Annotated in this window: 53 protein-coding genes and 1 pseudogene (2 of these 54 only partly in view); 37 read left to right on the forward strand and 17 right to left on the reverse strand. The window is 61.8% G+C overall.

Going from position 1 to position 55,448, the window contains the following annotated elements:
- Nucleotides 1-1,011, forward strand: the 3' portion of a protein-coding gene (locus tag BMZ70_RS17010) for a M28 family peptidase (RefSeq protein WP_229205434.1). The gene continues 498 nt to the left of window position 1, outside the view; only the last 1,011 of its 1,509 coding nucleotides appear in the window; the start codon falls outside the window, past its left edge; its stop codon occupies nucleotides 1,009-1,011.
- A gap of 18 nt (nucleotides 1,012-1,029) precedes the next feature.
- On the opposite strand, the gene BMZ70_RS17015 is transcribed toward BMZ70_RS17010, so the two are convergent.
- On the reverse strand, nucleotides 1,030-1,791 hold the full coding sequence (locus BMZ70_RS17015; RefSeq protein WP_165403455.1) for a restriction endonuclease: 762 nt from the start codon (nucleotides 1,789-1,791) through the stop codon (nucleotides 1,030-1,032).
- A 199-nt stretch (nucleotides 1,792-1,990) separates the two neighbouring features.
- Between BMZ70_RS17015 and BMZ70_RS28590 the strand changes: the two genes are divergently transcribed.
- The 3 genes from BMZ70_RS28590 to BMZ70_RS17030 are packed head-to-tail and all read left to right on the forward strand — an operon-like array spanning nucleotide 1,991 to nucleotide 3,876.
- On the forward strand, nucleotides 1,991-2,347 hold the full coding sequence (locus tag BMZ70_RS28590; protein WP_207231496.1) for a hypothetical protein: 357 nt from the start codon (nucleotides 1,991-1,993) through the stop codon (nucleotides 2,345-2,347).
- Nucleotides 2,348-2,349: 2 nt separating this feature from the next.
- Nucleotides 2,350-2,742, forward strand: a complete 393-nt coding sequence (locus tag BMZ70_RS17025) for an HVO_A0114 family putative DNA-binding protein (protein ID WP_092276803.1) — start codon at nucleotides 2,350-2,352, stop codon at nucleotides 2,740-2,742.
- Between the two features lie 51 nt (nucleotides 2,743-2,793).
- Nucleotides 2,794-3,876 (forward strand): redoxin family protein, encoded by a 1,083-nt coding sequence (locus BMZ70_RS17030; protein WP_092276806.1) that lies wholly within the window; start codon nucleotides 2,794-2,796, stop codon nucleotides 3,874-3,876.
- Here the strand turns inward: BMZ70_RS17030 and BMZ70_RS17035 are convergent.
- Nucleotides 3,873-4,364, reverse strand: a complete 492-nt coding sequence (locus BMZ70_RS17035) for an arsinothricin resistance N-acetyltransferase ArsN1 family B (RefSeq protein WP_092276809.1) — start codon at nucleotides 4,362-4,364, stop codon at nucleotides 3,873-3,875. The genes BMZ70_RS17030 and BMZ70_RS17035 overlap by 4 nt on opposite strands.
- A gap of 143 nt (nucleotides 4,365-4,507) precedes the next feature.
- Between BMZ70_RS17035 and BMZ70_RS17040 the strand changes: the two genes are divergently transcribed.
- On the forward strand, nucleotides 4,508-4,993 hold the full coding sequence (locus tag BMZ70_RS17040) for a hypothetical protein (protein WP_130300742.1): 486 nt from the start codon (nucleotides 4,508-4,510) through the stop codon (nucleotides 4,991-4,993).
- A gap of 113 nt (nucleotides 4,994-5,106) precedes the next feature.
- Nucleotides 5,107-7,095 (forward strand): glycoside hydrolase family 97 protein, encoded by a 1,989-nt coding sequence (locus BMZ70_RS17045; RefSeq protein ID WP_165403454.1) that lies wholly within the window; start codon nucleotides 5,107-5,109, stop codon nucleotides 7,093-7,095.
- On the opposite strand, the gene BMZ70_RS17050 is transcribed toward BMZ70_RS17045, so the two are convergent.
- The 4 genes from BMZ70_RS17050 to BMZ70_RS17065 all read right to left on the reverse strand — a co-directional run bounded on the left by BMZ70_RS17050 (nucleotide 7,079) and on the right by BMZ70_RS17065 (nucleotide 10,579).
- Nucleotides 7,079-7,885 carry a DUF2145 domain-containing protein gene (locus tag BMZ70_RS17050; protein ID WP_092276815.1) on the reverse strand — a complete coding sequence of 269 codons (807 nt, stop codon included), beginning with the start codon at nucleotides 7,883-7,885 and terminating at the stop codon, nucleotides 7,079-7,081. The two genes, BMZ70_RS17045 and BMZ70_RS17050, sit on opposite strands and share 17 nt — an antisense overlap.
- Nucleotides 7,882-8,364, reverse strand: coding sequence for a hypothetical protein (locus BMZ70_RS17055; protein WP_092276818.1), 483 nt, complete (start codon nucleotides 8,362-8,364; stop codon nucleotides 7,882-7,884). The genes BMZ70_RS17050 and BMZ70_RS17055 overlap by 4 nt, the downstream gene beginning before the upstream one ends.
- 43 nt (nucleotides 8,365-8,407) lie before the next feature.
- Nucleotides 8,408-10,030 carry an ABC-F family ATP-binding cassette domain-containing protein gene (locus tag BMZ70_RS17060; protein WP_092277930.1) on the reverse strand — a complete coding sequence of 541 codons (1,623 nt, stop codon included), beginning with the start codon at nucleotides 10,028-10,030 and terminating at the stop codon, nucleotides 8,408-8,410.
- A 114-nt stretch (nucleotides 10,031-10,144) separates the two neighbouring features.
- Nucleotides 10,145-10,579: an ester cyclase gene (locus tag BMZ70_RS17065; RefSeq protein ID WP_092276820.1), complete on the reverse strand. Its 435-nt coding sequence runs from the start codon at nucleotides 10,577-10,579 to the stop codon at nucleotides 10,145-10,147.
- 95 nt (nucleotides 10,580-10,674) lie between these two features.
- Between BMZ70_RS17065 and BMZ70_RS17070 the strand changes: the two genes are divergently transcribed.
- Complete coding sequence (locus BMZ70_RS17070) at nucleotides 10,675-11,592, forward strand: LysR substrate-binding domain-containing protein (RefSeq protein ID WP_092276823.1); 918 nt, start codon at nucleotides 10,675-10,677, stop codon at nucleotides 11,590-11,592.
- On the opposite strand, the gene dkgB is transcribed toward BMZ70_RS17070, so the two are convergent.
- Both dkgB and BMZ70_RS17080 read right to left on the reverse strand, forming a co-directional pair.
- A complete protein-coding gene (gene dkgB / locus BMZ70_RS17075; RefSeq protein WP_092276826.1) occupies nucleotides 11,589-12,392 on the reverse strand; it encodes a 2,5-didehydrogluconate reductase DkgB in 804 nt (267 codons plus the stop codon). The two genes, BMZ70_RS17070 and dkgB, sit on opposite strands and share 4 nt — an antisense overlap.
- 2 nt (nucleotides 12,393-12,394) lie before the next feature.
- The gene (locus BMZ70_RS17080) at nucleotides 12,395-13,411 is read right to left on the reverse strand and encodes an aldo/keto reductase (RefSeq protein ID WP_130300740.1); all 1,017 of its coding nucleotides are present in this window, start codon (nucleotides 13,409-13,411) and stop codon (nucleotides 12,395-12,397) included.
- Between the two features lie 113 nt (nucleotides 13,412-13,524).
- Between BMZ70_RS17080 and BMZ70_RS17085 the strand changes: the two genes are divergently transcribed.
- From BMZ70_RS17085 to BMZ70_RS17105, 5 genes are read left to right on the forward strand one after another with little or no spacing between them, the layout of a single operon-like run.
- Nucleotides 13,525-14,427 carry a LysR substrate-binding domain-containing protein gene (locus BMZ70_RS17085; protein ID WP_092276829.1) on the forward strand — a complete coding sequence of 301 codons (903 nt, stop codon included), beginning with the start codon at nucleotides 13,525-13,527 and terminating at the stop codon, nucleotides 14,425-14,427.
- A 43-nt stretch (nucleotides 14,428-14,470) separates the two neighbouring features.
- Nucleotides 14,471-15,475 (forward strand): M14 family zinc carboxypeptidase, encoded by a 1,005-nt coding sequence (locus BMZ70_RS17090; RefSeq protein ID WP_092276832.1) that lies wholly within the window; start codon nucleotides 14,471-14,473, stop codon nucleotides 15,473-15,475.
- Nucleotides 15,472-16,230, forward strand: coding sequence for an alpha/beta fold hydrolase (locus BMZ70_RS17095; protein ID WP_092276835.1), 759 nt, complete (start codon nucleotides 15,472-15,474; stop codon nucleotides 16,228-16,230). The genes BMZ70_RS17090 and BMZ70_RS17095 overlap by 4 nt, the downstream gene beginning before the upstream one ends.
- Before the next feature lie 14 nt (nucleotides 16,231-16,244).
- Nucleotides 16,245-16,508, forward strand: coding sequence for a YkgJ family cysteine cluster protein (locus tag BMZ70_RS17100; protein ID WP_092276838.1), 264 nt, complete (start codon nucleotides 16,245-16,247; stop codon nucleotides 16,506-16,508).
- Between the two features lie 23 nt (nucleotides 16,509-16,531).
- Nucleotides 16,532-18,310: a tetratricopeptide repeat protein gene (locus tag BMZ70_RS17105; protein WP_229205435.1), complete on the forward strand. Its 1,779-nt coding sequence runs from the start codon at nucleotides 16,532-16,534 to the stop codon at nucleotides 18,308-18,310.
- A 1-nt stretch (nucleotide 18,311) separates the two neighbouring features.
- On the opposite strand, the gene BMZ70_RS29115 is transcribed toward BMZ70_RS17105, so the two are convergent.
- A complete protein-coding gene (locus BMZ70_RS29115) occupies nucleotides 18,312-18,434 on the reverse strand; it encodes a hypothetical protein (protein WP_255372218.1) in 123 nt (40 codons plus the stop codon).
- A 124-nt stretch (nucleotides 18,435-18,558) separates the two neighbouring features.
- Between BMZ70_RS29115 and BMZ70_RS17110 the strand changes: the two genes are divergently transcribed.
- Both BMZ70_RS17110 and BMZ70_RS17115 read left to right on the forward strand, forming a co-directional pair.
- Nucleotides 18,559-19,458, forward strand: coding sequence for a LysR substrate-binding domain-containing protein (locus BMZ70_RS17110; RefSeq protein ID WP_092276841.1), 900 nt, complete (start codon nucleotides 18,559-18,561; stop codon nucleotides 19,456-19,458).
- Nucleotides 19,458-20,159, forward strand: a complete 702-nt coding sequence (locus BMZ70_RS17115; RefSeq protein WP_092276844.1) for a substrate-binding periplasmic protein — start codon at nucleotides 19,458-19,460, stop codon at nucleotides 20,157-20,159. Before BMZ70_RS17110 ends, BMZ70_RS17115 begins: the two co-directional genes overlap by 1 nt.
- Here BMZ70_RS17115 and BMZ70_RS17120 read toward each other — a convergent pair whose 3' ends face one another.
- Genes BMZ70_RS17120 through BMZ70_RS17130 form a run of 3 tightly spaced genes read right to left on the reverse strand, consistent with a single transcriptional unit; the run spans nucleotide 20,160 to nucleotide 26,119 of the window.
- Nucleotides 20,160-22,379, reverse strand: coding sequence for a glycoside hydrolase family 3 N-terminal domain-containing protein (locus tag BMZ70_RS17120; RefSeq protein ID WP_092276847.1), 2,220 nt, complete (start codon nucleotides 22,377-22,379; stop codon nucleotides 20,160-20,162).
- Nucleotides 22,376-24,277, reverse strand: coding sequence for a glycoside hydrolase family 2 protein (locus BMZ70_RS17125; protein WP_092276850.1), 1,902 nt, complete (start codon nucleotides 24,275-24,277; stop codon nucleotides 22,376-22,378). The genes BMZ70_RS17120 and BMZ70_RS17125 overlap by 4 nt, the downstream gene beginning before the upstream one ends.
- Before the next feature lie 12 nt (nucleotides 24,278-24,289).
- Nucleotides 24,290-26,119 carry a hypothetical protein gene (locus BMZ70_RS17130; RefSeq protein WP_092276853.1) on the reverse strand — a complete coding sequence of 610 codons (1,830 nt, stop codon included), beginning with the start codon at nucleotides 26,117-26,119 and terminating at the stop codon, nucleotides 24,290-24,292.
- A 116-nt stretch (nucleotides 26,120-26,235) separates the two neighbouring features.
- Here BMZ70_RS17130 and BMZ70_RS17135 point away from each other — a divergent pair, with 116 nt between their 5' ends.
- The 7 genes and pseudogenes from BMZ70_RS17135 to BMZ70_RS29320 all read left to right on the forward strand — a co-directional run bounded on the left by BMZ70_RS17135 (nucleotide 26,236) and on the right by BMZ70_RS29320 (nucleotide 34,543).
- Nucleotides 26,236-27,048: an NAD-dependent epimerase/dehydratase family protein gene (locus BMZ70_RS17135; protein WP_092276856.1), complete on the forward strand. Its 813-nt coding sequence runs from the start codon at nucleotides 26,236-26,238 to the stop codon at nucleotides 27,046-27,048.
- 16 nt (nucleotides 27,049-27,064) lie between these two features.
- The gene (locus BMZ70_RS17140; RefSeq protein ID WP_092276859.1) at nucleotides 27,065-29,269 is read left to right on the forward strand and encodes a glycoside hydrolase family 88 protein; all 2,205 of its coding nucleotides are present in this window, start codon (nucleotides 27,065-27,067) and stop codon (nucleotides 29,267-29,269) included.
- 111 nt (nucleotides 29,270-29,380) lie between these two features.
- The gene (locus BMZ70_RS17145; protein WP_092276862.1) at nucleotides 29,381-31,768 is read left to right on the forward strand and encodes a TonB-dependent receptor; all 2,388 of its coding nucleotides are present in this window, start codon (nucleotides 29,381-29,383) and stop codon (nucleotides 31,766-31,768) included.
- 630 nt (nucleotides 31,769-32,398) lie between these two features.
- On the forward strand, nucleotides 32,399-32,782 hold the full coding sequence (locus BMZ70_RS17150; protein ID WP_092276865.1) for an IS66-like element accessory protein TnpA: 384 nt from the start codon (nucleotides 32,399-32,401) through the stop codon (nucleotides 32,780-32,782).
- A complete protein-coding gene (tnpB, locus tag BMZ70_RS17155; RefSeq protein ID WP_092276868.1) occupies nucleotides 32,779-33,126 on the forward strand; it encodes an IS66 family insertion sequence element accessory protein TnpB in 348 nt (115 codons plus the stop codon). Before BMZ70_RS17150 ends, tnpB begins: the two co-directional genes overlap by 4 nt.
- Nucleotides 33,127-33,306: 180 nt before the next feature.
- Nucleotides 33,307-34,411 (forward strand): annotated as a pseudogene (locus tag BMZ70_RS17160) (IS66 family transposase); the annotation flags it as partial.
- A 39-nt stretch (nucleotides 34,412-34,450) separates the two neighbouring features.
- The gene (locus BMZ70_RS29320; protein ID WP_373922517.1) at nucleotides 34,451-34,543 is read left to right on the forward strand and encodes a hypothetical protein; all 93 of its coding nucleotides are present in this window, start codon (nucleotides 34,451-34,453) and stop codon (nucleotides 34,541-34,543) included.
- Nucleotides 34,544-34,636: 93 nt separating this feature from the next.
- Here the strand turns inward: BMZ70_RS29320 and BMZ70_RS17165 are convergent, their stop codons facing one another.
- Nucleotides 34,637-35,569 (reverse strand): LysR family transcriptional regulator, encoded by a 933-nt coding sequence (locus BMZ70_RS17165; RefSeq protein ID WP_092276871.1) that lies wholly within the window; start codon nucleotides 35,567-35,569, stop codon nucleotides 34,637-34,639.
- Nucleotides 35,570-35,650: 81 nt separating this feature from the next.
- Between BMZ70_RS17165 and BMZ70_RS17170 the strand changes: the two genes are divergently transcribed.
- The 8 genes from BMZ70_RS17170 to BMZ70_RS17205 all read left to right on the forward strand — a co-directional run bounded on the left by BMZ70_RS17170 (nucleotide 35,651) and on the right by BMZ70_RS17205 (nucleotide 42,413).
- Complete coding sequence (locus BMZ70_RS17170; RefSeq protein ID WP_092276874.1) at nucleotides 35,651-36,574, forward strand: carbon-nitrogen hydrolase family protein; 924 nt, start codon at nucleotides 35,651-35,653, stop codon at nucleotides 36,572-36,574.
- 10 nt (nucleotides 36,575-36,584) lie between these two features.
- A complete protein-coding gene (locus BMZ70_RS17175; RefSeq protein WP_092276877.1) occupies nucleotides 36,585-37,781 on the forward strand; it encodes a trans-sulfuration enzyme family protein in 1,197 nt (398 codons plus the stop codon).
- A 7-nt stretch (nucleotides 37,782-37,788) separates the two neighbouring features.
- Nucleotides 37,789-38,781, forward strand: coding sequence for a GlxA family transcriptional regulator (locus BMZ70_RS17180; RefSeq protein WP_207231495.1), 993 nt, complete (start codon nucleotides 37,789-37,791; stop codon nucleotides 38,779-38,781).
- 222 nt (nucleotides 38,782-39,003) lie between these two features.
- Nucleotides 39,004-39,750: an SDR family oxidoreductase gene (locus BMZ70_RS17185; protein WP_092276882.1), complete on the forward strand. Its 747-nt coding sequence runs from the start codon at nucleotides 39,004-39,006 to the stop codon at nucleotides 39,748-39,750.
- 43 nt (nucleotides 39,751-39,793) lie between these two features.
- Nucleotides 39,794-40,693 (forward strand): SDR family oxidoreductase, encoded by a 900-nt coding sequence (locus tag BMZ70_RS17190; protein ID WP_092276885.1) that lies wholly within the window; start codon nucleotides 39,794-39,796, stop codon nucleotides 40,691-40,693.
- A 63-nt stretch (nucleotides 40,694-40,756) separates the two neighbouring features.
- Entirely contained in the window at nucleotides 40,757-41,341 is a 585-nt protein-coding gene (locus BMZ70_RS17195; protein ID WP_092276888.1) for a LuxR C-terminal-related transcriptional regulator, read from the forward strand.
- Nucleotides 41,342-41,392: 51 nt separating this feature from the next.
- Complete coding sequence (locus BMZ70_RS17200) at nucleotides 41,393-41,893, forward strand: DUF1097 domain-containing protein (RefSeq protein ID WP_092276890.1); 501 nt, start codon at nucleotides 41,393-41,395, stop codon at nucleotides 41,891-41,893.
- A 37-nt stretch (nucleotides 41,894-41,930) separates the two neighbouring features.
- The gene (locus tag BMZ70_RS17205) at nucleotides 41,931-42,413 is read left to right on the forward strand and encodes a hypothetical protein (protein ID WP_092276893.1); all 483 of its coding nucleotides are present in this window, start codon (nucleotides 41,931-41,933) and stop codon (nucleotides 42,411-42,413) included.
- 198 nt (nucleotides 42,414-42,611) lie between these two features.
- Here BMZ70_RS17205 and BMZ70_RS17210 read toward each other — a convergent pair whose 3' ends face one another.
- The gene (locus BMZ70_RS17210) at nucleotides 42,612-43,088 is read right to left on the reverse strand and encodes a hypothetical protein (RefSeq protein ID WP_092276896.1); all 477 of its coding nucleotides are present in this window, start codon (nucleotides 43,086-43,088) and stop codon (nucleotides 42,612-42,614) included.
- A gap of 333 nt (nucleotides 43,089-43,421) precedes the next feature.
- Here BMZ70_RS17210 and BMZ70_RS17215 point away from each other — a divergent pair, with 333 nt between their 5' ends.
- Nucleotides 43,422-44,261: an undecaprenyl-diphosphate phosphatase gene (locus BMZ70_RS17215; RefSeq protein WP_092276899.1), complete on the forward strand. Its 840-nt coding sequence runs from the start codon at nucleotides 43,422-43,424 to the stop codon at nucleotides 44,259-44,261.
- Nucleotides 44,262-44,289: 28 nt separating this feature from the next.
- Nucleotides 44,290-46,113, forward strand: a complete 1,824-nt coding sequence (gene recQ / locus BMZ70_RS17220; RefSeq protein ID WP_092276902.1) for a DNA helicase RecQ — start codon at nucleotides 44,290-44,292, stop codon at nucleotides 46,111-46,113.
- Here recQ and BMZ70_RS17225 read toward each other — a convergent pair.
- Nucleotides 46,110-47,036 carry a helix-turn-helix domain-containing protein gene (locus tag BMZ70_RS17225; protein WP_092276906.1) on the reverse strand — a complete coding sequence of 309 codons (927 nt, stop codon included), beginning with the start codon at nucleotides 47,034-47,036 and terminating at the stop codon, nucleotides 46,110-46,112. The two genes, recQ and BMZ70_RS17225, sit on opposite strands and share 4 nt — an antisense overlap.
- 111 nt (nucleotides 47,037-47,147) lie before the next feature.
- Here BMZ70_RS17225 and BMZ70_RS17230 point away from each other — a divergent pair, with 111 nt between their 5' ends.
- Genes BMZ70_RS17230 through BMZ70_RS17245 form a run of 4 tightly spaced genes read left to right on the forward strand, consistent with a single transcriptional unit; the run spans nucleotide 47,148 to nucleotide 50,748 of the window.
- The gene (locus BMZ70_RS17230) at nucleotides 47,148-48,044 is read left to right on the forward strand and encodes a DMT family transporter (RefSeq protein ID WP_092277936.1); all 897 of its coding nucleotides are present in this window, start codon (nucleotides 47,148-47,150) and stop codon (nucleotides 48,042-48,044) included.
- Between the two features lie 13 nt (nucleotides 48,045-48,057).
- On the forward strand, nucleotides 48,058-49,833 hold the full coding sequence (locus BMZ70_RS17235; RefSeq protein WP_092276909.1) for an amidohydrolase: 1,776 nt from the start codon (nucleotides 48,058-48,060) through the stop codon (nucleotides 49,831-49,833).
- Between the two features lie 31 nt (nucleotides 49,834-49,864).
- Nucleotides 49,865-50,374, forward strand: coding sequence for a hypothetical protein (locus BMZ70_RS17240; RefSeq protein ID WP_092276912.1), 510 nt, complete (start codon nucleotides 49,865-49,867; stop codon nucleotides 50,372-50,374).
- Nucleotides 50,375-50,376: 2 nt separating this feature from the next.
- Nucleotides 50,377-50,748, forward strand: a complete 372-nt coding sequence (locus tag BMZ70_RS17245; RefSeq protein ID WP_130300738.1) for a hypothetical protein — start codon at nucleotides 50,377-50,379, stop codon at nucleotides 50,746-50,748.
- Here BMZ70_RS17245 and trmB read toward each other — a convergent pair whose 3' ends face one another.
- A complete protein-coding gene (gene trmB, locus BMZ70_RS17250; protein WP_092276917.1) occupies nucleotides 50,749-51,429 on the reverse strand; it encodes a tRNA (guanosine(46)-N7)-methyltransferase TrmB in 681 nt (226 codons plus the stop codon).
- 211 nt (nucleotides 51,430-51,640) lie between these two features.
- Between trmB and BMZ70_RS17255 the strand changes: the two genes are divergently transcribed.
- Both BMZ70_RS17255 and BMZ70_RS17260 read left to right on the forward strand, forming a co-directional pair.
- Entirely contained in the window at nucleotides 51,641-52,981 is a 1,341-nt protein-coding gene (locus BMZ70_RS17255; protein ID WP_092276920.1) for a GH1 family beta-glucosidase, read from the forward strand.
- Between the two features lie 187 nt (nucleotides 52,982-53,168).
- Entirely contained in the window at nucleotides 53,169-54,452 is a 1,284-nt protein-coding gene (locus tag BMZ70_RS17260; protein ID WP_092277938.1) for an MFS transporter, read from the forward strand.
- Here the strand turns inward: BMZ70_RS17260 and BMZ70_RS17265 are convergent.
- On the reverse strand, nucleotides 54,418-55,448 hold the 3' portion of the coding sequence (locus tag BMZ70_RS17265; RefSeq protein ID WP_092276923.1) for an acyltransferase family protein. It continues 25 nt past the right edge of the window; 1,031 of the gene's 1,056 nt are visible here — the last part of the coding sequence; the start codon falls outside the window, past its right edge; it ends in the stop codon at nucleotides 54,418-54,420. The genes BMZ70_RS17260 and BMZ70_RS17265 overlap by 35 nt on opposite strands.

Below are 55,448 nucleotides of genomic sequence, written 5' to 3' on the forward strand. Positions count from 1 at the left end.
GCAGTTTCCATCCATGACCCTCATGGTGAGATGCGTCATGACCGATCCTATCTACGCCCCTATATCTATATGGCTGTGGTCCATCGCCTGATGGCTGCCCTAGAGGCAGTGGGTGCCGTTGGCTTCGTAGCCATCACAGACGCTCCGCATTCGTATATTCCTTATGATCGCGAATTGCATTCAGTTCCGGGGCTGTTTGTAGAACAGTCCGCCGGGGCGGTTCTGCGACGTGCTGCGCGCGAGGCTCGCTGGTTGACGATTACGCTGCCGGCACAGGTGGCTTCCATCAACACTCGCAACCTGATTGGGATTATTCCTGGTGCCAGCGCAGAGCTCGTCGTAATAAATAGCCACACCGATGGCACCAACGGCATCGAAGACAACGGCCCTAATGCGATAGTGGACATAGCTCAATACTTGGCCCGGTTACCTAGCGGAGCTTTACCTCGCAGTGTCATGATCATGCTATCGACCGGGCATTTTGCGGGTGGCGTAGGTGTGGAACAGTTCATACAGCGTCACAGTAGCGACGGCATTCTTGAGCGAATCGCGGCGGTTTTGTCGATTGAGCATCTGGGGGCGACGGAATGGCTACCCGATGCCCAAGGTCAGCTCTCACCGAGCGGACTGGGCGAGCCTGCTGCGCTTTATTTGCCAGATATTCCTGCCCTCATCCGTTGTGCGCAGAAGCTGCAACCACGAATCGAGAACGCGCCTAGCATGGTCCTATTGCCGACCAATCCTCTTGGTCGTGGCACAGCCAATGACGCGATCTGGCCTGGCGAAGGCCAGTATTTTTGGGGACAGGCGCGACTTCCCACCATCAACTACATCACCGGCCCGCACTATCTGCTGGACTGGGGGCAAAGCATCACGACAGCAGACAAAATCGACATCGAACGGATGCGCAGTGAGACGGTAGGCTTTACACAGTTGTTGCTGGACCTTGCGCGTACTCCTTATGACCAATTACGCACCGCCGCTTGCGGCATTCCTGGGCAAATAATATGAACATCACTCAATCGAAACCTACCGATTCCAATACGCTGCCCTGGATAGCGGCTTATCCGGCTGGCGTGCCGGAGAGCGTCGACACCAGCGTCTAAACAAGCCGTCTAAAGCGTCAACGCATAGAATGAAGCTCCTGAAGTGGGTTTGCGACATCCCGCGCACAACCCAGTCCTTTTCCAGATCGTGATCGCGCATGAACTGCTGCGCATGCACTTTCGAATAAAACAGCACAGACAGGAGCAGTCCCCTCTGGTATGTACCGTAGGGTGCATTTGTTGCGGACTCAAATAAGGTCCAGAACGGAGCACCGACGCTTTTCTCGTCAGGCATCGTCGCCTGTTCTAACAATATGCCGAGGAGTTGAGAAATTGTCGGCAGGTCGTCCAACTTTAGCAGCAAGATGCCGTTTTCATCGGCGAATTCCTGAGCGCCGCGCTGATAGCCTGCGGCGGAGATCATCACCGCCGTCATGCCCGGAAATTGGTCGACTACACTCTTGAACGAACCGACCTTGGCTCGCTCGACAGGGCGCTTGGTATTCTTGCATTCAAAAGCTACGCGGTGTCGGATTCCGGCTTTTTCAAATTCGTAGTAGACATCTATTTCATACATCGCACCTGTTTTCCCGCGCAACTGCACGTTGCGGCCAACGACTACATTCTCGCCGTCAACGCTTAACATGAACTCGTAGACCTTCTTTACGTGATCTTCGAATTCACTCCAAGTCATCTTAGGGGAATGGATTTTTTGGCCCTTCAGTATTTCAATCAGTGCAGCCATTGAGGGTTTTCGCATACTCCGCTTTCTGCGCTCCAGGAGCATTACTAAGAAATCACAGATTATGCGCCTTCCCCACGCAGAAAGATTGCTCTATAACAAAACCTTCAACAGGACATCACGGCACGATGAAGCTCAGATTAACTCCTGTGCTTGACTGCAGCATGGAAGCTGCAGATCATACCTGTACCGCTGGTGAATTATGGCTTCATCGCGCACAAGCAAAGAAAAAATTTCAGTCAAAAATACTGGTATCAGCCGGCACGCTCCTGCAGACACCAGGATTCCTGCCCGCTTGGGCGGCGGTGTTTTAAAGGAGTTGGTGGAACAAGAAATGCCGTCCGGGGAGCTTCGCCACTATTCCTTGGCCTACATTAATCCCTTGATTTTTGCCGGCGATAACGGCCGAGTGCTTGGATATGACAATGCACACGGCTTCCCTCATCGCCACTTCATGGGAACGATCACTCCGGAGCCGAGTTTGCCTTGGGATGAGATTCGGGAAAAGTTTGAACGAGAGTGGCGCGAAATTGCTCTTAAGTTTGTGAAAGGGGAATAGAGATGGCACGCACCAAAAAGGCGCTAGTGACGCTGGATGACTTTCGGATCTTTGATGCACGTGCTGCCAGGGGACGGGAGGTCGCGCGCGCCATCGACAAGAAGACACCGATCCCTTACTCCGTAGCGATACACACTCACCCATTTGAAACCTTCATGGCTGTCTTGACGCCAAAGCGTTTTGAACTCTTAAGACTCGCAAGATCCGGCAAGCGCTCTATTTCAGAGCTGGCCGCCGCCGCGCGCCGCGATCCCAGCGCGGTTTCCAAAGACATCGCAAAACTCGCCGAGCTGGGGTTGGTGGGTGTGGTCATAGAAAACAACGCGGGGCACGGGGTAAAAAAAATTGTCCGCCCGGTTGCGGAGAACATCGAAATCAGCGCTGCCATACTCTGAACTCCCCGATTGGGAGATGGACTGGGGTGACAATCCCACTAGAATGGCGGGATGATGAAAACGAAAACCTCCCACATGATTGCCGCCGCCAGCGTGCTGTTTGCCGTGGTGCTCGCCGGCACGCCGGCTCCTGCCTTCGCAGCGGAGGCCCCGCCCTACCGCAGCCCCCTGCCGGTGGAAGGCCGCCTCGCCGGCTTCGACGGCGCCACCACCTGGCTCAACTCCGCGCCGCTGACGCCGATGCAGCTGCGCGGCAAGGTGGTGCTGGTCGATTTCTGGACCTACTCCTGCATCAACTGCATCCGCACCGTGCCCTACATCCGCGCCTGGGCCGCCAAGTACCGCGAGCGCGGCCTGGTGGTGGTCGGCGTGCACACGCCGGAATTCAAGTTCGAGGAAGACCTGGTCAACATCAACACCGCCGTCGGCCGCTTCAAGATGGACTATCCGATCGCCGTCGACAGCAAGCAGCAGATCTGGCGGGCCTGGGGCAACCAGTACTGGCCGGCGCTGTATCTGTCCGACGCCACCGGCAAGCTGCGTCATCATCAGTTCGGCGAAGGCGGCTACGACAAGATGGAGCGCGCCATCCAGTCGTTGCTGGCCGAGGCCGGCCCCGGCCCGGTCGATACCACGCTGGTCAACCCCAGCGCCAACGACGAGCAAATGCAGCCCGACCTGGCCAGCCTTGAATCCGGCGAGGCCTACGTCGGCTACCAGAAGGCAGAGAATTACCGCGCCACGCCCAAGCTGCGCGAGGACCGCGCGCAGATGTACACCGTGGACCGGCTCGATCTGAATCAATGGGGCTTGTCGGGCCAGTGGGTGGTCGGCGCTGAAAGCGCGGTATCCGCCGATGCCGGCGCCGGCATCGCCTACCAGTTCAAGGCGCGCGACTTGCACCTCGTCGCAGGACCGGGCGCCGCCGGCCACAAGGTCAGGATCAAGGTCACGCTCGACGGCCGCGCGCCCGGCGCCGACCACGGCGCCGATATCGATGCCGACGGCAATGGCGTGATCGACGCCACCCGCCTGTATCAGCTGGTGCGCCAGAACGGCAGCGTCAAACAGCGCCGCTTCGACATCCGCTTCCTCGACAAAGGCGCGGAAGCGTTCGCGTTCACCTTCGGCTAAGCCAGCGTCTTCTGCCAGTAGGCCACGTCAATCCAGCGGCCGAACTTGAAGCCCACTTCGCGGAAGTGGGCGACTTTTTCGTAGCCCATTTTCTCGTGCAGGGCGACGCTGGCCTCGTTTGGCAACGCAATGCCGCCGATAACCAGATGGCAGCCTCGCTCGGCCAACTGCGTCAGCAGCGCCGTGTACAAGGCCGAACCCACACCCTGCCGCGCCGCTTCCGGCGCCAGATAGACCGAACTCTCGACCGAGAAGCGGTACGCATGCCGCACACGCCACTTGGTGGCGTAGGCATAGCCCAGCACCTTGCCGTCCCGCTCTGCCACCAGCCAAGGCAGGCCGCCGTCCTGCACATCGGCGATGCGCTGCGCCATTGCGCCATCGGTGACCGGCTCTTCTTCGAAGCTGATGGCGGTGTTGAGGATGTAGGGGTTGTAGATGGCGGCAATCGCCTTGGCGTCGTCGGCGTGGGCGAAACGTATGTGCATGAGTCCTCCAGTGATGCAGCACATGATAATCGCGATGCGTTGCGCGCGCTTTACTAAATATGGCCCAGCAAGCAAAGTTTGGTTGAAAAATCGCCAGCCAGGTTGTACATTTTCCGGCACTAAAAACCAAAATTGGAGACACTATGCCTACTCGTCGTGGATTTATCGCGGCGGTGGCGGGACTGGCGCTGGCCAGGCCGTCGCTCGCCCAGACGCAACCTCTGGTGGTGTATGACGATGAACTGAAAAATGGCTGGCAAAGCTGGAGCTGGGCCAAGGTCGACCTGGCCGTGCCGGCCGGCGGCTCCAAGCCGATCAAAGTACAGGGCGAGCCGTGGAGCGCGCTGGCGCTGCATCACGACGCCTTCTCCACCGCCGGCTACACCAAGCTGACCTTCACCATCAACGGCGGCGCCCAGGGCGGCCAGACGCTGATGGTGAAAGCCATGATCGACGGCAAACCGGTCGACACCAGCTACGTCATCCAGCCCAAGGCCAAGACCTGGGCCCAGGTCGAAGTCCCGCTCAAGGACATCGCCGCCGACGGCAAGACCATCGACGGCATCGCCTGGCAGGGGCAGGCCAACGCCTACAGCCCGTACTACATCACCCGCATCCAGTTCGAGTGAGACGGCTGTTGCGCCACGCGTGAATAAACATACGCGCGCTTGGTCAATTTCATAATTGCGGCGTCGCGGTGCTGATTGCACAATTGGGAACAACTAAAATTCCCGGAGACTTTATGGTAGATCACACCCGCGCCGCAAGCCTGCTGGCGTTCAGCATCCTGGCTGCGTCAGCCCACGCAGAAACCATTACCGTCAAATCGCCGGATGGCCGCAACGTCGTTGCCATCGATAGCGCCAAGCTCACTTATGCGGTGAGCCGCGACGGCAAGCGCATCATCGAGGCCTCACCGCTCGGCCTCAATCTCGACATCGGCTCCCTCGGCGCCGGCGCAAAGCTGAACGGCAGCACGCAGCGCAGCGTCAGGGAGACGTACGACATCGTGGTCGGCAAGGCGCGCAGCGCGGCCGATCATTTCAACGAATCGACACTGTCCTTCGCCGCCAACGGCAAGGCGCCGCAATTCCAGCTGCTGGTGCGCGCCTACGACAACGGCGTGGCCCTGCGCTACGCAGTGCCGGAGCAGCAAGGCCTGTCCGCGTTCAAGGTGATGAACGAGGCCACGCAATTCAACTTCGCCAAGGACTACGACTGCTGGGGCGCCAACATGGGCCGCTTCGACACCAGCTTCGAGGCCGAATACGACAAGATCAAAGCCTCCGGCATCCGCAACTTCCACAACGTCATCGCGCCGCTGGTGTGCAAGACCGGCGCGGGCACGACCACCTTCGCCATCGCCGAATCGGATGTGAAGGACTATCCGGGCTTCTACCTGTCCGGCCGTGGCGACGCGGGCCTGGGCGTGATGGTCACGCTGCCACCGCGCTTCGACAACAACCGCGATTACCGCTTCCGCAAAACCGTTTCCGCCAATGTGCAGCTGAAGGGCCAGGGCTTCCAGACCCCGTGGCGCGTGGTGATGCTGGGCGATGCTCCCGGCGACCTCACCGCCTCGTCGCTGATCCCGACCTTGGCCGCGCCGTCGCAAATCAAGGACACCAGCTGGATCAAGCCGTCCAAGACCTCGTGGGACTGGTGGAACGACTGGGCCGTCAACGTGCCGAATGCCGGTGTGAACACCGCCACCTACAAAGCCTTCGTCGACTTCTCGAAAGAGATGAAGCTGGACGATATCCTGATCGACGAAGGCTGGTCGGTGGGCAGCGACGTCGAGCCGAACCCGCAAGCCGATGTCACCCGCGCCAAGCCGGAGCTGGACATGCCGGCCCTGCTGCAATACGCGAAGTCTAAAAACGTCGGCGTGTGGCTGTGGGTGCAGTGGCAGCAGCTGGACAACCAGATGGACGCCGCCTTCGCGCAATACGCCGCATGGGGCATCAAGGGCGTGAAGGTGGACTTCATGAACCGCAACGACCAGGAGATGGTCGACTGGTATCACAAGGTGCTGAGCAAGGCCGCCGAGCATAAGCTGATGGTGGACCTGCACGGCGCCTATCCGCCGAATGGCCTGAACCGCACCTGGCCGAACTACATCACGCAGGAGGGTGTGCTCGGTGCAGAGAACAACAAGTGGAGCGCGCGCATCACGGCTTCGCACAACGTCACGCTGCCGTTCACGCGCATGGTCCTCGGCCCGATGGACTACACGCCGGGCGGCTTCCACAACGCCACGCCGGCCACCTTCGCGCATCGCAACCACGAGCCGCAGGTGATGACCACGCGCGGCCAGGCCGTCGCCATGTACGTGGTGTACGACAGCCCGTTCCAGATGGTGTCCGACAGCCCGGCCGCCTACAAGAACGCCGACGGTTCATGGGCCGATGGCGCGGAGTTCATCCAGACCGTGCCGACGTCGTGGGACGAAACGCGCATCCTGTCCGGCGACATCGGCCAGTACATCGTCTCGGCGCGCCGCAAGGGCGACACGTGGTACATCGGCGCGATGACCAATGAAGCCGGCCGCACGCTGAAGGTTCCGCTGTCCTTCCTCGGCAAGGGCGCATACAACGCGCAGCTGCTGCAGGACGGCGCCGACGCCAATCACCTGAAAGCCAGCACCAGCAAGGTCAACGCCGGCCAGAGCATCACCCTCAAGCTGGCGCCGTCCGGCGGCGCGGTGGCGGTGATCAGCGCGGCCCCTTGATCTCCTGCACGCGCCAGCCTTCCTCGCGGGACTGGAGGAAGGCCTGCACGGAGTCCACCGTCACGGCGTTGATGCGGTCTGAAAACCGCAACGCGCTGGGATGATCGTCAAACGCGATGTTCGCTTTGAACATGCGCCCGCCGAGCCGCGTCAACGGGCCGATATTCATCTCAGTCGGCTGATAGCCAGCCAGCTTAAGCCAGCCTTGCGCCTGTTCGCGAGAACGTACGCGCACTTCGCTGGCCTCGGACGCCGCCACCACTTCCAGCACCCACTGGTTGGAGTTCTGGTACTTGGTAGAAAACGGATAGGCCACCATGTTGTACTTCACCTGATGCAGCCGGCGCAGCGCAGCCGGGTCGGCCAGTATGTCCTTCAGCCGCGCCGCCACCTTGGGCGGAGGCGACATCACCAGTGCATCGAGCGTGAACGGATCGTCCAGGAAGAAGTTCGCCAGCCCGTCCATCCACAGTTCGGAATCGGCCGTACCGCAATCGTTGAGCAGTTCGACCACGCGCCACGGCTGGCCCGGCGCCGGACGGAAAGCCAGTCCGGCGTGCGAGTACTTCAGGCGATACTTGGATAAATCCTGCCCCTGCCGCGCCACCAGCGCCACATCGGCGCCGGTGCCATCGAGCACCGCCTGCAAGGTCTGGCCAGAGGCCATTGCATCGCTGAAGGCTTTCTGCGTTATCGGCTTGTCTTCGCACGAGCGGCCCGCATATGCCGGAGCCGCGTGGCAGACAGCCAGCAATGCCAGCCATGAGATCGTTCCGGACGCGCGCCTCATTGGGCTGGCAGGCGTTTTTGCGACAGCAAGGCCTCGCCCAGCGCATTGGGAATGAAGGCCACTACTTTGCCGGAAGCCACTAGCAGTGTGCCGGCGGTCTCGGAGATGACGGACACCGTGGTGCCGACCGACATGCCGATCGCGTCTACCGTCTTGCCGCTGATCTTGACGGACAGCTTGGCCCCGGTCGATACCGACGACAGCAAAATCTCCACCACGCCCGCAGCGCCCTGCACGATGCCGCTGACGACATACGCGCCGCCGGCGATCATCGCCACCGAGCCTGCGCCGGGGCCGGAATCGCCGTTGCCGGAACCGGCCGCGCTGGCCACCGGCGAAGCCACAATGAACAAGGAGCCGATGGAGACTTTGTCGGATGCGTTCGCGTTGCTCATGCCATCCGGGCCGGCGATAGCGCCCGTGCTCAGTGCCACTGCGGCAGCCGCGATGGCCGCGCGAAGTGCGGCTTTTGCCGTCATATGCTTGCTCCTTCAAGGTGGTTAGCTTCGGCGCATAGTATTCCTAATTTGCTAACGCTTGCAAGTGCCAGCCTTCGACGCCCGCCTCTAATCGATGCGTGAGGTTCAGTGCTTGCAGAAAGGTTTCATCGTGCGATACCACCAGTAGCGCGCCTTGATACTGGCGCAGCATGATCTCCAATGCATTCAGCGAGGCGAGGTCGAGGTGGTTGCTCGGTTCATCCAGCAGTAGCAGTTGCGCCGGCGGATGGGCGTATAGCGCACAGGCCAGCGCCACTTTCAATCGCTCGCCGCCACTGAGCGTGCCGACCGGTGCTGCGGCCAGCGCCGCATCCAATCCCATTTGCGCCAGATGCGTGCGTAGCGCCGATTCGCCGGCCGCGTGGTTCGCTGCCTGCAGGTGGTGGATCGCTGAGCGCTGCGCCGTCAGGTCGGCCAGTTGCTGGTCGAGATATGTGGCGCGCGCGCGGACTTCGCAACGCCCTGCGAGCGGTGCAAGCTTCCCTGCCAGCGTGCGCAGCAAGGTGGATTTGCCACAGCCGTTCGGCCCCACCACGGCAATGCGCTGCTGGCCGGTGATGGTCAGGCTAATGGTCACGTTAGCGCGGGTGGCCGGCGACGCGTGCGGCAGCAACACGTCCGCCAACTCCGCCACACGCAAACGCGCCGCCTGCGGGCCGGCCACTGCATGCATGGCGATAGCGGCAACCGGCGCAACCTGCTGCGCGGCTTCGCGCACACGCTGCGACAAAAGATCTTGCTGTGCTGCCTGCTGCTGCCGCAGCCTGCCCGCCGTGCCTTGCGCGCGGTTCTTCTGGCCCCCCAGCAGGATCCTGGCCTGATTCGCATCGCGGCCATCACGCGCGCCCTTGGCCGCACGCTGCGCCTGCCGCTCCTGCTGCTCGCGCATGGCGTGCGTTTCGCGCTTGCGTTCCAGCTTGCGCTGGTCCAGCAAGCGCTGCGCCGCATCGTCCTCGCTGCGCTTGCACTCGGCGTAAAAGGAGTAGCCGCCGCCGTAGCTGCGCAAACCAAGCGGCGACAGCTCGACGATACGATCCATCTGCGCCAGCAGTTCGCGGTCGTGACTAATCACCAGCAGGCCATGCGGCCAGAGGCGCAACTGCACCTGCAACGCCAACCGGTTCGCGCGGTCCAGATGGTTGCTCGGCTCATCAAGGATGAGGAAATTGGCGCCGGACAGCCACGCAGCAATCAGCGACACGCGCATCGCTTCGCCGCCGCTTAGCGAGGCTGCCGGCGTGTCAGGCCGCAGGTGCGGCAAGCCGTGGCGATCCAGTTCGGATTGCAAGCGCTCGCGCATGTCCCAGCCATCGCCCACGGCGTCGAAATCGGCCGGATCGGCGCTGCCGTTTTCAATCCGCGCCAATGCCGCCAGCACCGTCTGCACACCCGCCAGCGCGGCCACCGTGCCTTCCTGCGCGATGTGCTGCGACAGATAGTGCGCCGTGCCGCCGCCAGCGACCCGGCCTGACGATGACGCAAGCTCGCCTGCCATCAGGCGAGCGAGCACGCTCTTGCCCGCGCCATTGCTGCCGACGAGGCCAGTGCGGCGCTGGTCAAAAACTTCGTTCAGGTCCTGGAAAAGCACGCGGCCGTCGGCCAGCGTGAACGAGACGCCTTCCAGCGTCAGACAGGTATTCGTCATGATGAAGCCCAATAATGATGTGTCAAAACCGTCCCGGTGGAACTGGTGCTTAAGCAGACAACAACATTAATTGCGCATCGGACGAATACCTCATGTGTGAATGCGACGAATATATCAGCGCGGCGGCCACGCGTCTACCTGATTCAGCATGGCGAACCAATCCTCCAGGTGCCACGTGTGGGTGATGCGATCCTCCGTCAGGTGATGGAACTCATGGATGGCGATGGCAATCGGCTTGCCCGTGGCGGGAATGCCGAAGAACTCTCCGCGATGCGTGCCGGTGATCTGCGCCCGCACCGCTGCGCGCCCGTCGCGGCCGAAGATATCGTGGATCGTGATCTTCACATCCGGGAAGGCGGCGGTGAACATGGCGACGATCGGCCGCATGCCCTCCCTGCCCGGCTGCTGGCCGGGGCCGAGCGGAATGTCCTGCCAGTCCGCCGTCAGCGCCAGGTCGAGCAGGTCGGGATTCTGCTCGTTGAAGGCGCGGTAGAGGTTTTCAATGGCTTGCTGCTGGGCCGTAGTCAGGCCGTTTTCCTGCATGATCATGATGCGCTTCCTAAGTGAGTAAGTGACCCGCTCACTGTAGTACCGCCACCGCACGCAAGTCCAATCGATAATAGATATGCAGTATTATCCATCTCATGGATTTACATGGAATCGACCTTAACCTGCTGGTGGCCTTCGACGCCCTGATGTGCGAGCGTAACGTCACGCGCGCAGGCGTGCGCATCGGACGCACCCAGCCCGCCATGAGCGCCGCGCTGTCGCGACTGCGCCTGCTGCTGAAGGACGACCTGTTCGTGCGCAGCGCCAGCGGCCTGCAGCCGACGCCGCGCGCACTGGAACTGGCGTCGCCGCTGGGCGAAGCACTGGCCAGCATCCAGCGTACGCTGGAGTTCACGCAGGAATTCGATCCGCACCGCTCAGCCAGCCGCTTCACCATCGGCCTGTCCGACCATCCGGCATTTAACGTACTGCCGGCACTGCAGCAGCGGCTTGCGCAGCTGGCGCCGGGCGTCAAACTGCGCGTCCGTTCCTTCACCGCGCGCGACCACGCCCTGGCGCTGCTGGATGCCGGCGAAGCCGATGCCACCATCGGCGTCCCGGGCGCCAGTACGCCGCGCATTCCCACCATGCCGCTGTTTGAAGAACGCTTCGTGTGCGTGGCGCGCAAGAAGCATCCGCTGACCAAGAAGAAAATGACGCTGAACGCCTTCCTCGCCTGCCAGCACCTGCTGGTATCGCCGGAAGGCGACGGCGTCGGCCACGTCGACACGGTGCTGGCCCAGTTGGGCCGCAAACGCGATATCGCCGTCACGCTGCCGCAGATGTACGCGGCACCCGCCATCGTCGCCAACAGCGACCTGCTGGCAACCATGATGGAGGGCGCGGTGCAGTGCAGCGGCTTGCGCGACCAGCTTGCGCTGCTGTCCCTGCCGAAGGAGATCGCGCTGGCGCCGGTGCCGTTCGTCCTGCACTGGCATCGCCGCAACGATGCCCATCCGGCCCTGCGCTGGCTGCGTGAACAGATAGCGCTGGTGTGCCGCCGTAAAGCCTAGTCCCACGCAGGCGCGAGGCCTGCTGGACTGGTAAGGCGTTCGCCGCGCTCCAGCGCCGCGATCTGCGCCATGTCCTCGTCGCTCAGTTGCAGCGCGGCCGCCTTCAGGTTGCTCTCCAAATTGGCGCGCTTGGTCGACGATGGAATCACCGCGTAGCCCAGCTTCATCGCCCACGCCAGCACCACCTGCGCCGGCGTCGCACCTCGGCGCGCGGCGATCTGCTGGATCACCGGATCGCCCAGCACTTTGCCGTAGGCCAGCGTCATGTAGGACGTGATGTGGATGCCGTTCCGACGCGCGAACTCCACCACCTTGCGGTTCTGCAGATACGGATGCAGCTCGATCTGGTTGGTGGCGATCGCCTTCGCGCCGACAGCGGCTATCGCCTGCTGCATCAGTTCCACCGTGAAGTTGGAGATGCCGATCTGGCGTGCGAGGCCTTGCTCCTTGGCCTCCGCCAGCGCCGTCATGAACTCCTTCACCGGCACCGCGCCGCCCGGCGACGGCCAGTGAATCAGCAGCAGGTCCACATAATCGGTGCGCAGCTTGGACAAACTCTCCTTCAAGCTCGGAACCAGCTTGTCGCGCGAGAGATTCTCGGTCCAGATTTTGGTGGTGATGAACAACTCCGAACGCGCCACGCCGCTGGCCGCAATCGCCGCGCCGACTTCCGCTTCGTTGCCATAGATCTGCGCCGTATCGATCACGCGATAGCCTGCCTCCAGGCCGTTGCGTACCGAATCAGTCACCACCTCGCCCTGCAGGCGGAAAGTCCCTAAACCCATTGCTGGAATACTCATGTTTACTCCTTGTCAGTCGGCAGCGGCGCGTCGGCGGCCACCAGTTTTTGTTCGCGCATCTCGTGCCAGAACGCGGATGGAATCTGCTGGTTCAGCGCCGCGTGATCTTCCGCGATGCGCTCCGGACGGCTGGCGCCCGGAATCACCGCCGCCACCGCAGGGTGGGCCAGCGCGAACTGCAACGCCGCCGCCTTCACGCTGATGCCGTGCTTCTGTGCGATGGCCTTGATGCGCTCCACGCGGGCGATGATTTCCGGCGACGCCTTCTGGTATTCAAAGTGCGTGCCGCCAGCCAGGATGCCCGAACTGTATGGGCCGCCGACCACGATATCGACGCCGCGCTGCTGCGCCGCCGGCAGCAGCCGTTGCAGCGCGCGCTCATGATCGAGCAGCGTGTAGCGGCCGGCCAGCAGCATGGTGTCCGGCCTGGCTTCCTTCAGGTCCAGCGCCAGTTCCAGCGCCTCCACGCGGTTCACGCCCAGGCCCCAGCCTTTGATGACGCCTTCATCGCGCAGGCGATCCAGTACGCGGAAGGCGCCGGTGCGGGCGATCTCGAATTGCGCCAGCCATTGGTCGCCGTAGAAATCCTGCGCCACGTCGTGCACGTAGACGATATCGAGATAATCGGTCTTCAGGCGTTTCAGGCTGTCCTCGATCGAGCGCAGGGTGGCGTCGGCGCTGTAGTCGTTGAGGATTTTGTTCGGCAGGCCGTGTTCAAACACGCCGCCTTTTTCGCCCATGTCGCGCGCGGCCGGGTCTTCGATTTCATCAAGGATCAGGCGACCGACCTTGGTGCTCAACACATAGTCTTCGCGCTTGCGCTTGGCCAGCGCTTCGCCGAGACGCAGCTCGGCCAGGCCGGCGCCGTACAGCGGCGCGGTGTCGAAGTAGCGGATGCCCTGCTCCCAAGCCGCGTCCACCGTGGCCAGCGCTTCGGCCTGCGGAATGTCGCGGAACATATTGCCCAGTGGCGCGGTGCCGAAGCCCAGTTTGCCCTGTAGTTTGTGACGGATACTCATCTTGATTCCTTAGAAGGTGGAGTAAATGCGGAAGAAAGTGAAGCCAGTTTAAGTTGACTAGATCAGACTGTCCAAGACATAATTTGCACAACTTGAGTCACAAAAGGTCTGATATGTTAGACATCCGCCAACTTCAATACTTCGTCACTGTGGCCGAAGAGGAGCACGTAGGGCGAGCCGCTGAGCGCCTGCACATCTCGCAATCGCCGCTGAGCCGGCAGATCGCCCAGCTGGAAGAAAAGCTCGGACTGACGCTGTTCGAACGCAGCCAGCAACGCATCCGCCTGACGCGCGACGGCCGCACCTTCCTGGCAGAGGCGCAGGCCTTCCTGCTGCACGCCACGCGGCTGGAAGCGCTGGCCAAGCGGCTGGGGCGCGGCGACGAGGGTGGGCTGTGCATCGGCTACGTCGAAAACGCCATGCACGCCGGCGTGCTGCCGGCCGGCCTGCGCGCGCTGCGGGCGGCGCGGCCGAATGTGCACGTGGCCTTGCATAGCCTGTATTCGTCCGAACAGCTGGAAGGCCTGCGCCAGCGCAGCCTCGATATCGCCCTGGTGTGCGATCCACCGGCGGCCGACGATCCCGATCTCGAACGCGCGCGCGTACTGAGCGACCCGATGATGCTGGCCCTGCCCGAAGGCCATCCGCTGTGCGCGGCCAAGACCCTGCAGCCGGCCGACCTGGCCGGGCTGGAATGGATCGCCGTGCGCCACCACGAAACCGGCGAGCATCACCACAACTTCGTGGCGGCCTGCGTGCGCTCCGGCTTCACCCCGCACATCAAGATGGAGGCCAGCGAACCGGTGACCGCCCTCAGTCTGGTGGCGGCGGGGCTGGGCGTGGCGATGGTGCAGCAAGGCTTGCAGCATCAGGCGCCGCCGGGCGTGGCGCTGCGCGAGCTGCCGTGGTTCGAGTACCGCGCGCCGCTGTGGGCCGCCTGGCACCGCATCAACCTGCGGCCGCTGGTGGCGACCTTCCGCGCCACGCTGCTGGAATTGGCGGCGACGACCAGCTAGCAATCGGCTACACTGGCGGTCATCTCTTTTTGTGTCGCCCGCCATGCCCGAGAAGAACCTGCCCGAACTCATCACCCTGAAACGTCTGATCGACGAAGGCGGGAAGCATCTGGAGGTGAGCACGCCGCACACTGTGCATATGGACGGGCGCAGCTTCCCGGTCTACAGCATCGCGCTGGGCAATCCGAGCCCGGACGTGCCGGCGCTGGGCTTCTTCGGCGGCATTCACGGGCTGGAACGCATCGGCACCCAGGTGGTGCTGTCGTTCATGGAAAGCCTGCTGGCGCGGCTGCGCTGGGACGCCCCCCTGCACCAGCAGTTGGAATCGATGCGGCTGGTGTTCATGCCGCTGGTGAACCCGGGCGGCATGTGGCAGGCCACACGCTGCAATCCGCAAGGCGTGGACCTGATGCGCAACGCGCCGCTGAGCGCCACCGAAAAAGTGCCGTTCATGCTGGGCGGGCAGCGCTACAGCCATCACCTGCCGTGGTATCGCGGCGCCGAGGGCGCGCCGATGGAGCCGGAAAGCCAGGCCGTGTGCGCGCTGGTGGAGCGCGAACTGCTGTCGCGCCAATTCAGCATGACGCTCGACTGCCACTCCGGCTTCGGCCTGCGCGACCGCATCTGGTTCCCGCACGCGCACACCGCCACACCGATTCCGCACCTGGCCGACATCGGCGCGCTGGAGGAATTGTTCAGCACCGCCTACCCGAACCACAACTACGTGTTCGAGCCGCAGAGCCGCCAGTACCGTACCCACGGCGACCTGTGGGACTATATGTACCTGAACAGCGATCACGTGTTCCTGCCGCTGACGCTGGAAATGGGTTCGTGGCTGTGGGTGAAAAAAAACCCGCGCCAGATCTTCGACCGCATCGCCATCTTCAATCCGACCGCAAGCCATCGTTTGCAGCGCGTGCTGCGGCGCCACCTGATCCTGTTCGATTTCCTGATGCGCGCTGCCAGCAGCCACGGGCGCTGGATGCCACAAGGGATGGCGCGCACCGTCCAGCATCGCCGCGCGCTGGCGCAGTGGTATCACACATGAGCCATTGGATCCTGCTGCGCGGCTTGATGCGCGAGCAGCGCCACTGGGGCGCCTTCCCCGCGCAGCTGGCGCAGGTGCTGCCGGATGCTGTCATCGTCACGCCCGACCTGCCGGGCAACGGCCAGCGCCACGCCATGCGCAGCGCGACCTCGGTGGCACAAATGGTGGAATTCTGCCGCGCCGACCTGCGCGAACGCGGCGTGCCGGCGCCCTACTCGTTGCTGGCACTGTCGCTGGGCGGCATGGTGGCGGTGGAATGGGCCAGCCGCTACCCGCAGGAGATCGCGCGCTGCGTGTTGATCAACACCAGCATGCGCCCTTACAGCCGCTTCCACCAGCGCCTGCGCTGGCAGAACTACCCTGCGATACTGAAGCTGATGGCGCGCGGCGGCGTGGAGCGGCAGGAGCAGTTGATCCTGCGCCTGACCAGTCGCCGTGGCGATGCGGCGCAGCGTTCGGCCCTGCTGGCGCAATGGCTGGACTATCAGCGCGAATACCCGGTCACGCGCGCCAACGCGCTGCGCCAGCTGTGGTCCGCCGCCCGCTTCCGCGCGCCGTCGCACAAGCCCGGCGTGCCAACACTGGTGCTGAGCAGCGCCGGCGACCAGCTGGTCGATCCATGCTGCTCGCGCAACCTGGCGCGCGCATGGCAGGCGTCGCACGCCGAGCACCCGGACGCCGGCCACGACCTGCCGCTCGACGACGGCGCGTGGGTGGCCGGGCAAGTGGCCGGGTGGCTGCGGCAACTCGGGTAAAATATCGACCCATCATGACCTTCCAATGCCGCCCCGACTGCGGCGCCTGCTGCACGGCGCCGTCCATCTCCTCCCCGATTCCCGGTATGCCCAACGGCAAACCGGCCGGGGTCAGGTGCGTGCAGTTGGATGAAAACGAACGCTGCAAGATTTTCGGCCATCCCGACCGGCCGGCCGTCTGCGCCTCGCTACAGCCGAACGTCGAGTTCTGCGGCGACTCGCGCGAACAGGCCATGCGCTGGCTGGGATACGTAGAGGAAGCTACCCGGCCGTCCTGAGGCCTTAACAAGGGGAGGTTCGTATGATGAAACTGCTCAGCATTGCTGCCCTGCTGGCCGGCGCTGTGGTCAGCGTCGACCAGGCCAAGCGCACTGTCGCTACCGATCCGCTACTGACTGCTGGCGATATCTGCAGCGCGAAAACCTCGGGACGCCCGGTGCTGCTAAACCGCCTGATGCTGGCGCAGGCCGAGACCGCGCCGTTCAAGCCCGCCTCGATGGCGCAGGCGCCGAAGATGGATGAGGCGCCGCCACCGCTGTATCAGGACCTGGGCCAGCTGCACTTCCAGATCACGACCGCCAACCCGCGCGCGCAGGCTTACTTCGACCAGGGCTTGCGGCTGGTGTTCAGCTTCAATCACGCGGAAGCCATCCGCGCCTTCCGCGCCGCGCAGCGGCTCGACCCGCAATGCGCCATGTGCTACTGGGGCGAAGCGCTGGCGCTCGGCCCCAACATCAACCTGCCGATGCCGGAGGATGCCGTGGCGCCGGCCCATGCCGCCGCCGCCAAGGCCAGTGCCAACGCCGCCCGCGCCAGCGCCGTCGAACAGGCGCTGATCAAGGCGCAGGCCCTGCGCTACCAGCACCCCGCGCCGCCAAAACGCGATCAACTCGACCAGGCTTACGCCGACGCCATGCGCGACGCCGCCAGGGCTTTCCGCAACAACGACCATGTGCAGGTGCTGTATGCCGAGTCGCTGATGGACCTGTCGCCGTGGGATTACTGGGAAGCCGGCGGCGGCACGCCGAAAGGCCGCAACGCGGACATGGTCGATGCGCTCGAGCGCGTCCTCGAACGCAACCCGCATCATCCCGGCGCGGCGCACTACTACATCCACGCGGTGGAGGCATCGAGCCATCCCGACAAGGCACTGCCTGCGGCGCGCGTGCTGGCGCGGCAAGTGCCGGGCGCCGGCCACATGGTGCACATGCCGTCGCACATCTACTACCGCGTGGGCCTGTACAAGGACGCACTGCAATCCAACGTCGATGCGATGGCTGTCGATGAAAAATATTTCGCCAAGCAGTCCAGCGATGCGATCTACAAAGGCGGCTACTACCCGCACAACATCCACTTCGCGATGGTGTCGGCGCTGATGGGCGGGGACGGCAAACAGGCGCTGGCCGCCGCCGCGAAACTGGACAAGGCGCTCACCACCGATATGGTGAAGGCGATGGGCGTGATGCAGTCGGTCAAAGCCTCGCCCTACTTTTCGCACGTGCAGTTCAGCAGCCCGGATACGCTGATCGCGCTGCCCGATCCCGGCAAGGAGCTGGTGATTGTGCAGGCCATGTGGCACTACGCCCGCGCCACCGGCTACGCGCGCAAGGGCATGCTGGCGGAAGCGCAAAAAGAAACCGACGCGCTGGCCGCCATGCAGAACGATCCGGCGCTCAAGCCGCTGGCCGAACAAGGCGTCAGCGTGGAAGTCATCACCATCGCACGCCACGTGGCCAGCGGCCGCATCGCCGACGCACGAGGCGACCTGCCCGGCGCAATCAAGGCCTATCGCGAAGCGGTGGCCCTGCAGGACATGCTGCCTTACGACGAGCCGCCGCGCTGGTACTACCCGGTGCGGCAGTCGCTGGGCGCGGCGCTGGTGCGGGCCAAGCAGCTGGACGAAGCGGAAAGCGTATTCCGCGCGTCCTTCGCCAAGACGCCGAGCAATGGCTGGGCGCTGCGCGGCCTGATGGAAGTGTATCGCCAGCGCGGCGACAAGGCGGCGCTGGCGGCGACACAAAAACGGTTCGATACGACGTGGCTGGGCAAGCAGGACGGCCCGGATTTGTCGTCACTTTAAATCAGCGCAAAGTTACAAGCTGCGACAACATCTTCATCAGCTCTGCTGAAAATTTAGGCGCGAACGGCTCCTTGGCGGGAGCCGTGCAGGCGGGCTTGCAGGGGACAGCGGCGGTGTGGGACATGGCAATCTCCTAAAAAGAAAAACTTGTTCATGGAGTTTTGGCGGCGTATGGGTTATATTTTCTGCCAGACCCGAAGTGTTATCAAACGAGTTATTTTCGCCATTAGAGTAAGAAAAGCTTGTCCATGACCAAACCGCTGCGCTCCCTGTCCGGCCTCCTCGATTTCGATTGCGCGGCACGCTGGGGTAGTTTCAAACTGGCCGCGCAAGAGCTGCACAAGACGCCGGCCGCCATCAGCCTGCAGGTCAAGCAGCTGGAAGAAGCACTCGGCTTCGACTTATTCGTGCGCCATCCGCGCCATATCGCGCTGACCGAAAAAGGCCAGGAGCTGGCCGGCACCGTGCGCCGCACGCTGGCCGAGCTCAATACCAAGGTCGCCGCGCTGCAAACCGGCGATGATGAAAAAATCCTGCGCATCTCGACCACGCACTCGCTGGCCATCAAATGGCTGGTGCCGCGCATCGCCCGCTTCACCCAGCTGTATCCGGAACTCGACATCCGCATCGACTCCAGCGACCATCTGGCGAACATGGACGACGGCAGCACCGACCTCGCGCTGCGCACCTACGACGTGGTGCCGGGCGATCCCGGCCTGCTGTTCCACGACCGGCTGGTGGCGGTCTACAGCCCGTCCTTGCTGGCGCCCGGCGAGAGCGAGATCACGCTGGCGGACCTGCACCGCTACCCGCTGCTGCACGAATTCACCACCGATACGTGGATCGCGCTGCTACGCCAGAACAATGCGCTCAAGGGCAAGTACAACTTCTCGCGCGCGTTCACCAACTTCGCGGTGATGGTGCAATCGGCGGTGGCGGGACAAGGCATTGCGCTGGTGTCGCACGCCATCGCCAGTGAAGACTTGCGCAACGGCGTGCTCAAAATGGTGTGCTGCGATAGTGCGCCCTACGATCGCGGCTACCGCATTATCGTCAGCCGCAGCAAGCAGGGCATGGCCAAGATCGAGCATTTCTGCGACTGGCTGCGAGAGGAAGTGGCAGAGATGCAGAAAGGGCTGCGCTGCTGATGCGAGCATTCCTCATGGCCGCGCTGCTGGCGGCAACCGCATCGACGCATGGTGCCGAAAAGGCGCCGCTGCGCTACGTGGAAAAAGTGGACGACATGCTGGGCGCGGTGATGCCGCCCACCGTCTTCCAGGACAAGTTGGGCGCGGCGCTGGCGCGGCAATTGGGTCGGCGGGTGGAGTACGTCAAGCTGCCGCGCAACCGCCTTATGGCAGCGCTGGAAAATGGCGACGGCGATATCCTGTGCAGCTACCTGCCAGAGTGGCTGCCGGGGGACGTCGACTGGACCCGCGCCTTCATCCCGATCAGCGAAGTGGTGGTGAGCTCCGCGCACGTGAAGCCGCCGGCCACGGTGGAGGACTTGCGCGGCAAGCGCCTCGGCATGGTGCTGGGCTTCCGCTATCCGGAACTGGAAAAGACGCTGGGACAGGAATACATCCGCGACGATGCGCCATCGAGCGCGATGTCGGTGCGCAAATGGCTGGCGGGACGTTTCGACTACCTGGTGGTGCCGCGCAATGTGCTCGACAAGCAGGTCAGGACTGGCAATATGCCGGCCGGCTACCACGTCATGACGGTCTACGAAGTGAATACCCGGTGCGCCGTCTCGCGCAAGAGCAAAATCAGCGCCGCCGACTTTAACAACGCCATCGAGGCGCTGGATAAAGCCGGCGAGCTGCCGAAGATCCTCAAGCTGCGCTGATTACTGCGTCAGCTGCAGCGTGTTTTCGAGGCGGATGTCGTCCGAAGCGCTGCCCACCATCAGCTTGAACTCGCCCGCTTCTGCGCCCCACTTCAATTGGCTGTTGAAGAAGGACAGCGTGTCGCGGTCGATGGTGAAGCTGACGCGGCGCGTTTCACCCGGCTTCAGGCGCACCTTCTGGAATCCCTTCAACTCCTTGAGCGGCCGCACCACCGACGACACCATATCGCGCAGGTAGAGCTGGACAATCTCCGTGCCCTCCACCTTGCCGCTGTTGGCCAGATCGAACGACAGCGTCACCTTCTGCGTCCCCGCCATCACGGCACTGCTCAGTGCCAGGCCGCTGTATTTGAAGTCGGTGTAGCTCAGGCCATGACCAAAGGCGTAGCGTGGCGTATTCGGCGAATCGATGTAGGCCGAACGATACGTGATGTTTTTATCGGCCAGCACCGGACGGCCCGTGTTGTACTGCGCGTACGACAGCGGAATCTGACCCACGCTGCGCGGGAAGGTGATCGGCAGTTTGCCGGACGGGTTGTAGTCGCCGAACAGCACATTGGCCACCGCGTTGCCGCCTTCGCTGCCGGGGAACCAGGCGTAGACGATGGCGTCGGCCTTGTCGGCGATGGTGTTGAACACCAGCGGACGGCCGGCCAGCATCACCACCACAATCGGCTTGCCGGTCGCCTTCAGCGCGTTGAACAGCGCTTCCTGCTGGCCCGGCAAGGTGATGTCGGTGCGCGACTTGGCCTCGCCGCTCATGTCCCACGTTTCGCCCACAGCCAGCACGATGATGTCCGAGCGCGACGCAGTGGCCACGGCTTCGGCAAAACCTGCGCTGCTGGCACAGCCCGGCGCGCACGCCTGCGCGTAGCTGATCTTCGCCTTGCCGGCGTGGCTGCGGATGCCTTCCACGATGCTGACCACTTTGGCGCGCTCGCCCTGCACCACCCAGCCGCCTTCGAGGTCGCGCTGCGAGTCGGCCAGCGGGCCGATGACCGCGATGCGTTTGGCTTCACGCGACAGCGGCAGCAGCTTGTTCTCGTTCTTCAGCAGCACGATGGACTTCTGCGCCACGTCCAGCGCGGCGGCGCGGTGCGATGCATCACCCAGCACTGCCTTCTCGCGCGCCGCATCGGAGTAGCGGTATGGCTCATCGAACAGGCCCAGTTCAAATTTCTTGGTCAGCACACGGCGCACGGCGTCGTCCAGCACCTCCATCTTCACCTTGCCGGCTTTGACGGCGGCTTCCAGATGCTGGCTGTAGGCGTAGCCTTCCATGTCCATGTCGCTGCCGGCGTTGATGGCCTTGACCGCTGCATCGGACAAGTCGGCCGCGAATCCGTGCGGCACCATCTCGCGCACCGAAGCCCAGTCGCTGACCACGAAGCCCTTGTAGTTCCAGGCGCCCTTCAGGATATCCCGCTGCAGCATGGCGTTGCCGGTAGCCGGAATGCCGTTCAGCGTATTGAAGGAATTCATGAAGGTGGCCGCGCCCGCATCGGCGGCAGCCTTGAACGGCGGCAGGTACACCTCATGCAGCTGCTGCTCGCTCATGTCGACCGCGTTGTAATCGCGGCCCGCAATCGCCGCGCCGTAGGCGGCGAAGTGCTTGGCGGTCGCCATCACCGAATCTGTGGCGCCCAGCTGCTTGCCCTGGAAGCCGTGCACGCGCGCGGCGGCGATTTGCGAACCGAGGTAAGTGTCCTCGCCGGCGCCTTCCATCACGCGGCCCCAGCGCGGATCGCGCGCCACGTCGACCATCGGCGCAAAGGTCCAGTGGATGCCTGCGGCGGCAGCTTCCTTCGCCGCGATATGCGCCGACAGCTCAATCGCCTCCATGTCCCACGACGCGGCCTCGCCCAGCGGCACCGGGAACACGGTCTTGTAGCCGTGGATGACGTCAAGGCTGAACAGCAGCGGAATCTTCAGGCGCGACTTCAGCGCCAGCGCCTGGATCTCACGCGTGTCGGCGACGCCGGTTACGTTCAGCATCGAGCCGACCTTGCCGGCGCGGATGTCGGCCAGCTTGTCGGCGTAATTGCTGCTGGTGGGGCCGGTGAACTGGCGGCCGGAGAGTTGATGCAGCTGGCCGACCTTCTCGGTCACCGTCATCTGCTGCATCAGTTCCGTGACCTTGCGATCGATCTGCGTGTCTTGCGCGTGGGCGGAAACCGCCAGGCTTGCGGCGACGGCCGCTGCGATATGGAGTTTTTTCATTTGTATTGCTGCTGTTTTTGTTCGTAGTAGGACTTCAGCGTGTAGAAGGCTTGCTTCTTCTTGCCGGTCTCCGAGATCAGGCCTTTGCGGTTCCAGTAGTCCTGGAAGTACGGATGCGGACGGCGTGGCGAACGGAAGTCCGTCAGCACCCACGGCGTCATGCCGCGCAGGCCGGGAATCGCATCCAGCAGCTTGAAGGTGTTCTTGTACAGCTGGTCCTGATACTCCTCGCTCCACTTGGTGTCGCTGTCGGCGTGGTAGCCGCCCAGCGCATCGGCGCCGAACTCGGTCACCAGCACCGGCTTGTTGTAATTGACCTTGAAGGAGAACTTCATCATCTCCTTGTTGTTGGACCAGTACCAGCCGGCATACTGATTGAAGCTGGCGAGGTCGATCTTCTCGGCCAGCGGATCCTCGACCGTCACCACGTCGCCGGTGCGATGCACTTCCAGCGCCGCGCCGACCAAACGAGTACGGTCCAGCGAACGCACGGTATCGGCCAGCTTGCCCATGAAGGCGGTACGCACCGGGCTCACCGGCGTCTCGTTACCAATCGACCAGATAATGACGCTGGCGCGGTTCTTGTCGCGCACCACCAGGTCGGTCAGCTGCTGCGCCGCGTTGGCGTAGACTTCCGGCTTCTCCCACGAGATGGTCCAGTACACCGGCACCTCGGCCCACACCAGCAGGCCCATTTCGTCGGCCAGCTTGATCATCTCTTCGCTGTGAGGATAGTGCGCGAGGCGGACGTAATTGCAGTTCATGTCCTTGGCCCACTGCAGCATCATGCGCATATCGCCTTCGCCGCGCAGGCGGCCCGGGATCAGTGGATTCTCATCGTGCAGCGAGATCCCGCGCAGGAACACCGACTTCCCGTTCAGCAGGATATCGTGGCCGCGCGTCTCGATGCTGCGCAGGCCGATGCGGTCGGTCAGCGTGTCGGTGGCGCCGGCGATGGTCACGCTGTACAGCTTCGGATCTTCCGGCGACCAGTAGCGCACCTTGTTCTTCGGCAGCGCGATGCTGACGGCTGCGCGGCCATTGGCGTCAGTGCGCACGGTGGCTTTCAGGCCCAGCTCCGCGATGGAGATGGTGACGTCCTGCGCACGCTTTACACCGGCCAGCTGCACATGGCCTTCAATGCGGCCCATGTCGCCCTTGGCCAGCTGGATCTGGTAATCCTCGATGTAGGTATCCGGCGTTTCAGCCAGCAGCACGTCGCGCGTGATGCCGCCGTAGTTCCACCAGTCGGTGTTCACGGTCGGGATATCGTCCTGATGGCGCGTGTTGTCGGCCTTGACCACCACCGTGTTCTCGCCCTTCAGCAGGCGGCCGGTCACCTCGAACTGGAACGGCGTGAAGCCGCCCTTGTGGCTACCGAGCTTCTTGCCATTCAGGTAGACGTGCGACTCGTAATTGACCGCGCCAAAGTAGAGGAAGTAGCGCTTGCCGTCCTTGGGTGCGGCGTTGAACTTCTGGCGCATCCACACCGTGCCTTCGTAGAATTCCAGCTTGGCCGCTTGCGAATTCCAGTCGCCCGGCACAGCCATCGTCGGCGAGCCGTCGAAGTTGTATTCGACCGCATCGTCCTTGTCCTTCGGCTTGCGGTCGTCGTAGTAGCCGCCCGCGCCGGTCGGCGACTGGTCGAACGGCTGGCGGCGATAATTGTAGAAGCCCGTCTCGTAAGGATCGACGATGTAGCTCCAGCGACCGTTCAGCGACAAGTGCTGGCGGCCGTAGATGTTTTGCAGCGTTGGCGGCTGCTTGGCCAGTTCGGCGCGGGCAGTCGCGCCCTTGTGGGCTTGCGCCTGTCCCGGTGCATCATCATCCTGCGCTGCCGCCGCAAAACTCGCGGCCAGGCAGCTTGCTAACAGCAGCTGCTTCCACACTTGTCGCATCCATGTCTCCTTTTATTGATATTTGATGGTCCACTTGATCGTCAGCGGCTCTTTCATCGTCAGCTTGCCGGTGCTGCAGGTGACCAGCGTTTTCATCGGCCCATAGGGCGCCATGAAATCCTTGCTGCCGTTGGTCGGCGCCGCCACGCATTGCTGCAAGCCGCTTACACCGTACGACTTCACGTCGCCTTGTCCGAAGGTGACGGTATTGCCTTTCATCTTAGCCTGATCCGAGAACGACGCGAATTCCAGCGTGATGTTCTCCACCTCCTGCGTGCCCACCGGCGTGTAGACGTCGGTGCGGGTCATCATGCCATGTTCCAGCGTGTAGCTGGTGCGCAGCTTGATGCGCGCGTCCTTCTGCGGGCCCTTCTTGCCCAGGCGGTCCAGCTCATCCTGCCGGTACGAGACGGTGTAGCGCTTGCCATCCTTGCCGGTCTTGATGTCCTTGATCCACGCTGCGCCGATCAGCTGCGCGCCGTCGGCCATCGTAAACTTCGGCAGCAGCTGCGCGTGCGCGCCGCCGCTGTCGGCCACACCCGACACCAGGCCCGGCGCAAACGGCAGCGGATAGTAGGGGCTGTTGTCATGCTGGCTCGATCCGCCGTTGATCATGTTCAGACTCACCACGTGCTTCCCGTCGCGGAAGATGGACAAAGCGCGGTCGTACTCGCCCTGCGCAAAGGTGGTGGTGCTGAACTGCGGGCGGTTCTTGTCCAGCCACGCCTGCAAATCGGCCTTTGGCTGCACATCCTTGAAGCCGGCCTTGTTCCACGTCTCATTGGTGTAGATCAGCTGGTGCAGCAGCGAGAAATTCTCGCCGAGGATGCGATGCTTGCCGCGATAGGTATCGGTGCGGCGGCCCTTACCCCACATGTCGAGCGAATGCATGGCCGGGTCGTACCAGAAATTCATGTAGCGCTCCGCGATGCGCGAAGAGAAGGCATACGCATACTGCTTCTCTTCCGCCGTCAGCACATCGAGGTAGGCGGATACAGACAGGATTTCGATCAGCGCTGTCTCGCCATACGGCCCGAGGCTGCGGCCAAAGCTGAAGCCCTGCCCTTCCGTGTTGGCGACATTCAGCGCGATGTCGGCCGCCTTGCGCAGCAAGCCTTTCAGCTCGTCGGTCGGCTGCAGGCCGGTTTCCAGGAAGCGCTCGCAAATCTCGGCGATCAGCAGGATGCTGTAACGGTCGAAGCGCCCTTCGCCATCGGTCTCGTCGGAGAAGCCGAAGGTGCCGGAATATTTTTTGTAATGGGTGAGCATCTTCTCCAGCAGGACCTTGCCCGCGCTGTCATCTTCCCAGCCCATCATCATACGCAGGCGCGCGATGCTGAAGGCCACGCCGTAATAATTAGTCGGCAGGTTGATCAGATCCCACTGCGGCGTGACGAAGGTGCGCCAATCCAGTTGCTTGCGCAGTTTTTCCAGCGTCTCCGGGCTGACTGCGCGTTCCAGCAGGCCCGCTTCCTTCAGCTTCACCAGCGTACCGATGTAGTAGTAGATGCCCCAGGTGTGGTTGTCCATGCCGACCGTCATGTCGGCGATGTCGCGGTAATCCTTCAGCTTCTGCGCCAGCGACGGATCGTCCTTGGCGGTGTTGAGCAGCACATGGCCGAGACCCGCCGCCACCTTCCCCGGCAAGAATTTGTCGCCGCTCTTGAACGGCGACGCGCCGTCGAGCACCATGCCCTCGCGTTCCGCCACCAGCTTGGCAAAGAAGTAGTCGAGTTGTTGATAAGCGTTGTCTTGAACGATGCGGTTCATCGGTGCGGCGGATGCCGGCGCGCAGGCCAGCACCGCCACCAGTGCGGCGGTAGTCGTGGGGAGGAATTTCATGGTGTCTCGGTTATTATGGAAAACGTTTTACGGATGGTATGCGATTTTTCTTCCACAGTAAATCGGAATGTAATACACTTTCGATTAAACGTTTAACTTAAAAAGAAAATCTACCCATGACTACTACCAAACCATTCAAACGCATCCTGCTGACCGGCGCCGGCGGCGGCCTCGGCACCATCTTGCGCGAGCGCGCCAAGGCCTGGGCGGACGTGGTTCGCCTGAACGACGTCAAGGATCTCGGCCCGGCGCGCGACGGCGAGGAAATCGTCATCGGCGATCTCGGTGACCGCGATAAGGTCATGCAGATGATGGAAGGCGTCGACGCCGTGCTGCACTTCGGCGGCATTTCGGTTGAAGACAAGTTCGAGCCGATCATGAACGCCAACATCCTCGGCCTGCACCACCTGTATGAAGCGATCCACAAGTGCGGCGTCAAGCGCACGGTCTACGCCAGCTCCAGCCACGTGGTGGGCTACTACAAGACCACCGATCTGGTGGACGCCAACATGCCGCTGCGTCCCGATGGTTTCTACGGCGTGTCGAAAGCCTTCGGCGAAGCGCTGTCGCGCTACTACTACGACCGCTTCGGCACCGAGACCGTGTGCCTGCGCATCGGCTCCTCGTTCCCGGAGCCGAAGAACCCGCGCATGATGGTGACCTACCTCGCCTACGACGATCTGGTGGAGCTGATCCGCTGCTCGCTGTTCACGCCGCGCGTGGGCCACACCATCACCTTCGGCACCTCGGACAACGCCACCAAATGGTGGGACAATAAACACGCTTCGCACCTGGGCTATGTGCCCAAGCACAGCTCCGCAGAATTCGCCGGCCACTTCCCGGATAGCGCAGACTATCCAGCGGCCGGCGATGCTCCAACCATTTATCAGGGCGGACCGTTCGTCACGGCAGGCCCCATGTACAAATAACTGAGACAACCACCACATGAAATCATCGCATCTACGCATTGCCGTACTGGCTGCCGTGGCAGCCATGTTCCACACCGTGCCCGCCGTTGCAGCCGAAGCGCCAACCGCGCAATTGGCTGCGCCATCGGCCGCCATCAATCCGAAGGCCGTGCTGTCGGCGATGGAGCGCGTGGCCGACTGGCAGCTGGCCAATCCGAGCAAGCACCGTCCGGACGACTGGACGCAGGCGGTAGGCTACAACGGCATCATGGCGCTGGCGAACATCTCAGGCAGCAGCAAGTACCGCGATGCGATGATCGCAATGGGCGAGAAAAACAACTGGAAGCTCGGTCCCAATCACTACCACGCGGACGATCACATCGTCGGCCAGACCTACGCCGAGCTGTATCTGCAAACACGTGATCCAAAAATGATCGCGCCGCTGCGCGCCAGCTTTGACGACATCCTCGCCAACCGCCGTACCGGTTCGCTGGAATTCACCGTCAAGGGCAACCAGGACCGCTGGTCGTGGTGCGACGCGCTGTACATGGCGCCGCCGGCGTGGCTGCGCCTGTGGGCCATCACCGGCGACCAGCGCTATCTCGATTTCGCCATCAGCGAATGGTGGGTCACCTCGGACTACCTGTACGACAAGGAAGAACACCTGTACTTCCGCGACTCCAACTACTTCGACAAGCGCGAAGCCAATGGCAAGAAGGTCTACTGGAGCCGGGGCAACGGCTGGGTGATGGGCGGCTTGGTGCGCGTGCTGCAGTATCTACCGGAGAACCATCCCGAGCGTGCGCGCTTCGTCCAGCAATACAAGGACATGGCGGCCAGGCTGCTCACGCTGCAGCAGGCGGACGGCTTGTGGCGCGCCAGCCTGCTCGACCCGGCGACCTATCCGATGAAGGAGTCGAGCGGCTCGGCGCTGTACACCTACGCCTTCGCGTGGGGCGTGAACCAGGGCCTGCTGGACGCCAAGGCCTTCAAGCCCGCCGTGCAGAAAGCATGGACCGCGCTGGTGGCCAACGTGCAGGCCGACGGCAAGCTGACCCACGTGCAGCCTATCGGCCTGGCACCGAAAGTGTTTGACGACAACCTGACCGAAGTCTATGGCGTCGGCGGCTTCCTGCTGGCCGGCAGTGAGGTGTATCGCATGGCGGCGCTGGAGAAAACCAAGCCGCAAACCGTGAGCGTGACCAATCCGACCAACGGCGTGCGCGGCGACGAACTGGCCGAGGCTACGCTGGCCGGCGGCCTGCGCAAGCCGGTGGTGATGGACGCCGCCACCTCGGCCATCGTCAGCTCGCAAGTCGTAGTGGACAAGCGTGGCAAGCAGATTCTGTTTCCGGTAAATCTGGCAGCGGGTGAAACGCGCCGCTACCTCGTACTGCCGGCCGATAAACTGGCCGCCGTGCCGCCCGCCGACGTGAAAGCCCACGCGCGCTTCGTGCCGGAACGCCTCGACGATTTCGCCTGGGAGAGCGACCGCACCGCGCACCGCGTCTACGGCCCGGCCATCATCAAGGATCCGAAAGAACAGCTGATCAGCAGCGGCGTAGACGTGTGGGTGAAGAAGGTGCGCACGCCGGTGGTCGACAAATGGTACAAGCGCGGCGAGTATCACCACGACGAAGGCGAAGGCCTGGACTACTACAGCGTAGGCCAGAGCCGTGGCTGCGGCGGCACCACCATCGTCGCCGACGGCAAGCTGCATAACTCGTCCAACTTCACCAAGTACAAAGTGATCGCCGACGGTCCGCTGCGCGCCGTGTTCGAGCTGACCTACGGCGGCTTCGATGTCGGCAACGGCCGCACTGTCTCGGAAGTGAAGCGCTTCTCGATCGACGCAGGCTCCAACATGACCCGCGTTGAAACCAGATTCGCCAGCAACCGTAAGGAGCCGTTGACGGTGGGCGTGGGCATCGTCCAGCGCGAAGGCGTGGGCCACTACACCGCCGACAGCGACGCGGGCTTCAACAGCTACTGGGAACCGGCGCACGGCGACGACGGCAGCACCGGCTGCGGCGTGATCCTGCCGGCCGGCGTCAAGGCCTTCGACGTGATCGACAAACAGCAGCTGACGCTGGGCACGGCGCAACCGGGCCAGCCCTTCGTCTACTACTTCGGCGCCGGCTGGAGCAAGAGCGGCGACTTTACCGACAGCGCCGCATGGGACGCCTACGTGCGCGGCTACGCGCAAAAGCTGAAGGCTCCGCTCAAGATCAGCAGTCAATAACTCCAGTGCCGCCGGCTGCCCGCACGGGGCCGGCGGTTTTTTTTAACCCGTAATGGAAGCGCTACCACAAACCAGTTGAAGTACCCAGACCAATAAAACAGGAGACACCACATGCAATCGAACCAACCGAAACTGCGGCTCATCACAGCTGCGGTTGCTCTCACCCTGATCGGCGGCGCGGCCGCTGCGCAGGAGGCCGACAATGGCAAGCTGGAATCCGTCATCGTCACCGCCAACAAGCGCGCGCAAAACCTGCAAGATGTGCCGGCCTCGATCACCGTGCTGAGCGACGCCGTCCTGCAGCGCGCCAACGTGCGCGACCTGGAAGACGTGCCGGCCCTGTCGCCGGCGCTGACGCTGTCCTACGGCACCCAGCCCGGCAACTTCAGCATCAATATGCGCGGCATCGGCACCTTCTCGCTCGGCATCGGCGTCGAGGCCGACGTGGCCGTGATCGTCGACGACGTGCCGCTCGGCATGCAGGCCGGCGCGTTTAAAGATCTGGCCGACGTCGGCCGCATCGAGGTGCTGAAAGGCCCGCAGAGCACGCTGTTCGGCAAGAGCTCGATTGCCGGTGCGATCAACATCACCACCAAGCCGATCGGCGGCGCGTGGAAAACCAACGCCACCACTTACATCACCAACGACAACGAGTGGCGCGCCGGCGTCAGCACCGGCGGCTCCGTGTCGGACACGCTGCGCCTGCGCATTGCCGCCAGCAAGACCAACTTCGACGGCACGCTCAACAACCTCACCACCGGCAAGAAACTCAATGGCAGCAAAGGCGACAACATCAGCGGCAAGCTCGAATGGCAGCCGCTGGAACAGCTGACCCTGACGCTGACGCCGCACTACAACCGCACCGAGAAATTCTGCTGCTCCAACGCCTTCACCGCGATGTCGCCGGGCGCGCTGTACCGCAACGCGCCGCAGCTGCCGCCGTCGGTGGTGCTGGCCGGCATCCACATCAGCCCCGACAACCGCGACGTGCGCAACGACTACCCGACCGGCGGCAAATTCCACGACGCCGGCACCGGCGTCAAGCTGGACTGGGCGTTCGACGACAACAGCGCGCTCAAGGGCCATACCCTGAGCTCGATCTCGTCCTACAGCAAATACCACATGGACGATTACCAGGACAACGACAACACCGACGTCGACATCCTGCCGTTCCTGTTCCTGCCCAACGGCCAGCCGACCGGCATGCATGGCGGCCTGTACCAGTATGGTTTCTTCGACGTCAAATCGACCACCCAGGAATTCCGCCTGACCTCGCCGGACAAGGGCACGCTGCGCTACGTGGCCGGCCTGTGGTACGGCAAGAACGCCCTGACGCGCGAGCTGACCAAGGCGCCGCTGATCCAGGCCTACGGCACCGCCTACGGCGCCGACGCCTGGAACATCAGCAAAGCCATCTACGGCCAGGGCTCGTGGGACTTCCGCCCCGACACCAGCTTGATCGTCGGTGCGCGCTACAACGACGAAGACACCGGCTACAACTTCCGCCGCTACACCGTGCCGCCGCAAGTAAAAGCGCTGACCGAGTTCTACACCAAGTCCGACAACGACAAGAGCAGCACCTACAAGCTCGGCCTCGAACATCGCTTGAACAAGGACGCGATGGTGTACGCGATGGCCTCCACCGGCCACAAGGGCAAGGCCTACGACCTGACCTCCGGCTTCACGTCAGCCACCGCCAAGCTGCCGGCGGTGGCGCCGGAAACCGCCACCAGTTACGAGCTGGGCTGGAAACAAAGCCTGTGGGACAACCGCGCCATGTTCAGCGTGGCCCTGTTCCGCACCAACTTTAAGCACTTCCAGCAATCGTCCAGCTTCTTCGACGACGACGGCACCTTCCGCACCGGCCTGAACAGCATCGGCGGCTTGCGCACACAGGGTCTGGAAGTGGAAGGCAATGTGCGCGTGACGCGCGAGCTGCAGCTGAACGGCAGCTTCGCCTACACCGAAGCCACCATCCAGGAATTTGAAAACGGACCGTGCTACAACGTGATCAACGCGGCCGGCACCGGCAGCACACCGGGACCGGGCTGCGCGCAGAATCCGAAGTACAACAACACCTTCGTGCAGAATCTGGCCGGCAAGACCTTGCCGAACGCGCCGAAAGTGAAGGTCAACCTCGGCGGCCAGTACGACCTGATGCTGCCGTCGCAGAACTTCAACGGCTTCATCGCCGGCTCCACGCGCTACCAGAGCCGCACCCAGTTCTCGCTGAGCCAGGATCCGAACACCATCCAGGGCGCGTACGCGATCACCAACGTCAGCTTCGGCGTCAAGGACAAGCAGGACCGCTACAAAGTCACCTTCCTGGTCAACAACCTGTTCGACAAGCGCTACGCGACCGGCCTCAACAACGCCATCGCCAACGGCACCTGGAGCCCGAAAACGCCGAATACGCCGGTCGCGGTCAACACCACCGAATGGATGCCGCCACGCGACTTCCAACGCTACTTCGGCGCGCGCCTCGATGTGACGTTCTAACGAGCATCTCCCTCGCGACTTCCGCACTTCAGTCGCACTTCCGCCCCCGCAGCCCGCTGCGGGGGCTTTTTTTCAGGGCGGCCGGGCGGAGGGTTGGGTATTCCAAAACCCAACTTAGTCTAAAAAGGTCTAATCGGCACACCTCGAATCTAATACGGTCTAAAACTCGCAAGGCCGCATCGAAAACAGTCTAAAAAATCAGCCCCAAAGTCTAAACCGGTCTCCTTTTTCAAAGCAAAAGTCTAAAGCGCTCCACAAATCCGTTCTCACCGAAAATTTTTAGACTGCTTAAGTTCTCACGCCACAAAAATGCCCCACCTGCACCGGCATCAATGGTCACGAGTGACAGATTCATCCACGCAGCCGAGGGCCGTGCGAACACCTAATCGAGCTTTTCAATTGTTGATAAGACTAGCGTTGCCGATGACACGGCTTCCGACCAGCTACCTCTTACCAATAGCAACTTTGAGCGCTTGCAAAGGATGCAATGCAGATATTCATGAGGTAAAGTAGGGCTTTCATCTCACTGGGAATGTGCGCCTAAGCGTAAAGCCAGCGCCGTCTGGACTACACATCGCCATGTATCCATGATCTAATTTTGGCACAGCAGTTGTGCCCACAAATTTAATTATGGACACAAATTTTCAATCAACCGCCAAACGCGGACCACGCGGAAAATATCGTCAGCATTCGCAGGAGTTCGAACGCAAGGTTATCGAGCTGGCGATGCAGCCTGGCACCTCGGTGGCGCGCGTAGCGCGCGACCATGGCATCAACGCCAATCAGGTGTTCACATGGCGCAGGCAACACGAAGCGGGACTGTTGGGCGCTGGATGTCCGGTGGTAGCCAGCGAATTTCTGTCGGTCGTGATGACACCGGCCCCGACACCGTCGTCCCCAGTACCGGAGCACATGGGCATCATCACATTGGAACTTGGGAAGGTGCGACTGCGCATCGAAGGCCCTGCCGATCCCGCCACATTGGCACTGGTATTGGACCGGGTGCTGCGATGATTGGCCTTCCTGCAGGCACCAAGTTCTGGTTGGCAGCCGGTACCACCGACATGCGCTCAGGCTTCAATGGGCTGGCCGCAAAAGTGCAGACAGCACTGGAGGAAGATCCGTTCAGCGGTCACGTGTTCGTCTTCCGGGGCCGACGTGGCGACCTCGTTAAATTGTTGTGGTGGACCGGTGATGGCTTGTGTCTGCTGGCCAAGCGGCTGGAGCGCGGGCGCTTCGTCTGGCCGCAGGCAACCAGTGGTTCGGTAGCGCTGACGCACGCGCAACTGTCGATGCTGCTCGAAGGCATAGACTGGCGTCGGCCAGAACGCACCTGGAAGCCAACGTCGGCCTTGTAAACGTTGCAAGCCTGACGTAAACTTGGCGCATGCTCATCCCCGCGACCTGCCCAACGACATTGCAGCCTTGAAGGCGCTGCTGCTCACGCAAGACGCAGTGGTGGAAGGTCTGCGCGATCAACTGAACGACGCGCCGTCGAGATCGAACACCTCAAGCTACAGATTGCCACGTTGCGGCGCATGCAGTTCGGCCGCAAGTCGGAAAAGCTGGACCACCAGATTGAACAACTGGAATTGCAACTGGAAGACCTGCAAGCCGACGAGGCCGAGGCCGATCGAGAAATGCCAGCAGCCAATCAGGCGCCGTGCAAGAAATCGGTAAGCCGGCCTTTGACCGATCATTTGCCGCGCGATGAGAAAGTGTATGCGCCCATGGTCGACGCCTGCCCGGCCTGTGGTGGCGGCCTGCGGCCGCTGGGCGAGGACGTGGCTGAGCAACTTGAATTCGTACCGGCCAGCTTCCGCGTGATTCGCCATGTGCGCCCCAAGCTGGCATGTTCCTGCTGCGATGCCATCGTTCAGGCACCAGCGCCAAGCCGCCCCATAGAACGCGGCATTGCCGGTCCGGGTCTGCTGGCGCACATTCTGGTGGTCAAGTTTGCCGATCATTTGCCGCTGTATCGCCAGTCAGCCATCTACGCCCGCGAAGGCGTTGACCTGGACCGCGCGCCTGTGGACCTACGTGCGTGACGACCGGCCCGCTGGCGATGCCACGCCGCCAGCCGTCTGGTTTACCTACACGCCCGACCGCAAGGGCATCCATTCACAGACGCACCTGGCCAAGTTCGAGGGCGTGCTGCAAGCCGATGCATACGCCGGCTTCAACGCCTTGTTCGACGACGGCACGGTCCGCGAAGCTGCCTGCTAGGCGCACGCCCGTCGTAAGTTCTACGATCTGCATGCGGCGCGACCGACCGCGCTGACTACCGAAGCGCTACGCCGCATTGCCGAACTGTACGTAATCGAAGCGGAGATCCGAGGCCAGCCACCAGATGAACGAAAGCAGGTTCGACAAGCTCGTGCGCGACCTTTGCTCGATGATCTTGAGCGCTGGCTGCGCACCACGCTCGATACGTTGTCGCGCAAGTCCGACACGGCGGCCGAGATCCTGTACGCGCTCAAGCTGTGGCCGGCACTGCTGCGCTACTGCGACGACGGCGTCATCGAGATTGATAACTCGGCCGCCGAACGCGCCTTGCGTGGCGTCGCCATTGGGCGCCGCAACTACCTGTTTGCTGGCGCCGACAGCGGCGGCGAACGCGCAGCTGCGATCTACTCGCTGATCGGCACGGCCAAGCTGAACGGAGTCGACCCCGAAGCCTGGTTGCGTCACGTGCTGACGCATATCGCCGATCATCCCGTCAACCGGGTTGATGATTTCTTGCCTTGGAACTGCAACCTACCCGCAGCCCTCTGAGATAACTCCGCTTCCCAGCGGGGACGCCATCATCGACAGATCGCCACAGCACTCAAGAGGGCGCTTGAGCGGAGGCTAACCCTGGGAACGTATTCACCCGAATTTATTCCAGTTTTTTTTGGCCAGAAGTTCCATTGCAATGGTTTTTACTTCTGCGACAATCGGATCTCTAAGCGCACTTTTTAGCCAACCAAGCTCAATCGGGTAACGAGGCATAGATACAGGGCAGCGTACCATTTTCAGTCCAGTCATTTGGGCAATTTGATGGGCGGCATGGGTGGGCATAGTGGCCACGGCATCGGTCCCCTTCAACAAAAACGGCAACGCTGAAAAATGCGTGGTCGACGCCAGCACATGGCGTTGATGCCCAAGCGCGGCAAGTACCTCATCCACTACACCGATAAAGCCTCCCGAAGAGATGAGAATGTGCTTTCGATCCAGATATCCACCCAGATCAAGAGCCTTAGATTTTGTGTTAGCAGAGCCTGGATCAATCAAGCAGGCATAACCGCCCTCTCCCAAAGCTTCGCGACTGACCAAGGGCGAGGACAGGCCGCCGGAAGTAATGGTTAAGTCTGTCTCACGCCGCATTACCATCTCAAGCGCTATCTGGCTGTGGGTCTGTCGCAACGCTAGTCTCAGTCCTGGCATCCGCTTATTAATCGCATTGAGAAGCACTTTCCCGATCGCGATTTCATAGTCATCCGACATGCCTATCAATACTGATCGGCCCAGATATCCACTTTCGCCATGTGATCCCATGCCAAGGCTTTGGCGGAATTTATTGAGCGCGTCTGAAATAATGGGTTTGAGCTCGTGAGCGCGCGACGTCGGCGCCAGTCCTCGTCCAGTGCGGGTGAACAGCTGGTCGCCGTAAATCGTCCGTAGGCGATTCAAGGCGGCGCTGACCGCAGACTGCGTTATCGCCAGTCGCAGTCCAGCCCGACTTGCGCCCCCCTCCTCGTAGAGCGCTTCGAATATTTTCAGCACATTCAAATCAATCTTACTGATATTAATCTGCTTCATATCTTTTAGTCCTGATATTGGATTGATCCATTTTACGTCATTTCCTATACTCGGAAGATCGCCATCGATTAAGGAAATATTGTGCAAGAAACTGTCATCGCGGCCTTGCAAATTGGTTCGCATCCTGAAGGAAAACAGCAGACATGCGAACAGATCATGTCCTTTGCGGACCAGATCGTGGAATCGAAAGCGAGTCTGGTGGTCATGCCCGAGGCTTTAGTGGGTGGATATCCCAAAGGCGAGATGTTTGGAACTCGGCTGGGCTACCGCTCAGAAGAAGGACGCCAGACCTTCGCACGCTATTATCACAACGCCATTGATGTGCCTGGGCCGGAGACGGGTGAGTTAGCGCAACTCGCACGCGTGACCAATGCGGTTCTGGTGATCGGCGTGATCGAACGTGGCGGCAGTTCGCTGTACTGCTCAGTGCTGTTTTTTGATCCTGAGAAAGGTCTGGTGGGCAAGCACCGCAAGCTCATGCCCACCGGAACCGAGAGACTGATCTGGGGCCAGGGCGATGGATCGACCTTGACCGCGCTGGACAGCAAGGCAGGCCGTATCGGCGCCGCGATTTGCTGGGAAAATCACATGCCGCTATTTCGCACCGCCATGTATGCAAAAGGCGTGCAGCTATGGTGTGCCCCCACAGTGGATGAACGCGAGATCTGGCAGTGCTCAATGCGCCATATTGCCCATGAGGGACGATGCTTTGTCGTTAGCGCGTGCCAGGTACAGCCATCGCCCAGGGCGCTAGGCATTGAGGTTCCGGGATGGGATGCCGACCGTCCGTTGATCAAGGGCGGCAGCACAATTATCGGTCCGATGGGCGATGTGCTGGCTGAACCGCTGCTGAACCAGACTGGTTTGGTGACCGCGACCGTGGATTTGGAGGCACTGGTGCGTGCACGCTACGACTTTGACGTGGTGGGCCACTACGCCCGCCCAGATGTGTTTACGCTCTCAGTGGATGAACGTAGCAAAGAAACCGTGCGCTTTTTAAAGTAAGGAGGCAAGGATGTTTAAGAACGATCAGAGTGCTTACGGATTCCGGACCATGGCAATCCACGCCGGCAAATGCGCGTCGTCCGATACGGGTGCACTGGCACTACCAATTTACGCGACAACATCATTCGGATACGGTGATTTCGATAGCGGCGAGCGGCGCTTCGCTGGGGTGGAACGCGGCTTCCTCTATAGCAGGTTCTCCAATCCTACTGTGCAGGTTTTTGAACAAAAAATGGCGCTTCTCGAGGGGGGAGAAACCGCACTGGCCGCTTCAAGTGGCATGGCGGCCATCTGTGCTGCTCTGTTCGGCTTGCTGTCGGCGGGGGACGAGTTGATTTTCGTGGGCACGCTATACGGTGGCACGCTGGGCGTGATGCAAACACTTTTGCCACGAATGGGAGTAAACGTCCTGGGCGTCAAGGACGTCGGGGAGCTGGGCAACGCGATCACCGCAAAAACCAAGTTGGTCTACGTTGAAACGCCATCCAATCCCACCTTGGAAATCATCGATCTGGGCGCAGTCGCTGCGCTGGCCAGAGAACACGCCGTGATTAGCATTGCCGACAACACCTTTGCCACGCCCTACCTGACCAGACCGATCGATCTCGGAATTGATATCGTCGTGCACTCGGCCACCAAGTACATAGGCGGACATGGCGATGCCACCGGAGGCGTGGTGATCGGCAGCAAGCAGCACATCGAACTGATACGCACCGCAGGGGTCAAGCAGTTTGGAGGATGCATGAGCCCACAAGACGCGTTCCTGTTTGTACGCGGACTCAAGACCTTGCCTTTGCGGATGGAAGCCGTATGCGATTCCGCTTTAGCGATCGCACAGGCGTTACATCGGCATCCTCTGGTTGAACAGGTGTTTTACCCCGGGCTGGCAGCACATGCCGGGCACGATATCGCCGCCAGGCAAATGAAGAAATTCGGCGGCATTTTGGCGTTCACGCTGCGCGGCGGCAAAGCTAACGCGCGCCGTTTCCTCAACCAGTTGATGGTGATTACCCAAGCCGTTTCGGTCGGCGACGTCGACTCGCTCGCTTGTCATCCTGCCTCCACCACCCATAGCGCAGTGCCAGCCGAGGTCCGGCTGCAACAAGGCGTCACCGATCAGTTGATACGTCTGAGCGTCGGTATCGAGGACTTATCGGATCTGCTGACGGATATCTATGCGGCGCTCGCGGCGCTCACTCTTGAATAAGAATAATATGCGACACGTCGTCTTTTTGATCATTTCCCCCATCGTCGAACTTGATTTGTTTGGGCCACTCAATGTGTTTGCACTAGCCGGTGGGGATGGTCCTAAGCCGCCGGACCTCGACAAACGTAAATACAAAACCACCATCGTCACCACGGGTGAGGACTTGAACATCATTGGCGAATGCGGCGTCAATATGCTAGCTCATAAACGCTATCGCGACCTCGACGAGCCGATCGATACACTGCTGGTGGTCGGCGGTGGTGGTGCCTACACCTTTGACGGCAACGCTGAGGTTTGCGCATGGCTACAGGTCCGCGCCAACCACATCCGCCGCATCGGTGCAATCTGTACTGGCGCCTTTGTGCTAGCGGCGGCTGGCTTGCTCGACGGGCGGCGAGCCGCTACCCACTGGGGCTGTACAGATGAACTCGGGGTGCGCTATCCCAAAGTGAAGGTCGATCCGGAGCCCGTATGGATCAAAGATGGCAAGCTTTATACGTCCGCCGGCATCACGGCCGGTATCGATCTGGCGCTCGGCCTGGTGGAGGAAGATATGGGCAGCAAGGCCGCACTGGCGATTGCGCGTTTGCTGGTAGTATTTCTGAAACGCCCCGGAGGCCAACGGCAGTTCAGCATCGCGTTATCGGCGCAAGCCCCCAAGACCCAGACTTTCGCCGATTTGGTCAGCTGGATCGCCGAGCATCTGGCGGATTCACTGTCGGTGGAAGAACTGGCCGACCGCATGGCTATGAGCCCGCGCAACTTCACCCGCGTGTTCACCGAAGAGCTTGGCGTGACGCCGGCACGCTATGTGCGGCAAGTCCGGATCGAGGCAGCCCGCATCATGCTGGAGCAAACGCGCAAAGGCATGGATGAAATTGCTGAGCTGTGTGGTTTCGGCAGCGATGAGCTAATGCGTCGTGCATTTATCAGCGATATCGGCGTGCCGCCGAGCCAGTATCGCGCCACGTTCGAGAGTGGTCCGCTTGAAAAACGGTAGTCCCCCAACGGCCACTGGCAGCTATCGTGGGTTGCCTGTCGCAATTAGTGGGAGTGGCAAATGAATCGTTTGAAATTGGCAGTTATGTAGGGCTGCCTGTCCTTCGAATTGGAAGTTTAAAGTGAGAAAGTAGATCCATTGAATCAGCCAAGGCACAACAGCAACGGCGGATTCAAGGGAAGAACCTTTCGCAGCTAACTGAACTTACACAAGGAGCAGGACATGAACATCACCAAAGAAATCAAGCAGGTCGCCATCGTCACCGGTTCGTCGCGCGGCATCGGCGCGGCGGTTGCAGAACGTCTGGCAAATGACGGCTTTGCCGTGGTCATCAACTATGCAGGCAGCGCCACCGAGGCTGAAGAACTGGCCGCCAAGATTGAGAAAAATGGCGGCCACGCATTGCCACTGCAAGCGGATGTCAGCGATCCATCGGCTGTGGCCGCCATGTTCGCCAAAACCGAAGAGGTATTCGGCGGTGTTGATGTGCTGGTCAACAATGCCGGCATCATGGCCTTGTCGAGTATTGCAGAAACCGATGATGCCAGCGTCGATCGTCAAATCGATATCAATTTCAAGGGCAGTTTCAATACCATGCGCGAAGCTGCGCGTCGCCTGCGCCAGGGTGGCCGCATCGTCAACTTCTCGTCCAGTGTGGTCGGCATGCTGCAACCGACATACGGCGTCTACGCCGGCACCAAGGCCGCCATCGAAGCTTTGACCAGCATTCTGGCCAAGGAACTGCGCGGCCGCAACATCACCGTCAACGCGATCGCCCCCGGCCCTACCGCGACCGCGCTGTTCCTCAACGGCAAACCCCAGGAAGTGATCGACCGCCTGTCGAAGCTGGCGCCACTGGAGCGTCTGGGCCAGCCGGCCGACATCGCAGCCGCCGTGGCATTCCTGGTGGACCCTGACGGCGCCTGGATCAACGGCCAAGTGCTGCGCGCCAACGGCGGCATCATCTGATTTTAACGCTTCACCTCTCTCTATTCCCACGAAAGGAAATGCCATGAAACAAGTTATCGTCATCACCGGTGCCTCCAGCGGTTTTGGTGCGCTCGCCGCACGCGCCTTGGCCCACGCTGGTCATACCGTCTACGCCAGCATGCGAGAAACTACCGGCCGCAATGCGCCACAAGTAACCGAGGTAGCACGTTACGCCGATGAACATCGCGTCGATCTGCGCACCGTAGAACTGGACGTAGCCTCCAGCGACTCGGTCGATGCTGGCATCGCCAAGATCATCGCCGACAACGGCCGCCTGGATGTGGTAATCCACAACGCTGGTCATATGTCTTTCGGTCCGGCTGAGGCGTTCACGCCGGAACAATTTGCACAGCTGTACGACATCAATGTGCTGAGCACTCAGCGGGTCAACCGTGCCGCTTTACCGCAACTGCGCCAGCAGGGCCGTGGCCTGGTGCTGTGGGTATCGTCGAGCAGCACGCGTGGCGGCACACCGCCGTATCTGTCGCCGTACTTTGCCGCGAAGGCAGCGATGGATTCGCTGGCGGTATCCTACGCCTCGGAACTGACGCGCTGGGGTATTGAGACTTCGATCGTGGTGCCGGGCGCCTTCACCAAAGGCACTAATCACTTCGCGCACTCTGGCTCGCCCGCAGACAAAGCACGCGCAGCGGAATATGACGATGGTCCTTATCAAGGCGTGCCAGACATGGCACTCAAAGGATTGGCTGCACTTGAACCCGCCGATGCCGATGTGGCCGACGTGGCCAAGGCCATCGTGGAGATTGTGGGAATGCCATTTGGTAGCCGTCCGTTCCGCCGCCATATCGACCCATCGCAGGATGGCGCCGAAGTGGTCAACGGCGTGGCAGACCGGGTCCGCACCGAGATGTATCGCCGGATCGGCCTGGAAGACCTGCTGACGCCTCGTCAACGCGGCTAAACGCCTTCATCCGACCAGCCGCACGTTCCACGACGTGCGGCAAATGCAACCGAAAGGAAAGATATGCCAGTTTCTCATCCAGTCCGCGTTCAGGTGCTGCACGCCGATCCTCTGATGTCCGCCGGCCTGTTAAGCGTATTGCGTCACCGCGATGAAGTGCGCGTTGTTGATGAGAACGCAGATGTTATCGTGGCCGACTACCAGCGCGCGCTAAGTACCATACGCCTTTCATTAGCGGGTGCACCGCGCATTGTGATTGTTACCCAGTTTGACAAGGAATGGCAGGTACGTTCGGCGCTGGCCGACGGCATCTGCGGCTACCTTTTGCAAAGCTGCACGGCGGATGAATTAATCGATGGGCTGTGTCTGGCTCGCCAGAACATGGTTTGCTTAAGCGCGACATTGCGCGGCCTGGTGGAACAGGCGCCAGTTCACGACTGCTTGACTGGCCGCGAGCGCGACGTGCTTCAACTTCTCGCGACCGGACGCTGCAACAAGGCAATCGCGCGCGATCTAGGTATCGGCGTTGGCACTGTCAAAACACATCTCAAAGGCGTGATGACTAAGCTAGGCGCCACCGCTCGTACACATGCGGTAGTGCTGGCTACGCAACGTGGCCTGGTCGATCAGAGGGCCGCATCGCATTAGTTTGAAAATACCGTAAAAATTTTGAACGCTTACCATCTACAGGAGCATGACATGGACAGTACCTTAAAAATCTCTTCCCAGCCATCTGTGGTTAAGACGCTGGTTTATCCCCTGATCGCCGCAGCTGCTGCAGCTACAGCCTCAGGCTCCAGCGCTGCGTTGGCATTGCCGGTATGGGCGATGTTTATCGGGTGGGTAGCATTCTTTACCCGAGGCCCAAGTGTCAAGGACGGTGTGTGGAACGCCTTATGCCTCCTGGTCGGAATCGCGTTGGGCATGTTGGCCGCTCTGACTATCGGCGCGCTGGCACCGCTCATAGGTGCGATGGCATTGCCGGCTGTAGTCTTCGTCGTCGCTGTACTGGTGCTCTCTCTACGTTTGACCCGGCGCATGAACAACGTGCTGTGCTACTTCCTTGGGCTGATTACCTTCTTCGCATCACGCCTGCCGCCGAACGCGACCACATTTTCTGAGCTGAGTGGCGCCGTAGTGATTGGATTGATCGCCGGCGGCGTGACGTTTGTAGGTCAACGTCGCCTTATGAAAATCTAAGGTTGCATACAACAATCTCTAGCCCAGGAGCCGCATCATGAAATTTGCCCGCTATCTGCTCTCCATTACGCTTGCTTCTTTCTTGAGCGGCTGCACAGCACAGGAGCCACAAATGAAACAGTCTGTCACCTATTTGCATTTGCTAAAAAAGACTCCTTTCTTCACCCGACTCGATAAGAGCCAACTCAAGTGGGTGATCGCTCACTCGACTGAGTGGGAGGCACCGGCAGGAATGGAGGTGAGCAATCGTTTGGATGCGAATGGGCACCTTTGGATTCTATTAGATGGTGGCTGGCAGGTAGAGCAAGGTGGCCGGATCTATAAGTCTGGTCATGCAGACGCGGCTAAATGGTATGGGGGGGAATATGCGGAGTTGTTGCCAAGTGACAGTCGTTTAGTAACAAATCAACATAGCTATGTGATGCAGATTGCGCGTACCGACTTTAATGAAATGCTCAAGCTTGGTTTTGATTTCAGCGAGCATTTACAAGAGGGAAAACTGTTCTACATGTCGCATTAATTCCCATCTGAGATAACGCCGCTTCCCAGCGGGGTGATGCCATCATCGATTAAATTGCTGTTCCATTCAAGACGTCACTGAGCAGACGCTTACATATGCATTGAGGTGCAAGGGGTATGACAACCAAAAATTCTAGGGCCGATTAGAGCTCACTCCAGTAGGACCATGAGGGCATTGTGTATGTATGCACTCTGGTGCTTACTCAGGATCGAACTGCAGTATGCGTCCGGTGCGCCGTTGCAGCAGCTTGTCAGAGTCAGCCCTGCAATCTGCCGCGCGCACCCAGTATTCCTCACCGGGGAACCTGAACCAGATAAATCGCCATGCGTTGCGTCCCTTGGCATGACGGTTGGCGAATAGCGATGGGGTCAGGCTACTTCCATCATCGGACAGGATGCGATCACCTATCACCTTGGAGAATTCCGTGGTGTGGTGATAACTCGTTCTGAGGTTGGTGCCTTCGGGGAGGAAGACATTCTTCCATTGATAACCCCGTAGTCCCGACCCGTTCCTGAGCACGGCAAGCCGTTCCTTCTCAATTGTCAGCCAGCGCTCAAGCAGGTCCGCGATGAATGCCTCCAGTTTGACACCGGGCCGGGTGTCCATCAGGTGAAACTCCAAGTCCATTAATTCGCTCAAGGGCAGATCTATCGAGCGCTTCGCCACGAATCCCATGATGTGATCCTCCAAACCGGTCTAAAAGTTAGACCACTGCACTGAAATTTGGTTCGATTTAGACTTCCGCTTGAAAAAAGTAGAGCGGTTTAGACTTTGAGGCCGATTTCCTGGACTGTTTTAGACTCGCGCTTGGCATTCTTAGACTCAAAGAGTCCGAGTTTGCCTCGTTTAGACCGATTTAGACGAAGAACGGATTTTAGATACCCAGCCCCTCCCCTCATTACAGTTGAGCGAGATTCATAAAAGATTAACTTTGCCGTGGTAAGCTTCGACCCGGTAGCCTCCCTGCCGTCCCGTATATTTCCCAACTGCACGTAAATTACTGAATTCATGGATATTGTTCTCGCGCTGAAGGCCCTGATCATGGGCCTGGTTGAAGGTTTGACCGAGTTCCTGCCTATCTCCTCCACCGGCCACCTGATTCTCACCGAGCACCTGCTGAGCTTCCAGGGCATGGAAGAAAAAATCAATGTCTTCGAGATCGTGATCCAGGCCGGGGCCATCTTCGCCGTCTGCTGGGAATACCGCGCCCGTATCGCCAAAGTCACCACCGGGCTGACCACCGACCGCAAGCAGCAACGCTTCGCGCTGAATATCGCCATCGCCTTCCTGCCGCTGGCCATCCTCGGCCTGGTGCTGGGCAATTTCCTGAAAGAGCACCTGTTCAAGCCGGTCCCGGTGGCCCTGGCGCTGATCGTCGGCGGCTTCATCATCCTGATCGTCGAGCGCCACGTGGCCGCCAATCCGGTCTCGGTGCGCGTGCACTCGGTCGATGACATGACGCCGCTGGATGCCTTAAAAATGGGCATCGCCCAGGCCTTCGCGCTAATTCCAGGCACCAGCCGCTCGGGCTCCACCATCATCGGCGGCATGATGTTCGGCTTTTCGCGCCAGGCCGCGACCGAGTTTTCCTTCCTGCTGGGCATTCCCACCCTGCTGGTCGCCTCCGCCTACTCGCTGTTCAAGGCGCGCCACCTGCTGGAAGCGTCGGACCTGCCGATGTTCACCATCGGCACCGTGTCGGCGTTTATCTCGGCATTCTTCTGCGTGCGCTGGTTGCTGCGCTATGTCGCCTCCCATACTTTCACGGTTTTTGCGTGGTATCGCATCGCGTTTGGCCTGTTGGTGCTGGTGACCGGTTACACTGGCGTTATTCTCTGGGCCGACTAACCATTTTTTGTAAAGCAGTAGCAGTAACATGAATCATCAGGACAACAACGAACGCGCCCTCCACTTGCTGCAAACCGTGTTCGGCTATCCAGCCTTCCGCGGCCAGCAAGGGGAGATTGTCAGCCACGTGGCTGGAGGCGGCGATGCGCTGGTCCTGATGCCCACCGGCGGCGGCAAGTCGCTGTGCTACCAGATCCCGGCCCTGCTGCGCGACGGCGTCGGCGTGGTGGTGTCGCCGCTGATCGCGCTGATGCAGGATCAGGTCGATGCGCTGGAAGAAGTCGGCGTGCGCGCTGCCTTCCTGAACTCCACCCAGTCGTACGAAGAAGCGAGCCGCATCGAACGGCTGGTGCGCACCGGCGAGATCGACCTGGTCTACGTCGCGCCAGAGCGCTTGATGACGGATCGCTGCCTGAACCTGTTCCAGAGTTCGAACATCTCGCTGTTTGCGATCGACGAGGCGCACTGCGTGTCGCAGTGGGGGCATGACTTCCGGCCCGAGTACATCAAGCTGTCGGTGCTGCACGAGCAGTTCCCCAACGTGCCGCGCATCGCGCTGACAGCGACCGCCGATCCGCAAACGCGCGCCGAAATCGTGCACCGCCTGCAGCTGGAGGATGCGGCGCAATTCGTGTCCTCGTTCGACCGCCCGAACATCCGCTACCAGATCGTCGAGAAAGCCAATGGCCGCAAGCAGCTGCTGGACTTCATCACCACCGAGCATGGCGGCGATTGCGGCATCGTCTACTGCCTGTCGCGCAAGAAGGTAGAGGAGACGGCGGAGTTCCTGAACGAGAACGGCGTGCGCGCGCTGGCCTACCACGCCGGCATGGAGCACACCGTGCGTGCTGCGAATCAGGCCAAGTTCCTGCGCGAAGAAAACATCGTCATGTGCGCCACCATTGCCTTCGGCATGGGCATCGACAAGCCGAACGTGCGCTTCGTCTGCCACCTGGATCTGCCGAAAAGTATCGAAGGCTACTACCAGGAGACCGGACGCGCAGGCCGCGACGGCGAACCTTCCAGCGCGTGGATGGCCTACGGCTTGCAGGACGTGGTGCTGCAGCGCCGGATGATCGACGAATCCGAGGCTGACGAAACCTTCAAGCGCGTGCTGGGCAACAAGCTCGATGCGATGCTGGGTCTTTGCGAAACCCTGAGCTGCCGGCGCGTGCGCCTGCTCGACTACTTCGGCGAACAGGCCGGCCCTTGCGGCAATTGCGATACCTGCCTGATTCCACCGGTGTCCTTCGACGGCACGGTGCCGGTGCAGAAACTGCTGTCGACCGTGTACCGGGTCGACCAGCGCTTCGCGGCCGGCCACGTGATCGACGTGCTGCGCGGGCAGGAGACGGACCGGATTAAAACCTGGCACCACGATTCGCTGTCGGTGTTCGGCATCGGCGCCGACCGCAGCGAGCAGGAATGGCGCGCCATCCTGCGCCAGGTGATCGCGCTTGGCCTGCTGACGGTCGATCACGAACAATTCAGCTCATTGAAGCTGACCGACGCCGCGCGGCCGGTGCTCAAAGGTGGGCAGAAAGTGCAGCTGCGCCAGTACCAGAAACCGGTCAAGCAGAAACCGAGCCGCGCGGCCAAGGGTTACGTGGAAAGCGACCTGTCGGCGCAAGAGCAAAAAATCTTCGACCGCCTGCGCTCGTGGCGCATGGGTACGGCGCGCGAACACAACGTCGCCGCCTACATCATCTTCAACGACGCCACCCTGCGCGAAATCGCCAAAGCCCGCCCGACGGCTTTGGACGACCTGCGCGGCATCTCCGGCGTCGGCGAGAAAAAGCTCACGTCCTACGGCGACGAAATCGTCAGCCTGATCAGCGAGATGGAAGACTAGGCCAGCACGATGCTGCGGTAGCGGCTGGGTGGGGCGCCGAGGGCGGCGCGGAAGCGGTGACTGAAGTGGCTCAGGTCCGCGTAGCCGCAGGCGTCGGCGATTTGTTGCAGCGGTTGATCCGTGGTTTTCAGCAGCACGCGCGCGTGCTCGATGCGGCGCGCGGCGATCCATGCGGAGGGCGGCATGCCGAACGAGACTTTGAACATGCGCACCAGATGGTATTCGGACAGGCACGCAAGCTGCGCCAGCATGCCCAGTGTGATGTCCTGCCCAAGATGCGCTTCGATGTAGTCGGCCAAGCGGCGCCGCACCACCGGCGCCAGACCGCCGCGCACGCGCGCCTGGTGTAGCGGCGCCGATTGCGCCAGCAACAGGTGGCTCAGTGTTTCGTGCGTGACTTCGTTGGCGCGCAGTTGGGCGTCCGCGCCGTCCCACGGCATGTCGGCCAGCGCCGCGCACAGGTGGCCGATGCGTTCGTGCTCGAAGTAGGTACGGTCGGCCAGCGTCAGCTCGCGCGGCTCGCGGTCCAGTTCCACCACCGCGCGCCGCGTGAAGTGCTCGGGCAGGAAGTAGATGTGCAGGAAGTGCATTTCGCCGCGCACGGTCCATGACGATTCATGCCAGTCCGGCAAGGTGCACAGCCGCTTCGGCGCACCATACAGGCCGGGGAGTTCGGTGCGCTCGGTGCGATGGCCGCCGTCCAGATAGTAGGACAGTGTGTGGTGGCCCGGCTGGTTGTAGCTGGTTTCCGCCACCGGCGTGTCGCGCCGCCAGATCGCCAGCGCCAATTCGTCACCCAGCCACGCAAAGCGCTCCAGCTGCGCATCGGTCTCGGACATGGTCTTGAAGACGGAATGCGACAATTGCCCGTCCGGCAAGGCGGACAGCAAGGTGGCAGGCAGGTTGTTGGCGCGGGAGGACATGGATAAAGTCTAGCACGGTGCCCCGCCACGTGCCGGACGCGGGACCGTCCTCAAGCCGATATGCGCAATTTCAGACAAGTCGCCGCGTCGCGCGGACGGCATGCTGGCGGCATGAATACTTTCCTCTACCTTCTCACGGTGCTCATCTGGGGCACCACATGGATCGCCATCACGTTCCAACTGGGCGTGGTGCCGGCCCCGGTGTCGATCGCCTATCGCTTCTGGATCGCCGCCGCCGTGCTGCTGGCCGGCCTGCTGCTCACGCGCCGCCAATGGTGGCCGCCGCGCCAGGCCTGGCCTTATCTGTTCGCGCAGGGGATTGCGCTGTTTTGCCTGAACTTCCTGTGCTTCTACTACGCCAGCCAGTGGGTCACCAGCGGCCTCGAAGCGGTGGTATTTTCCACCGCGCCGCTGTGGAACGCGATCAATGGCCGTATCTTCCTCGGCCGACCGATCAAGCCGCAGGTGATGGCCGGGGCGCTGCTCGGCCTCGCCGGCATCGTGCTGCTGTTCGCGCCGCAGATGGCCGGCCACTGGCATGACAGCCACACCCTGCTCGGCCTCGCGCTCACGCTCGGCGGTACGCTGTGCTTCTCGTGCGGGAATCTGCTGTCCAGCCGCATGCAGTCGCTCGGCCTGACGCCGTGGCTGACCAACACCTGGGCCATGCTGATCGGCTCCACCACGCTGGGCGTGGCGGCGCTGGCGCTGGGCATGCCGTTCACGCTGGACGAGTCGCCGCGCTATCTCGGCGCGCTGCTGTATCTGGCCATTCCCGGTTCAGTGGTCGGCTTTACCGCCTACCTGATGCTGGTCGGCCGCATCGGCCCTGACCGCGCGGCCTATTCCACGGTATTATTCCCCATCGTCGCGCTAACTATTTCGACTATTTACGAAGGCTACCATTGGACGCCGCTGGCCCTGTGCGGGCTGGCGCTGGTTCTGGCGGGGAATCTGCTGGCATTCTTACCGCCGTCCCTACGCGCCAAACTGATGGGAGCCGCATAGAACTGGAGATTGCATGATACGCACCGGCCTTCTCGCCGCACTGATCGCAACCAACGCATACGCCGCAGACAAGCCGGCCGACACGGTCTACCGCAACGGCTATGTCTACACGGTGGACGCGAAGGATAGCGTGCAGCAGGCGCTGGCCGTGCGCGCTGGCCGCATTGTCTATGTCGGCGATAACGCCGGCGCGCAAGCCCTCACCGGCAAGAAGACCGAGGTGATCGACCTGCAGGGCCGCATGCTGATGCCCGGCCTGGTCGATGCCCACATGCATCCGCAATCGGGCGGCAGCCGCCTGCTCAACTGCAGTCTGAATTACGAATCGCTGACAGTGGCTCAGTTCCAGTCGCGCATTCAGGCCTGCATCGACAACGATAAGAAATCCGGGCCGGAGCGCTGGCTGATCGTGGTCAACTGGTTCCAGCAAGGGATGCTGCCGGATGGCGTGGAAACCACCGCCGCCATGCTGGATGCGCTCAAGACCTCGCGCCCGATCATCGTGCGCTCGTCGTTCGGCCACTCGGCGCTGCTGAACTCCAAGGGCATCAAGCTGGCGAAGATTGAGCGCGACACGCCCAATCCGCCCGGCGGCGTGATTACCCGCGACGACAAGGGCAACGCCACCGGCCTGCTGGAAGACGCCGCTCAAGATTTGGCCATGAATCTGCTGCCACCGCTGACGGTGGCCGAGAATCTCGCCGCCTCCAAGGCGGCGTTGGCGGCAATGCGCCAGCAAGGCATCACTACCTTCCTCGACGCCTACACCGATCCGGAGACCATGACCGCCTTCGCCGATCTGCACAAGCAGGGCAAGCTGACGGCGCGCGCACACTTCGCGGTGCTGATCGATCTCGATAAAGGCGCGACGCCGCAAAGCGCGGTGGCCGAGCTGCTCAAGCAGCAGAAGCAGTTCGATCAAGGCCCGACCAAGGTGGCGCCGTCGATGCAGGTGCGCCACGCCAAGCTGTTTATGGATGGCGTGATTTCCGCACCGGCCTTCACCGGCGCGATGATTGATCCGTACCTCGTCAACAAAGGCACGCCGGAGAAGCCGGACTGGCAGCCCGGCCCGCACAACGGGCCGGCCAGCTACTTCTCGGCGGAGTCCTTGCGCGCGACGCTGAAGGAGCTGGCGCATGCACATATCGACCCGCACATCCACGTCGACGGCGACCGCGCGGTGCGCGAATCGCTGGACGCGATTGCCGACTTGCGCAAAACGCCGGAGGGCAAGCGCGTGCGGCCGGCGTTGGCGCATGATGAAATCGTCGCGCCCGAAGACTATCCGCGCTTTGCGCAGCTGGATGTGACGCCGGTACTGTCGTTCCAGTGGGCCAAGCCGGCGCCGGACACGGTGGGCGCGCTGAAGGATTTCATGGGGCCGCAGCGTTATGCGCTGGTGGAGCCGCAAGCGCTGCTGCTTAACGCCGGCGCGCGCATCGCCTATGGCAGCGATTGGCCGGTAGATCCTTTGGATGAATGGTTCGCGCTGAAGGTCGGCATCACCCGCACTGCTGCGCCGGATGCGGGCAAGGAGTACGCCGGCACGCTGACTGCGCAACCGGGTTTGCCGCGTGCTGCCGCGCTGCGCGCCATCACGCTCAACGCGGCCTACACGCTGCGGCAGGAGACGCAAACCGGTTCGCTGGAAGTGGGCAAGCTGGCGGACTTCATTGTATTAGACCGTAACTTCTTCACGATTCCGGCCGAGGACATTGCCAACATCAAGGTGCTGCAGACGGTGGTGGGCGGGAAAATCGTCTATCAGTCGAAAGGCATGCGGTAAGATATCGGCCTTTGCATAAAACAGACGCGCCATGACCTTCGCCATTTCCCTGTTGATCATCCTCGCCACGGCGGCCGTGGTGTACGCGATTATCAAGACCAATCCGAACAAGCCGCAGCCACTGCCACTGCCGAGCGGCGTACCGTATGAGCCCAAGCTGCCGGATGCCGCGCCTGCGCTGCACTGGAACGATGGCGGGCGTTTCATGGTGGAGGTGATGACGGAGTCGCGCTACCAGCCGACGCTCAAAGCGCTGGCAGGAGAACATGGCGAGCGTGCGGCCGCCGCGCAGTATCTGGCGACGCTGGTTCCGGACGATCACAACGCCTATGAGAACGAGGCGGTGGCGGTGTTTATCGAAGGCCGCATGGTGGGCTACCTGTCGCAGAAAGCATCCATCAAGTTCCGCGAACTGCTGCGCAAGAAGGAAGCCGCCGGCCAGCCTAGCACCACCGACGCGCAAGTACGCGGCGGCGCGCTGTGGGAAGGCAAGCGCCTGCAATACGTGGTGGTGCTGGACGTGGAGCCGCTGGAAAAATGAAGATGCTGATCGCCGCAATGCTCGTCAGCGGCGCAGCAGCAGCCGAGACGCCACTGCTCATTCACTACAACGAGCGTCCGCCATATCACTACAGCCAGTACGGCGTGCCGCAAGGCCCGGCCATCGACAAGCTGACCAACGCGCTCGATGCTGCGCGCATTCCCTACCGGCTGCGCAGCACGCCGGCCAAGCAGCAACTGATTATCCTGCAAGCGAACCAGGCGCCCGCCTGCATGCTCGGCTGGGCGGACCTGCCGGGCCGCGACAGCAGGGGCAAACTATCGGAAAAAATCTACGACGAGCGCCGCCTGTGGTGCACCAAAGCGACGCCGGATGAGACGATGCAGCGCCTGAATCAGGCGCTGATCAAATGATTACTTCTTGGTGAACACCAGATCCCACACGCCGTGGCCCAGCTTCAGGCCGCGGTTTTCAAACTTGGTCAGCGGACGATACGCCGGCTGCGGCGCGTAGCCGGCGGCGGTATTCTGCAAGCCTTCTTCAGCGCTCAGCACTTCCAGCATCTGCACCGCGTAGTCTTCCCAGTCGGTCGCCAGGTGGAGATAGCCGCCCACTTCCAGCTTCTGCACCAGCTGCTTCACAAACGGCGCCTGAATCAGACGGCGCTTGTTGTGACGGGCCTTGTGCCACGGATCCGGGAAGTACACGTGCACGCCGTGCAGCGAACCATCCGGGATCATGAAGTTCAGCACTTCGACTGCATCGTGCTGGATCGCCTTCAGGTTGGTCAGGCCCTGTTCGCCGATCAGCTTGAGCAGACTGCCCACGCCCGGCGTATGCACTTCCACGCCGATGAAGTCCTTCTCCGGCATCACGCCGGCGATGTGCGCGGTGGTGCCGCCCATGCCGAAGCCGATTTCCAGCACCACCGGCGCCTTGCGGCCAAACGCCTGCTCGTAGTCGAGCGGCGCTTTCTGATACTGGATCAGGAACTTCGGTCCCAGCTCTTCCAGCGAACGCGCCTGCGCGGTCGACAGGCGGCCGGCACGGGTCACGAAGCTGCGGATGCGGTGTTCGGTCGGGTCGTACAGCATGCCCCGCGCTGGGGCGTCTTTAGGCGTATCGGAAGACATGTTGGCAATCGGCGTTAATTTATTTGAGGCGGCATTATATCAGGCTTAACCCCTTGTTTTTCCAAATCGATTGACACTCGCAGGCAGTTGAGGTCTAATCGTCACCTGAGGCGTGAAATCGTTTTCAAACGTAGCAATGCCCTCCCAACGATCCTGACAAACTTATTAAAAAATGACCGATTTCACGCAATTCCCACCTTCGTTCACCTGGGGCGTCGCCACCAGTGCATTCCAGATTGAAGGCGGCGCCACCGCCGACGGCAAAGGCCCGTCGATCTGGGACACCTTCAGCCACACGCCCGGCAAAGTCATCGACGGCACCAACGGCGACGTCGCCTGCGACCACTACAACCGCTACCCGGAAGACGTGGCCATCATGGCCAGCCTGGGCGTGGACGCCTACCGCTTCTCGATGGCCTGGTCGCGCGTGCAGCCGCAAGGCAAAGGCGCCTGGAACGAAGCCGGCTGGGACTTCTACGACCGCCTGCTGAAGGAACTGGAAGCCAAGGGCATCGCCGCCCACATCACCCTGTACCACTGGGACCTGCCACAAGGCCTGCAGGATGAAGGCGGCTGGCTGAACCGCGACACCGCCTACCACTTCGCCGAGTACGCGGCGGAGGTGGCGCGCCGCTTCGGCAACCGCGTGAAAACGATTGCAACGCACAATGAGCCGTGGTGCACGGCCAACCTCGGCTACGGCAACGCGCAGTTCGCGCCGGGCGTGGCCGACCTGAAACAGTCGATTCAAGTGTCGCACCACCTGGTGCTGTCGCACGGCCTGGCGATGAGCGCCATGCGCAAGGTCGGCAGCTCGGCCCAGCTCGGCATCGTGCTGAACCAGTGGACCGCCGACCCGGCCACCGACAGCGAAGCCGACAAGGCCGCCGCCGAATTCGAATATTCGCGCTCGGTCGAATGGTTCATGGATCCTATCTTCAAGGGCAAGTACCCGGAGTACGCGCTCAAGGTCCACGGTGACAACGCGCCAGACGTGCAGCCCGGCGACCTGGAAGCCGCGCATCAGAAGATCGACTTCCTCGGCGTGAACTACTACTTCCGCGCCTTCTGCTCGACCGAAACCCCGCCGCGCCAGCCGGAGTGCAAGCTGGGCAAGACCGACATGGGTTGGGAAATCTACCCGGACGGCCTGACCGAACTGCTGCTCAAGCTGAACGCCGCCTACGAACTGCCGCCGATCTACATCACCGAAAACGGCATGGCCAATCCGGACACCATCGTCAACGGCGAGATCCCGGACAGCGCCCGTATCGATTTCGTGCAGCGCCACCTGAAGGCCCTGAACGACGCCCGCCTGCAAGGCGTGAACATCCAGGGTTACTTCCTGTGGTCGCTGCTGGACAACTTTGAATGGAACTCGGGCTACGCCAAGCGCTTCGGCATCGTCCACGTCGACTACGCGACCCAGAAGCGCACCTTGAAGCACAGCGCCCTGTGGTACCGTGACTACCTGATCCAACAGCGTCCGCAAAAGACTGCGCACGCAGCCTGAGCAACGCAACAGCAGTACCGCCGCCAGCCCTCGGGTTGGCGGCGCCCGTTGAAGCCGGCCGCAGAGCTGGTGCTACACTCCGACCGAGAATAACGAGGACGACAACATGACCACCGCGCAAAAAGTGCAGCAAGAGCTGCCGGACCAACCGTCTCCGGGCGCCACGCCGCCTTCCCTGTTCCGCGCCATGTTCGCGCGCGGCACGCCGATGCTGTGGGTGCCGAGCGGCTACTTCGCGATGGCGCTGACCTACATGATGCTCACCAGCGTGACCTCCATCATGTTCAAAAACCTCGGCATGGACAACGGCCAGGCCGCGCAATACGCGAGCTACCTGATCCTGGCGTACACCATCAAGCCGCTGTTCGCACCGTTCGTCGAAATGTACCGCACCAAGAAATTCTTCGTGCTGGCCGCGCAGCTGATCGTCGGCGCCGGCTTTGCCGCCGTGGCGCTGGCCATGTCGCTGCCCGATTACATGGTGATCATGGTATTCCTGTTCGGCGTGCTGTCGCTGGTCGGCGCAACCCAGGACATCGCCTCCGACGGCGTGTACGTCACCGCGCTCGACACCAAGACGCAATCGCTGTTCTGCGGCATCCAGAGCCTGAGCTGGAACATCGGCCCCATCGTCGCCTCGGGCGGCATGGTGTACCTGAGCGGCTGGCTGCACACCCACTACTTCAAGCACCAGGCCGGCACCTTTGGCCCGGAGTGGATCGATTCGTGGCGCATCATCTTCTTCATCGTGGCCGGCATCACCATCCTGACCGCGCTGTGGCATATGCGCGTGATGCCGGACGGCGCCAAGGCCGAGAACGCGCCGAAGTCGGTCAACGAAGCGGTCTTCATCCTCAAGGATTCCTTCGTCACCTTCTTCCAGAAGCGCGACGTGTGGCTGATGGTGGGCTTCGCCTTCGTGTTCCGCCTCAGTATCGGCCTGCTGGAAAAAATCGGCCCGTTCTTCATGGTCGATCCGGTGGCGCAAGGCGGCCTCGGTTTGTCGAACGAGATGCTGGGCCTGATCTACGGCACCTACGGCCTGATCGCCGTGCTGCTGGGTTCCCTGCTGGGCGGCATCTTCGTGGCGCGTCGCGGCCTGCAGAAAACCCTGTTCACGCTGTGCTGCGCGGTCAACATCCCGAACGTGACGTTCCTGCTGATGTCGATCTACCAGCCAGACAACCTGATCGTGATCTGCGCCGGCGTGGCGGTCGAGAAGTTCTTCTTCGGCTTCGGCTCGGTGGGCTTCATGATCTACCTGATGCAGCAGCTGGCGCCGGGCAAATACACCACCACCCACTACGCCTTCGGCACCGGCCTGATGGGTCTGTGCATGATGGTGACCGGCGTGGTCAGCGGCCACCTGCAGCAGTTGCTGGGCTATGTGCACTACTTCTGGCTGGTGATGGCGGCCACCATTCCATCGTTCCTGGTCACGTGGTTCGCGCCGTTCCACCATAAGGAATAAGCGGAAACCACGCCGCCCGCCGGCGCATGAATGGCTGCTCGACCACCTGGTACAGCAGCCATCCGCCGGCCACTCCGGCAAGCATGACCAGCGCGATTCCCGGCGCGCCATGCTTGTCGATTCCCATCCCTTCCGACACCACCTTGTACAACGGCTTGTGCGCGAGATAGATCGCGTAAGACCACAGTGCCAGGCTCTCCGCCCCCGGCACCCGCACCCGCGCCAGCAGCGAGGTGCCGCTCAAGGCCGCCAGCAGCAACAGGCTGAACGCCACCGCCAGCAACGTAAAGCCGAACGCGGTGATAAAGAAGGACTCGTCCTCAAAGCGCATCAGCAGCCAGATGGCCAGCGCCAGTCCTGCCGCCAGCAGCAGGTTGCCGTGCCGCAGAATGCGTTCGTACAGCGGCCGGTGGAAGTTCTTCAGCATGGCGATGGCGACGCCGGGCAGCAGTTCGTCGAAGCGCGCGAAAGTGGCGTAGTACAGCTCTTGCGAGAACGGCGTCCGTCCATCGCCCCACGCCAGCGCGCGGAACGTGACGGCGCCGGCCACCGCCAGCACGATCACGGCCCACAGCGCGCGCGGACCGCGCAACAGCAGGATGGCCAGCGGCAGCAGCAGGTAGAACTGCTCCTCGATACACAGCGACCATGAATGCGTGAAGGTCTGCCCGTATTGCAGGCCGAAATTCTGCGTGAAGGTCAGGAAGCGCCACAGCGGCGCGGTGGCGCTGCCGCCCAGCACCGCCGGGAACAGAAAATACGCCGCCAGCACCACCGTGTAATTGGGCAGTGTGCGCAGCAGGCGGCGGCCAAAGAACGTGGCCAGCGGCGCCGGCTGCGACAACAACTGGTTGCCGATCAGGTAGCCGCTGAGCACAAAGAACAAGTCCACGCCGGCCCAGCCGATGCGGCCGACCGCGCCGAAGTCGCTGCCGCCGGCCACCACGCCGTAGTGGTACATCAAAACCAGCGCAATCGCGGTGGCGCGCAAGGTGT

Origin of the sequence: Duganella sp. CF402 (assembly GCF_900109645.1) — a bacterium.
Taxonomy (GTDB): domain Bacteria; phylum Pseudomonadota; class Gammaproteobacteria; order Burkholderiales; family Burkholderiaceae_D; genus Rugamonas.

Bases quoted from the DNA above. Each gene is read 5' to 3' on its own strand.
- BMZ70_RS17015 (WP_165403455.1), bottom strand. From the start codon at position 1,791: ATGGCTGCACTGATTGAAATACTGAAGGGCCAAAAAATCCATTCCCCT.
- BMZ70_RS28590 (WP_207231496.1), top strand. From the start codon at position 1,991: ATGGCTTCATCGCGCACAAGCAAAGAAAAAATTTCAGTCAAAAATACT.
- BMZ70_RS17025 (WP_092276803.1), top strand. From the start codon at position 2,350: ATGGCACGCACCAAAAAGGCGCTAGTGACGCTGGATGACTTTCGGATC.
- BMZ70_RS17030 (WP_092276806.1), top strand. From the start codon at position 2,794: ATGATGAAAACGAAAACCTCCCACATGATTGCCGCCGCCAGCGTGCTG.
- BMZ70_RS17035 (WP_092276809.1), bottom strand. From the start codon at position 4,364: ATGCACATACGTTTCGCCCACGCCGACGACGCCAAGGCGATTGCCGCC.
- BMZ70_RS17040 (WP_130300742.1), top strand. From the start codon at position 4,508: ATGCCTACTCGTCGTGGATTTATCGCGGCGGTGGCGGGACTGGCGCTG.
- BMZ70_RS17045 (WP_165403454.1), top strand. From the start codon at position 5,107: ATGGTAGATCACACCCGCGCCGCAAGCCTGCTGGCGTTCAGCATCCTG.
- BMZ70_RS17050 (WP_092276815.1), bottom strand. From the start codon at position 7,885: ATGAGGCGCGCGTCCGGAACGATCTCATGGCTGGCATTGCTGGCTGTC.
- BMZ70_RS17055 (WP_092276818.1), bottom strand. From the start codon at position 8,364: ATGACGGCAAAAGCCGCACTTCGCGCGGCCATCGCGGCTGCCGCAGTG.
- BMZ70_RS17060 (WP_092277930.1), bottom strand. From the start codon at position 10,030: ATGACGAATACCTGTCTGACGCTGGAAGGCGTCTCGTTCACGCTGGCC.
- BMZ70_RS17065 (WP_092276820.1), bottom strand. From the start codon at position 10,579: ATGATCATGCAGGAAAACGGCCTGACTACGGCCCAGCAGCAAGCCATT.
- BMZ70_RS17070 (WP_092276823.1), top strand. From the start codon at position 10,675: ATGGATTTACATGGAATCGACCTTAACCTGCTGGTGGCCTTCGACGCC.
- dkgB (WP_092276826.1), bottom strand. From the start codon at position 12,392: ATGAGTATTCCAGCAATGGGTTTAGGGACTTTCCGCCTGCAGGGCGAG.
- BMZ70_RS17080 (WP_130300740.1), bottom strand. From the start codon at position 13,411: ATGAGTATCCGTCACAAACTACAGGGCAAACTGGGCTTCGGCACCGCG.
- BMZ70_RS17085 (WP_092276829.1), top strand. From the start codon at position 13,525: ATGTTAGACATCCGCCAACTTCAATACTTCGTCACTGTGGCCGAAGAG.
- BMZ70_RS17090 (WP_092276832.1), top strand. From the start codon at position 14,471: ATGCCCGAGAAGAACCTGCCCGAACTCATCACCCTGAAACGTCTGATC.
- BMZ70_RS17095 (WP_092276835.1), top strand. From the start codon at position 15,472: ATGAGCCATTGGATCCTGCTGCGCGGCTTGATGCGCGAGCAGCGCCAC.
- BMZ70_RS17100 (WP_092276838.1), top strand. From the start codon at position 16,245: ATGACCTTCCAATGCCGCCCCGACTGCGGCGCCTGCTGCACGGCGCCG.
- BMZ70_RS17105 (WP_229205435.1), top strand. From the start codon at position 16,532: ATGATGAAACTGCTCAGCATTGCTGCCCTGCTGGCCGGCGCTGTGGTC.
- BMZ70_RS29115 (WP_255372218.1), bottom strand. From the start codon at position 18,434: ATGTCCCACACCGCCGCTGTCCCCTGCAAGCCCGCCTGCACGGCTCCC.
- BMZ70_RS17110 (WP_092276841.1), top strand. From the start codon at position 18,559: ATGACCAAACCGCTGCGCTCCCTGTCCGGCCTCCTCGATTTCGATTGC.
- BMZ70_RS17115 (WP_092276844.1), top strand. From the start codon at position 19,458: ATGCGAGCATTCCTCATGGCCGCGCTGCTGGCGGCAACCGCATCGACG.
- BMZ70_RS17120 (WP_092276847.1), bottom strand. From the start codon at position 22,379: ATGAAAAAACTCCATATCGCAGCGGCCGTCGCCGCAAGCCTGGCGGTT.
- BMZ70_RS17125 (WP_092276850.1), bottom strand. From the start codon at position 24,277: ATGCGACAAGTGTGGAAGCAGCTGCTGTTAGCAAGCTGCCTGGCCGCG.
- BMZ70_RS17130 (WP_092276853.1), bottom strand. From the start codon at position 26,119: ATGAAATTCCTCCCCACGACTACCGCCGCACTGGTGGCGGTGCTGGCC.
- BMZ70_RS17135 (WP_092276856.1), top strand. From the start codon at position 26,236: ATGACTACTACCAAACCATTCAAACGCATCCTGCTGACCGGCGCCGGC.
- BMZ70_RS17140 (WP_092276859.1), top strand. From the start codon at position 27,065: ATGAAATCATCGCATCTACGCATTGCCGTACTGGCTGCCGTGGCAGCC.
- BMZ70_RS17145 (WP_092276862.1), top strand. From the start codon at position 29,381: ATGCAATCGAACCAACCGAAACTGCGGCTCATCACAGCTGCGGTTGCT.
- BMZ70_RS17150 (WP_092276865.1), top strand. From the start codon at position 32,399: ATGGACACAAATTTTCAATCAACCGCCAAACGCGGACCACGCGGAAAA.
- tnpB (WP_092276868.1), top strand. From the start codon at position 32,779: ATGATTGGCCTTCCTGCAGGCACCAAGTTCTGGTTGGCAGCCGGTACC.
- BMZ70_RS17165 (WP_092276871.1), bottom strand. From the start codon at position 35,569: ATGAAGCAGATTAATATCAGTAAGATTGATTTGAATGTGCTGAAAATA.
- BMZ70_RS17175 (WP_092276877.1), top strand. From the start codon at position 36,585: ATGTTTAAGAACGATCAGAGTGCTTACGGATTCCGGACCATGGCAATC.
- BMZ70_RS17180 (WP_207231495.1), top strand. From the start codon at position 37,789: ATGCGACACGTCGTCTTTTTGATCATTTCCCCCATCGTCGAACTTGAT.
- BMZ70_RS17185 (WP_092276882.1), top strand. From the start codon at position 39,004: ATGAACATCACCAAAGAAATCAAGCAGGTCGCCATCGTCACCGGTTCG.
- BMZ70_RS17190 (WP_092276885.1), top strand. From the start codon at position 39,794: ATGAAACAAGTTATCGTCATCACCGGTGCCTCCAGCGGTTTTGGTGCG.
- BMZ70_RS17195 (WP_092276888.1), top strand. From the start codon at position 40,757: ATGCCAGTTTCTCATCCAGTCCGCGTTCAGGTGCTGCACGCCGATCCT.
- BMZ70_RS17200 (WP_092276890.1), top strand. From the start codon at position 41,393: ATGGACAGTACCTTAAAAATCTCTTCCCAGCCATCTGTGGTTAAGACG.
- BMZ70_RS17205 (WP_092276893.1), top strand. From the start codon at position 41,931: ATGAAATTTGCCCGCTATCTGCTCTCCATTACGCTTGCTTCTTTCTTG.
- BMZ70_RS17210 (WP_092276896.1), bottom strand. From the start codon at position 43,088: ATGGGATTCGTGGCGAAGCGCTCGATAGATCTGCCCTTGAGCGAATTA.
- BMZ70_RS17215 (WP_092276899.1), top strand. From the start codon at position 43,422: ATGGATATTGTTCTCGCGCTGAAGGCCCTGATCATGGGCCTGGTTGAA.
- recQ (WP_092276902.1), top strand. From the start codon at position 44,290: ATGAATCATCAGGACAACAACGAACGCGCCCTCCACTTGCTGCAAACC.
- BMZ70_RS17225 (WP_092276906.1), bottom strand. From the start codon at position 47,036: ATGTCCTCCCGCGCCAACAACCTGCCTGCCACCTTGCTGTCCGCCTTG.
- BMZ70_RS17230 (WP_092277936.1), top strand. From the start codon at position 47,148: ATGAATACTTTCCTCTACCTTCTCACGGTGCTCATCTGGGGCACCACA.
- BMZ70_RS17235 (WP_092276909.1), top strand. From the start codon at position 48,058: ATGATACGCACCGGCCTTCTCGCCGCACTGATCGCAACCAACGCATAC.
- BMZ70_RS17240 (WP_092276912.1), top strand. From the start codon at position 49,865: ATGACCTTCGCCATTTCCCTGTTGATCATCCTCGCCACGGCGGCCGTG.
- BMZ70_RS17245 (WP_130300738.1), top strand. From the start codon at position 50,377: ATGCTGATCGCCGCAATGCTCGTCAGCGGCGCAGCAGCAGCCGAGACG.
- trmB (WP_092276917.1), bottom strand. From the start codon at position 51,429: ATGCTGTACGACCCGACCGAACACCGCATCCGCAGCTTCGTGACCCGT.
- BMZ70_RS17255 (WP_092276920.1), top strand. From the start codon at position 51,641: ATGACCGATTTCACGCAATTCCCACCTTCGTTCACCTGGGGCGTCGCC.
- BMZ70_RS17260 (WP_092277938.1), top strand. From the start codon at position 53,169: ATGTTCGCGCGCGGCACGCCGATGCTGTGGGTGCCGAGCGGCTACTTC.